Genomic DNA, 53,791 nt, shown 5'->3' with positions numbered 1-53,791 from the left:
TCTTGAATGTATTGAATTTGTTGTGACTTCAGTGTACAAATTAGTGGAAACATCACTTCACGCTACCCCTTATTCCATATGGGTTTTTCATGATCTTGCCCTGGGGTATTCCCTTTATGAATCAAACTCAGATTGTGAATTGATTAACAAAGGAAAGAGTTTACCGTTTGGAGGAGTAAAGGTTTATGGCAAGCATTTTCGATATGTCAGAATAAAAGCTAACGCTGAAAGCATTTTAGCATCCAAAGTGGTCTCAGATATTGTTCCATTCACGAGTGAATACATACAGAGCCTATTAGACAATCACTCGTAATTACCGCCTAAGCTCTTGTATCCTTAGCTCTAATCAAATAGAAATATAAAGGCCTTTGGCTATTTGGATGGCACACTTTCATATTGACACTCAAATTGGAAACTGAACTCGATAAATAATAAAAACCCATTAAATCAAACACTTAAAACTGGCACGTAACTTGATTGAATATCTAGACCTTCCATCACAAGGATGTAGATATGAGAATTACAACGTTAAGTTTGCTATTAAGTGCCCCTCTAGTCGCCAACGCAGCGCCATTCGATACCTGCCCTAGTCAAGCATACCTCTTTCAGTCGAAACCCGTTGAAGTTTGGGGTGTAAACCTAGTAACAGGTTCAACCACACTGTTAGAAGACGATACGGGTATGAATGCCAATATCAATGGTGTCGGTTTCGACTTTCAAGACAGATATATTTATGGCTATGACACCACCAACAAACGTTTAGTGCGTCTTGGTCAAGACTTCCAAGCAGAAGTTATCAATACCAGTGGCTTACCAACCGATCACACTTTCTATGTCGGCGACGTCTATGACCATGTTTACTACTTGTATCGTACAGGTAAGGGACTATTTACTGTTGACCTCTCTCCTTTAGACTCTGATCCGAATGCGACCGTCACGGTCAACAAAATCGCAGGCAGCCCTGCAACTGTAAAACTGACTGATTTTGCTTTCCATCCAAGTGATGGCTCTTTATATGGTATCGACAATAACTCGGGTGGCTTGTACAGCTTCAACCCAACTACAGGTGCAGAAACCTATATTGGTGATACCGGAGAAACAGGGACGTTTGGCGCAGGTTATTTTGATGTAAACGGCTACTATTACGTATCTCGAAATCAAGACGGTAAGATCTACCGTATCAACCTATCCCCAGATAACGCTGCAAACATCGCTGCAGGTGTCGTTCCTGCTGTAGAGTTCGTATCGAATGGCCCTTCTTCGAATCAAAATGATGGTGCTCGCTGTGCGAATGCGCCTGTCGTAGATGAAGATTCCAACATCGACTTCGGTGACGCTCCAGATACCTATCTAACGTTATTAGCAAGTAACGGTCCTCGACATGAACTAGATGGCGTGACTTGGTTAGGTACAGACGCGCCCGACGCCGATCTTGACGGCTACGTAACACCGCAATCGGATGAAAGCGTGGGTATTGATGATGAGTGGGCGAACGGTGGTATCGGTTTTGTAACCGCACTTGAAGCTGGTCTTGATTCAAAAGTGGTGATTGAGGCTTCAACAACCGGTTACCTTTCGGCTTGGATAGATTGGAACCAAGATGGCAGTTTCGATGGCGCCAACGAGCAAGTATTTACCGATTACCTGTTAGATGCGGGTGAAAACGATCTGTTCCTAAATGTCGATATCAACGCTCTGACCGGTACGACGTGGGCTCGCTTTAGATTCAGTCAACAAACCAACCTAAGTTACTTTGGCGGTTCAACCTCTGGTGAGGTGGTCGATATTCAAGTCGATGTTCTTAACGATGGTGCCACTGCTCGTTACTTCCCAAGTGCTTCTGGTTACGCAACGCTCGCGTACGAAGATAACTGGCCTTATAAAGCTGACTACGACATGAACGATGCTGTTCTTATGTATCGTATTACTGAAATCCTTAAAGATGGAAAAGTCGTTAAATCAACTATCGACGGCCGCCTAGCTGCTGTCGGGGCATCGTACAGAAATGGTTTTGCTGTTCGACTTCCTAACCTCGACCCGAGCTTAGTGAGTAATGGCAGCTCTTACATGAAACACAACGGTGTATTCACTGACCTTGACCTAGAAGATGGACGTAGCGAAGCAATCTTTGTTATCGCCAATGACCTGACAGAAAAAATCAGCACTGGCTGTACCTTCTACCGCACCAGTAATGGATGTAAAGAGGATGAGCAGTTCTCATTCCAAATTGGTATTACTTTAGCCGGTGACGGTGTGAGTACTGGCAGTTGGACCGATATGCCTTACGACCCGTTCATTTTTGCAACGCCTGGGTATTATCACGGTGAAAACCTACTTCTACATCCAGGGCGCAGCTGGGAGGTTCACTTGCCAGACCAAGCTCCAACCGAGGCATTTGATACCACTAACCTCTTTGAAGCTGGATTAGGCGTCGATGACAGTAATCCATCAACAGGTAAATACTTTAAAACAGCAGAAAACCACCCTTGGGCTCTCATAGTAACTTCGGATGACGAATGGGAGTGGCCTCTAGAGTACGTCGATATTGTTACCGCTTACCCAGAGTTTAAAGAATACGCAGAATCCGGCGGTGACACGAACCAAACATGGTATCAATCACCTGCAGACAACCAACGTTACGAACCATAAGGAGAGACGTTATGACTATTCACACTAAACAATATCGAGACAATCATTGCGTTGATTCAAGCCGCAATCTCTCTGAGGAAGAACGTATGTCTGTACAAAACACTTGGAACATCAAGAAGTCACTAGCCGTTATTTTAGCTGCAGCTCCATTAGTATTAGCCGGCTGTGGGGGCGGCGGCGGTGGAGGCGGAAGTGCATCTACTCCATCGCCATCTACACCCTCGACACCTGCAACCCCGTCGACTCCGGTAACAGCAACACCATCGCCGTCTCCCGTGACAGGTGCGGTAGCAGCGCAAAGCTATACGATGAGTGATTTAGTGGTACCTGACGGCTTTGACTACAGCTCTGTTGAACAATTTGATCTCGACATCGACATCAGCAGCATTTCGACAGACCGTTCTTTTGTGACCGTTTATAGCCGCTTTAGTACAAGAGATGACTCAACCTTGAAGCCGGATTACTCCAGCAAGGTCATTGCGGGCCCACTAGATAACGGTGTGTTCGCCTCCAACTTTGCAGCACCAGTAAACCATGACGCACTCTTGATAGAGATTTGGTTTTACGATGGTCAACCTCCATTACAACAAGTGGTTTCCAGCGGCGATTCTCAGATTGTCTGGCAGTAAGTCGTTAACAACAGGTAAGTCGTTTAACAGCAGGTAACTTGTCGTTAGCGAGATCTCTGACGAAACAGAGTCAAAATGGATTGTTTGTAAGTAGGAAGTGAGCAGAAATGCTCACTTTTTTATTTTCGTCGAAGAGCAGTTAATTCAGCTTTCTTAGCGAGTAGCATTCACTTTACCACCAACCTCACTTATATTTTCAACATAACCTTCAAAGACTTACTCTCATGAAACAGTTAAAAATAGGTCTATTTATCTTAATGTGTGGCGTAGGCGTGTTAGTTGCCCTTGCCTATTTCCCGCTAACATCAGAGACGGGGCAACGTATTCAAGCCAAAGTAATTTCGAACACGCTTACTCAATCCTTAGATGGGCACAGGCGTTATCTGACGGTTCAGACAAAAGATAATGACGTATTTCGGCTCTCTATTGCTCCTACCACAGACTGCCCTATTGATTCTGTGGTCGCGCTTGATACATTAAACAATCAAATAACCGGACAAAGCAGTTATCAGTTCATCCACTGTCGAGCTGCACAGTAGCCATCGATGCAACAACGGTATTCGTAAAGCAACTGTATTCGCAAAAGCAACAGTAATCGCTCTACCACTGTATTCGCTAAAACAGTAAGAATCGCTAAAACAACAAGAATGGATATAACAATAATGAATCAGCCACTCATCTCACCACAACAACTTCAACAACGTTTGCTAGCAGAAGACAATATCATCATCCTCGACGCCAGCATCGAGTTTCAAATTCCAAGCGAGTCAGAAAAGATCAAAGGACAAATGATTCCTGGTGCTATTCGTTTTGACTACGACAAAGACTTTTGTAACAAGCACACTCTGCTTCCTCACATGTTTCCGAGCGAAAAACACTTCAACACTCGCGCAAAAGAAATTGGCATCAATCAAGACAGTACGATTGTGGTTTACGATAACTCCGGAACCTTCGCTTCTCCTCGTGCGTGGTGGATGTTTATGGCAATGGGACACAACGACGTATTCATCTTAGATGGCGGTTTGCCAGCTTGGATCGAAGCCGGTTACGCGACCGAGACTGACTATCGCACCGAAGTAAAAGCGGGCAATTTTGAAGGCCATATTCAAGACAACTACTTTGTCAGTGCTCAGCAGATTGAAGGTTACTCAACTGACAAGAGCGCAAACATTGTAGATGCTCGTTCTCAAGCTCGTTTCGATTCAGAAGTTCCTGAACCACGTGAAGGCTTGCGTAGTGGCCATATACCGAATTCTATTTGCCTACCATTTGCCCAAGTACTCAAAAACGGCAAGTTAAAGTCCCAAGAAGAGCTTATTGATATCTTTTCAACGCTAGAATTAACGCCTTCTCAACCTATGTTCTTTAGCTGTGGATCTGGCGTAACAGCTTGCATCATATTATTAGCCGCTAAACTCGCTGGCTATAACGGTGAAATGGGTGTTTACGATGGTTCATGGACGGAATGGGGTGCTAACGACAAACTCCCTATCGCCGTGACTAAAAAGTAATTCAACTTCGCTTAATGCAACTATTAGAATATACTGCGCATGCATAAAGAGCTTACTGATAATGATGGCCCCACGTCTCATGAAGTAAGCCTCTATGTCGCAGTTAACGCTATGTTCATTTGAGACCAAGACTCGATTCACGCCGTTTGATTTGTAACCCACATCAACTTGCTAACCATAATTCGTGATTAATCATAAACTAATCGTTATCGACGTTATGAATACTAATTTTTCACTCAAGAATCTCTGCTCGTAGTCGTTACACTATTTAATCATTAATACTTTCATCATTGATGTTTGTATTTTTCGTTGCATGAATCGCGCTGACAACCCAATAGTTTGTCACTTGCAGTCTGTTAAAAGTAGTAACCAACAAAGGCATCTCATGGCTCTATTTAAGCAAAATATCTGGTCGCTGTACGCGTTTGTCGTACTACTGACCCTGATACTTTTCGCCGCGTTGGGAATAACAAACTGGAAAGCAAACAGAGACGACTTCATAGAGCAGCAACACATTCAGGTTGAGCTTTTTTCTAGCTCCGTCAACTCGCTGCTGACCAGTCAAGAAGCCTTGTTAGAAGTGGTTGGCCATCAACTGGCTCAACAGTCTGATTTCACACGTACTGCATCTATCCAGATTAGGCCAATATTAGACAAGCTACTTGAGACCCACCCTGCGATAGCAGCGTTTGGCTTGTTGAACACCGACGGTGATTACCTCTCGATTAGCTCAAATCTCGAACTTGCGAATCAAAGGAACTTGCTGCAATACGCGCCAACCAGAGGCTCCTTCCTAGACGCCCTATCAAGCAGTAGCATGGTGCTTGGCCGTACCTATTTTCAAGATTCGTTGAATAGCTTAGTCATCCCGCTGAGAAAATCCATTTCAATCGATGGCAAGAAAACCGATGCAGTAATGACCGCAGGGCTACGATTAGACGCAACGATCGTATTTGAAAATAATGCTCACGCCGGAAGTTTCAATACACTAAGCCTGATCAGAAAAGACAGCTATCGCCAGTTTTATTCAAGTGATATTGAATCTGAGAGTGCCTATTCCTCTCCAGTCGGCAAAGATGTCATACAGCGTATTGCAAGTATCTTTACCTACCACTTCGGAATTAGCGTACAAGAAGCGATGAATGGGCAAGAAACCTATTCTTTTGTCGTCGACGATGAAGAGTACCACTCTTTGATGAGCGCGAAATACATCCCAAACTACAAATTATGGGTGGTAGGACGTACGGATCTAACTCACGTCGATAGTATATTCATACAAGAGTTCAGCATTCTTTTCGTTGCCTTTATTTTTCTTCAGTTTGGTTTCTACTTTTTGGTTAAGTCGATTGCCAAGAATGAACAACGGACTCGTAGCCAACTCATTTATCAGGCGAACCATGACCCTTTAACCTCTCTGCCAAACCGTTTGTACATGCGTAGAAACATTGGTAAATGGATTGACGATGAGTCAGAGCCGTTTTCGCTGTTGTTTATCGATATCGATAACTTTAAATGCGTCAATGACACCCACGGGCATGACTTTGGAGATAAGGTTCTCAAACAGATCGCTTTGCGTTTGATGAGGTTCCGATCTCGCCTCAGCCTATTGGTACGTGAATCCAGTGATGAGTTTTTGTTCTTGACGCCCTTGTCGAATGAAGCTGAAATTAAACGACTCGCCAAGCGCATTATTGAAGTGCTTTCTCAACCTTATGAAGTTGAAAGCGCTCAGTTTTTGTTAGGTTGCAGCATCGGCGTAGCGCGTTTCCCAGAACACGGAAAAGATCTGGATAGCCTGTTACGTTCTGCCGATATTTCAATGTACAAAGCGAAACAGCAGCAAAACTCGTACAGTATTTTCACAACGGAAATGCAAGATGCTCATCTCTACAAAATGAAAGTAGAACAAAGGCTACGCATCGCTATCGAGAAACAAACGCTGTTCATGGTTTTCCAACCGCTGGTTCGTGCAAATGAAAGTATTCATGGTGTAGAAGCACTCGTGCGCTGGATTGATGAGGAATTGGGTTTTGTTCCGCCAGATGTCTTTATACCGATAGCAGAGAACACGGGTTTAATGCAAAAACTGGGGACTTTTATTATTGAGTCCAGCATTATGCAGATCGCCCACTTGCACCGAACAACAGAACAAAAGATCGGGCTGTCGATCAACATATCAGTGCGTCAGTTTTCTCATCAATCCTTCTCTGAGCACTTGTTCGCGACACTAGAAAAGTATCAACTCTCTCCTAGCTGTTTAACGCTAGAAATTACCGAGAGCTTGTTCATTGAAGATGTGACTTTGGTGAAACCGACTTTTGAAGCCCTCAAAGAGAAGAATATAAAGATCTCTTTAGATGATTTCGGGACAGGTTATTCATCACTAAGTATGTTGAAAGCACTGCCTATCGATGAACTTAAAATCGATAAGAGCTTTATTGAGAACATTGCTGTCGATCAGCAGTCACTCACCATGGTGCAAAACATCATCGCAATCGGTAAGAACTTCGGCATGGTGGTATTAGCAGAAGGCGTAGAATCAAACGAACACTTCGCAATTCTAAAGGCATGTGGATGTGACTTAATGCAAGGCTATTACTTCTCTCGCCCTATTCCTTATTATGAGCTGGCTACTCACCTAAACAAGAAAGTGACCGAGCACGCGGAATGTTCTGTTTAAGAACGCGAGTTAAATAAGGTAGGCAGATAAACACCTACCTTATTTTCTAGATATTTTCTGTTCGGTTATTTATTCATTTCACTTTTTATTCATTTCACTATGCATAACATCGATCAACTGTCCGGAAGGATCTCCTGATAATTCCCAAGTAAAAATGCCGCCTAGGTCTGATTTCTTCGCCCATTCTGCCTTTGCTTTAATAGAACGCTGATCTTCAAAAGATATGAATACTTTTTTATCTGGGTTCCACAAATAAGGTGCTTGAGCTTGCTCATCATACTTATACTCATAACCTTGTTTGCTGCTGTAGTTATTCATAAGATCCCAAAACATGAAGTAACCGTTTTCACCTGTACCAAACTGCGCCCCTTGTTCAGAAACTAGGTCACCTTTAGGCAGCTCTCCAGCAAAGTCTTTTGTCCCTTGCCAACCTCGACCATAAAAAGCCGCCCCGATCACGAGCTTCTCGCTAGGAATACCTTGCTCTATCATCCGATTAATGAAGACATCAGCTCCCATTCCCCACCAACTACGCTCGGTGGCATGTAAGTTTGTTGTGTGACCTGTTTGAGTTCCCCAGCCTCCGAGGAAGTCATACGTCATCGCAAACATGTTCGTCAGATATGGGCTAGCTGCGTTCCAGTCAATTTGAGCTGCCTTAGCACCAACACCGACAGCCGTTGAAAGCTCGTAATCTCTTTGAGTCGTCTTTGATAGAGCGTCCAAATCACTTCTGATTGTTTTTACTAAAAGTGTGAAAGCTTCACGCTCTAGCGCTTTTTGCTCATCCGTTAGTTTCGTCTCTGGGTTCCAAGGCGAAGTGGTTAAGCCGCCGCCTCCTGGGTATTCCCAATCAAGATCAATACCATCAAAGAAGTCGTATTTTTGGATCAATTCAACAGCAGTTTTTGAAAAGTGCGCAATGGCTTGAGGATCTTTCGCCATCGCATGGAAAGGTTCAGACATTGTCCACCCTCCAAATGAGGGCAAAATTTTGATATTTTGATTGTCGGCCTTCAGTTGAGCTAACTGGGCAAAGTGACCTTTATAGGCGACATCAACACCCACGTCTCCGAAATCGACTTCTAACGCAGCTTCTTTATCCACAATAATCGCGGTATATGGTTGTTTGTCTGCACATTGCTGCTGAATTTGTTTTTGGACGGGCTCACCAGCACCGCTATGAGGACCACACATGCTCAAGAAGGCGTAAATAATATGTGAGAGCTTGTCTGCAGGTATGTCGTCAACGGTATAAGGGTTGTCTTTATTCAGATATTGCCAATCCGCAAAATACCCTGCGACGACTTTATCATCGGCATGTACTGTAGGTGTGAGCATACAAGCCGTGGCTATTGAGCTAAGCCCAAAGATAGAAATAGATTTAAAGATAGAACTTGATTGGTCACTGTTGCTAGAAATAGCGTGTGTGATAAATGACAGTTTCATAATTATCTCCTTTAGTGTGGCTTAACATTAAAGAGTGATAATTCTTTCAACCGCTGAACAAATTCACTATTCGAGTCATGTCTAATAGTTATCCCCCTTATTGCACTGGTTTCATTAGGGGGATTTTCCATGATTACTCAAATAGTGAATTCAACGAAGCACAAATATCTTACTATTCACTGCCGTATGGTTTATTCACGCTAAGTTGTTCGTCCAAGTTAAGTACCGTCAAAGCATTACTTACGCTGGTCGCTATCACATCGACCACACCGGTTCTTAGTGCGCCTAATAGAGCTAATGGCTTACTGTTCTCCGCTGCAATGGCAATGACTTCCGCTATTGGGCGAAATTCTTCCAAGGCCAAACCAATCACACGGTCACTCATTACTGTGTTTGCTGTTTTACCGTGAACATCGAAAAAGTCATAACCCGCAAAGTCACCGACGACACCTTGTAATAAACGAGATTGAACGACCTCACCTGCGGTAAACCAGCCTAAGTCGACCATATAGCTGTTTTCGCTCATATCACCGATACCGACCAAAGCGACATCGGCTTTTCGAGCGAGATCGAGGGTCTGCTTAACGGTGCTGTTTTCCATGAATGCGGTTTTTTGCGCTTTATTCTCGGCATAAGCGGGCGCGTATAAGGTTTCAGAAGATCCACCGTACTTTTTGGCTAACTGCCTGCATATATGGTCGGCATTAAACATACCGCCTCTTGGGTGAATACCGCCGATACCACACACGAATTTGCAGTCTCGTGGCGTAATGACGCCAGTGTGATGAGCAACAGACGATACGTTTCGCCCTTGTCCTACTGTCACTACCATGCCGTTTTTCAGTGTACTGGTAAGGTAGTTAGACACTAAACCAGCAACCTGTAATCGCTGCTTCTCTTCATTTGGTTGGTCTAGTGCCACAAGCGCACGCTTTACACCAAATCGTTCGATCAAACGTTGCTCGATCTTCGCACTAAAGACGGGGTGATATTTCACGGTGATCTCAACAATGCCCTCATCTCGGGCTTGCTTGAGCATTCGACCAACCTTTGCACGGGAGATAGAGTACTTTTTAGATATCTCTTCTTGCGTGGCACCATCTTGATAATAAGCTACCGCTACTTCAGTGAGGAGATCAGTGTTTTCTTCGGAAACATCTTGGATATTCTTACTCATATACCACTCAACCAATATTTAACAATTATTTTACCTGCTTGAAGAACAAATGTTCGATGCTTAAGCAAGTGATACACAAGTTTACACCCCAAACATATGTAACGGCAAGGTACATTTGCTCATAGTCATAACCATGGTTTTGTTGTTGATTAATTCACCTCACTTTGCTCGTTAAACGTTTGCTTGCATACCCCATGATTACTAGAGTGAAATATATTTGACTGAAGTCACCATACAGCACTATTTACCGTTGACTTTGGGGCTAGATCGGATAAATATGGCTACATCATTTACTCATCGAGCGATCAAATGTTCTGTGCAAATGTTCGTTCGGAGAAAAATTTAAATTAATGTAAGTTTGGCTCACTGGTACAACCATTGAGAACTTCATTAGTTAGCTTGCAAATGCCCACACCTCTCCCATTAATGAGGTGTTATGCGATACATAGGATGATCAAAATGAGCAATAAATTAGAGCAACTTCGTAAACTAACAACTGTTGTAGCTGACACTGGCGATATCGAAGCTATCAGCAAGTACACTCCTGAAGATGCAACAACTAACCCATCTCTAATTCTTAAAGCTGCTCAAATTGCTGAGTACGCTCCTCTAATCGATGCTTCTATCGAATACGCAAAAGCGCAAAGCGGTGATAAAGCACAGCAAGTTCAAGATACTTGCGACATGCTTAACGTGAACATCGGTAAAGAAATCCTAAAAGTTGTACCTGGCCGTATCTCTACTGAAGTAGATGCTCGTCTTTCTTACGACATGGAAGGCAGCGTTGCTAAAGCTCGTCAACTTATCAAAATGTACAACGACGCTGGTATCACTAACGACCGCATCCTTATCAAACTGGCTTCTACTTGGGAAGGCATCCGTGCTGCTGAAATCCTAGAGAAAGAAGGCATCAACTGTAACCTAACGCTTCTATTCTCTTTCGCTCAAGCTCGTGCTTGTGCTGAAGCTGGCGTATTCCTAATCTCTCCTTTCGTAGGTCGCATCATGGACTGGTACAAAGCGAAAGAAGGTCGTGATTTCGAAGCTTCAGAAGATCCAGGCGTAATCTCTGTTTCAGATATCTACAACTACTACAAAGACCACGGTTACAAGACTGTTGTTATGGGCGCAAGCTTCCGTAACATCGGCGAGATCCTTGAACTTGCTGGTTGTGACCGTCTAACTATCGCACCTCAACTTCTAGCAGACCTAGAAGCAGCAGAAGGCGAAGTAGTAGAGAAGCTAATCGACTCTAACGGTACTAAAGAGCGTCCAGCGGCGATGACTCACGCTGAGTTCCTATGGGACCACAACCAAGACGCAATGGCTGTAGAGAAGCTAGCAGAAGGCATCCGCAACTTCGCCGTTGACCAAGGCAAACTAGAAGACATGATCGCAGCTAAGCTGTAATCACTCTTACCAAATTCAAATAGGGGAACGTTCAGTTCCCCTACTTTTATCAATTTTGTTTTTCTTAATTTTTATTCGGAAGTTCTTATGAATCGCAAACATCTAGCTAACGCTATTCGTGCTCTAAGCATGGACGGCGTACAACAAGCAAACTCTGGTCACCCAGGCGCGCCTATGGGTATGGCAGACATCGCTGAAGTACTTTGGCGCTCTCACCTAAACCATAACCCAGCAAACCCAGAGTGGGCTGACCGCGACCGTTTTATCCTGTCTAACGGCCACGGCTCAATGCTGATTTACTCTCTGCTTCACCTAGCAGGTTACGAGCTTTCAATTGAAGATCTTAAAAACTTCCGTCAACTGCATTCTAAGACTCCAGGTCACCCAGAGTACGGCTACGCACCAGGCATCGAAACAACGACTGGTCCTCTAGGTCAAGGCATCACTAACGCTGTTGGTATGGCTATGGCAGAGAAAGCGCTAGCAGCACAGTTCAACAAAGAAGGCCACGACATCGTAGACCACTACACTTATGCATTCATGGGTGATGGCTGTCTGATGGAAGGTATCTCTCACGAAGCATGTTCTCTAGCAGGTACGCTTGGTCTTGGTAAGCTGGTTGCTTTCTGGGATGACAACGGTATCTCTATCGATGGCGAAGTTGAAGGTTGGTTCTCTGACGATACACCTAAGCGTTTCGAAGCTTACGGCTGGCACGTAATCCCAGCGGTAGATGGTCACGATTCTGACGCTATCAACGCAGCGATTGAAGCGGCTAAAGCAGACCCTCGCCCTACTCTAATCTGTACTAAAACAGTGATTGGCTTTGGTTCTCCAAACAAAGCAGGTACGCACGACTGTCACGGTGCTCCACTAGGCGCTGAAGAAATTGCAGCAACACGTAAAGAATTAGGTTGGGAGCACGGTCCTTTTGAAATTCCGTCGGAAGTTTACTCAGAGTGGGATGCGAAAGAAGCAGGCGCAGCTAAGGAAGCAGCGTGGAACGAGAAACTTGCAGCTTATGAAGCAGCATACCCTGAGCTGGCAGCTGAATTCAAACGCCGCGTAAACGGTGACCTACCAGCTGAGTGGGAAGAGAAAGCATCGGCAATCATCGCTGATCTTCAAGCTAACCCAGCAAACATCGCATCACGTAAAGCATCTCAAAATGCTCTAGAAGCGTTCGGTGCTATGCTACCTGAATTCATGGGCGGCTCGGCTGACCTTGCGCCTTCTAACCTGACTATGTGGTCTGGTTCTAAGTCTCTTGAAGCAAACGACTTCTCTGGTAACTACATCCACTACGGTGTACGTGAATTCGGTATGACGGCTATCATGAACGGTATCGCTCTGCACGGTGGTTTCGTACCATACGGCGCAACGTTCCTAATGTTCATGGAATACGCTCGTAACGCTATGCGTATGGCTGCTCTGATGAAAGTTCAGAACATCCAAGTTTACACGCACGACTCTATCGGCTTAGGCGAAGATGGTCCTACTCACCAACCGGTTGAACAGATCGCTTCTCTACGTCTAACGCCAAACATGAGCACATGGCGTCCATGTGACCAAGTTGAGTCTGCTGTTGCTTGGAAACTAGCAATCGAGCGTAAAGATGGTCCTTCTGCACTTATCTTCTCTCGTCAAAACCTTGCACAACAAGATCGTGACGCTGAGCAAGTAGCAAACATCGCTAAGGGTGGTTACATCCTGAAAGATTGTGAAGGCAAGCCAGAGCTTATCCTTATCGCAACGGGTTCTGAAGTTGAGCTAGCGGTTAACGCTGCTGCTGAGCTAACGGCTGAAGGTAAGAAAGTACGCGTAGTTTCTATGCCTGCTACTGATGCGTTCGACAAACAAGACGCGCAGTACCGTGAGTCTGTACTTCCATCTGACGTAACGGCACGTATCGCTGTAGAAGCTGGCATCGCTGACTTCTGGTACAAGTACGTTGGTTTCGGTGGCAAGATCATCGGTATGACAACGTTCGGCGAGTCTGCACCTGCAGGTGAGCTATTCAAGATGTTCGGTTTCACTACTGAAAACGTAGTAAACACAGCGAAAGAGCTTCTAGCTTAATCTTGAATACATTGTCTCGCCCTTCAATGGGTTGATGCATACAGAAAGCCCCGCATGAAAATGCGGGGCTTTTTTTGTCTTTTCTCTCATTCGGATTAAATCTAACGGCTATTTTTCTTCGAAACGCTTTGCCAGTTGGTAGAACTCATTGACTCGTTCTTTTAGCTCTGTGGAGTGGTCTTTCACAGAATGCGTTGCCACTAAGTTTTGTTCTGCGGTCGAGGCGATAGACTGCATATGCAGATTGACTTCACTCGACAGCTCACGTTGCTTATGAGCAGAACTTTCAACAGACTGCATGAGTTCATTCATGGATTGCATTAGGTTTTCGACTTCCGACAAGCGCTCTGCACTCACCTTCGCAACATCACCACATGCGTCCGTTTGCTTACGGTTCGCCAGAATATCTTTTTGCCACCCTTCAATCGTCGTTAGCATGGTATCGATGCTCTCTTTGATCTGAACCGTAGCCTTTGAGGTTCGACCCGACAATGCACGGACTTCGTCGGCAACAACGGCAAAGCCTCGTCCTTGCTCGCCCGCTCTCGCCGCTTCAATCGCAGCGTTCAGGGCCAACAAGTTGGTTTGTTCGGCGATTCCACCAATCTCTTCCATTATCTTGCTTACGCTCTGCGCTTGATCGCTCAGTTGGTAAGTCGTTTGAGTCGCCTTTTCAGCCTGAGAAGCTAGGCTCTCTAAGTTTTGATGAGTTTGATTAATGCTTTCTTTAGCGCCAGCACAGGTTTGCAAAGTCACATCAACAATCTGGTGCGCTTCTTCTGTGCGAGAAGAGACCTCATTGGCGGTGACTTCAACCTCTTCAGTCGCCTCTCGTACTTGAAGAATGTCTTTTGTTTGTTGATCAAAGGCTTCTGATACTTCAAATGACGTCGCATTTAGGTTGTCAGCCAAATCTTGTAACGGCTTGGCTGAGTCTGTCATGCGACCTAATACGGTGCGGATTCTTGCAGACAATAGTTTTAAGTGAAAATCGGCAATAGAGAACTGACTATTACCTGAATAAACAAGACGACTAACACTATCGAATTTAGATTGCAGCTTTTTCAACTGCAGTGGAGTATCAATCAGCTCTTGTCGGAAAAGCAGTGCTAATGCTGAAACAGGAAGTAGGCTCAACAACCATTGTGATACTTGCCCCACTTCAATGAGATTTGAAATTAACGGCGCAGCCAAAGAGCCTAGCAACACGGCGTAACGAACACTGTCACTGATCTTTAATGACCATTGGCGACCCGACTTTTCAGCCTTCAAGAGGCCTTGGTAAGCCTTATCTGCAACTTGTATCCATTCATTCTTTGGCTTAACACGAACAGATTGGTAGCCACTCACCTTACCATTGTCGTAAATTGGAGTTACATAAGCATCGACCCAGTAAAACCCACCAGATTTGGTTTTGTTTTTTACGATGCCACGCCAAGCTTTACCTTGCTTTAGGTTAACCCACATATCAGCAAAAGCGGCTTTCGGCATATCGTTATGCCTTACGATATTGTGGTGTTGCCCTAGCAATTCTTGTTGGCTGTATTCCGCTATGCGACAAAAAGCATCATTACTGTACGTAATCACGCCTTTTAAATCAGTGGTAGAGACAAGTTGTTCGTTTTCGCTGAGAAGCGTTTCACGAGATTGAGTAGATGAGCTGACAGTCATTATATTAACTTAGGTTAATTATTATTTTAGGCGAGGAATATATACAATTATTAAAGTTATGACAAAATGTGAACGTCACATTTTGTGTAAATGCCTGCTATTTATACAAAAATACGCTCGACACCTCACAAAGCTCAACGCTTCACGCTTCTTCTCAAATCAACATTTATAAATCATCTAAGTTACCTACAGTTTAAATCTCATGGTTCTCATTGAAACAGAGGTATGGAATGTACGAATGTTTAAATCTTTGCACAGCACTCATTCAACAAAGCCTTTAGTAAGCTTGGATGTCTTAACCATGGCAATCCTCTACTCAACAATAAGTAAATCGCTAACGCGTACACGAACTAAAAAGCCTAAACGCGGGCTCTTTTTCTTATCTGATAACTCCATTTGATCGAGCTATTGTGAAATCTGTTCTCTTGAAGCACTTTAAATCGCGCTTAATACCCTAATTATTGATATTTTGAGTAAAAATAATTTGAGCATGGGTATTTACTAATGACTCAGTTATTACATGCGTATTTTAAAACACCGATAATAAAAAATTATCTTATTAGTTAGAACCCAACGCCTTGTATAAAGCGCCCTCCAGAATAATAACCACGACCTAATCAATGTTATTAAACATCCAAACTATCAACTATTCATTCAACAAAACCCATTAAATAACTGACAATAGAATAAATAACACTCCTTATTTTATATTAACTCTAAATGTTGAAACCGGAACGAATAATTAATTGTAATAATTATCCATTTGATTGGTAAATTTTATAAATATATTTTGTTACATAATCAAAACTGATGGCTTGATATAATAATGTCACACAAAACAATGGCTTTAATGGTTCTAATTTTTTCCTCACTGTCACAGGCTTCCACTATTGAGAACGACGAACTATTACTGAAGTCATTGATTAAACGAGGTGTTATCTGTTCAGGCTTAACCTATGAGGAAAATCAAGAAGCTTTGCGTATCTATCTCAACGCTAAAAAAGTGAAGAGCACCCCGTTTGATTCAAAAAATAGAAAAGAGACAACCAATACAAAAGAGATAGAAAGTAAAAAACATACAACAAACACACGTCAGTTAAATAAGGCACCACAAGAGTGTATTAGGCCAAACTCGGACAACAGATCTGAATAAGGCAAGTTGATACTGATATCGACATGGAAATACAAAAAGGAAATATAATGAAAATGATGAGAAAAACATTGTTGGCTTCAGCAATGCTTACTCTATTTAGCGTCAGTGGTTATGCAAAAACACCTATTGATTTAGGCGTAGTTAATGAAGACAAACTCATTGAAATGCTAGTTAGACAAGGCTTAGTCGACCAAGATGCAACCGATGCGGCAAAGCGCGATGCGCTTGACCGTTACTTGAAAAATAAAATCAATTCCGGTTTCAAAGGCGATGCTCAATTCGGAAAAAAAGCACTTGAGCAACGCGCAAAAATACTCAAAGCCATAGAAAAAGGGTCTGGCGTTAAAAAGGCCAGCGTCTTTGCTTTAGAAGTCGGCACTAAACGTACCGACAAAGTGCTCGCTCTGTTGGTCGATTTCCCTGATTTGAACTGGGATGACAACAAGTTGACCGAAGAGCACACGCAGATGCTCTATGAGAGCTACAATCCAGAGCATTATCAAGAGCTGTTGTTCTCAAATTCTGGCTACACAGGGCCAAATGGCGAAAACCTAATCTCGATGCGCCAATATTACCAAAGCGAATCAGGCGACAGTTACAGCGTTTCAGGTCAAGCGGCAGGTTGGTATCGCGCCTCTAAGCCTGCGTCATTCTATGGTGGCAACTCCCCTACCACCGACAACGACCTAAACGCCCAAGAACTGGTTCGTGAAGCGCTGAATCAACTGGCTCAAGATCCGAGTATCAACCTTGCCGATTACGACATCGAAGATCGTTACGATTACGACGGTGACGGAAATTTCCGCGAACCCGATGGTGTGATTGACCACCTGATGGTGTTTCATGCATCGGTAGGCGAAGAAGCCGGTGGTGGCGTGTTAGGCCCTGATGCGATTTGGTCTCACCGATTCAACCTTGGTCGCACTCATGTACTGGAAGGTACTTCTAGCTCGCTTCCAGATCGATTTGGTGGCCAATACGCGGCGTTCGATTACACCATTCAACCGATTGATGCGGCTGCAGGTGTTTGTGCCCACGAATATGGTCATGATTTAGGCTTACCAGACGAGTATGACACGCAATACACAGGCAGAGGCGAACCGGTTTCTTACTGGTCAATCATGTCTTCGGGCAGTTGGGCTGGTCAAATTGGTGGTACACAACCAACGGCATTCAGCTCTTGGGCAAAACACTTCCTACAGAAATCGATTGGCGGACGTTGGGTTAACGATGATCAGCTCTCGATTGATGACCTAGAAGACAATCCACAAGTGTATACGCTGTTCCAAACAACGGATAACAGTCGTCCTAACATGATCAAAGTGGATCTTCCTGAAAAGCAGATTGAAAGTCTGAAACCCTTTGAGGGCGAGTATTCATTCCACTCTCAAAAAGGCGATGATCTGAAAAACAGTATGACTCGCAAGTTGATGATCCCAGCGGGTGATTCTGCACTGCTGTCTTTCAAAACTTGGTATGAGATTGAAAAAGACTACGACTTTGCGCGCGTGCTAATCAACGGACAAGCCATTGCAGGCAACATTACCTCAATGGACGACCCATACAACACGGGCCTCGTTCCTGCTATTGGCGGCGAATCTGGCGGATGGGTTAACGCTGAGTTCGACGTTTCACAATGGGCAGGACAAGAAGTTGAACTTTCATTTGAGTACATCACCGATGGCGGCTTAGCAATGGAAGGCTTCTATTTAGATAACCTTGCTGTGGTTGTCGATGGTGAAGTGACCTCAATAGACGATGGTGAAAGCAACTCCACCTTCGCCCTTAATGGTTACAAGCTGAGTAATGGATTCCATCAAGCGCAGCACTACTATCTATTGCAGTGGCGCAGCCACATGAATGTTGATGAAGGCCTAGCGAACATCAAACGCATGGGACAACTGATGTCATTCGACCCAGGCTTGATCATTTGGTACGTCGACGAATCACTAACCGACAACTGGGTAGGTAAACACCCTGGTGAAGGTTGGTTAGGCGTGGTCGATGCAGACCAAAATGCCATGGTGTGGGCAAACTCTGGTGAAGTGGCTCAAACACGCTACCAAGTTCGAGACGCTGCGTTCTCACTCAAAGATCATACTCCAATGCGTCTTGTAAACAGCGACAATGATGTACTCGAAGATACCAGTTTGGTTGGCAATGCTAGCTTCTCGGATGACCAAGATTACACATCGCCTCAAGCACCAGATTCAGGACGCATCCTGACGGAGTTTGGTTTAGCGGTCGATATTGTGAATCAGAGTGACAACAACGAATACGGCGTGGTTCGCTTATCTAAAGTAAGCCAACACAACGTCGCTCCTACTGCGAACTTCGAGCTGAATGTGACTGGCCTAAACGTTTCAGCACGTAACTTCAGTTCTGATCAAGATGGTGAGGTCGTCAGTTATCTATGGGACTTTGGCAACGGCACAACAAGTAACGAAGTGGCACCAACTTGGCCTTACGAGCAAGCCGGTGAATACACGGTGAACTTGACTGTTGTTGACGACAAAGGCGCTACCGATTCATTTAGCTCCGTAGTGAGTGTTGAATCTCCAAACGCCCTTCCAGAAGCGAGCGCGAAGTACATTCACTTGGGCCGCTGGGTAACCATGTGGTCTACAAGTTCAGACAGCGATGGTCGTATTGTTGATACCGAGTGGACACTTCCAAACGGAAAGGTGAAACGAGGTCGCACATTCACGTCAATCTTCCCTTCATACGGAAAGCACGAGGTGACACTGAAGATAATCGATGACCAAGGTGGGATTACCACTAAGACAATTTTGGTCGACCTGTAAATCATCGCTGGCTCTGTCATGCGTATTTACAACACAAGCTTAAGTACTGTTGTCACAGGATATAAGCCACGACAGCAGTTTTAAGAAAACGTTATTATTTAAGCCGTAAGCAAAGGCCCTACCGATTTGGTAGGGCTTTTTATTGGTCGCAGTTCGAGATACTAGGGTTTTAATCACAGTAACAAATTTACTGAACCACCATTCGATGAGCCATTACACAGGCTGCTTTTGAATACGCGATTTACGAGCACTGAATGCGAACAGCAAGATAACAGCTAACACGAATGGTAATACGTAGATATTGAGGTTCTGCCACCCTGCTGTCGATTCTAGCCAGCCAGAGAGCATGGCGGTAATCGTCACACAGCCAAAGACAATAAATTCATTAAACGCTTGTGCCTTAGCTTTATTCTGCGATTGGTAGGACTGACTAAACAAACCTGTTGCCGCGATAAACATAAAGTTCCAACCGACACCAAGCACAACTAGAGCCGCTCTGAAGTGCCAGATAGATTCGCCATGAATGTTAATCGCGATACAGACGACGAACAGAACCCCGCCTGCCAAGATCATCATTCTTGAGCCAAACTTCTCGATAAGTGAACCAGTAAAGAATGCAGGAACAAACATCCCCAATACGTGCCACTCAATGACGCCCGCTGCTTTGGTAAAGTCAAAGCCACAACCAATCATTGCCAATGGCGTTGCTGTCATCAGGATATTCATCACCGCATAAGCGACCATGGCAGCAAACACTGCGCCAATAAAGTTAGGCGCTTTTACTATCACACTGAGAGGATCGGATTTAGGTGCCTGACTATTAAAAGAGACTTTTGGAAACTGAATTGTTTGTAAGATGAGTAACGCAAGAATGTTCAATCCAATCAAAGAAGCAAAAGCACCAATGTACAAGCCATCTTGCGACCACTGTTGCGACATAATCGCCAAATTTGGTCCTAATACCGCGGCTAAAACGCCACCAGCCATCGAGATAGAGATCGCTCGGTGACGGGCATTTTCATCACACACCTCGATTGCAGCAAAACGATAAAGCGTGCCAAAACCTATGCCTATCCCAAGTAAGAACGTAGCGAAACAAAACAAATAGAAATGTTGTTGAGACAGTGCGTAGGTGGCAAGACTAGCTCCTGTAATGCCAACCACATTACCAATGCTAAATCCTCTCTTTCTCCCTAACTTGCCTGAAATTAAAGATGCAGGAATAGTGGCTGCCATTAGACCCAAAAACTGCAGTGCAACCGGCAAGGTGATCATGCTGACACTGGGTGCAATCTGCTTACCGATCAAACCAATCACAGAGATCAGTAATATGTTACCCGTCATCAACAAGGCCTGACACAGTGAGAGCAGCCAAACATTTCTATTCATCTTCGTTCCTAAATATGAGCACAGTTGGTCAATAGACCAAAAATTCAACAAAGTCGCAACACTTTGTTACTCATAGCAACTCTACAAAGCGACCAATAGACCAATATAAAGTGCTACCACCACATGACTTTGATTAGCGTTACTTAAGACGCTAGAGTTGAAATTATCATTACTTAAGATAATAATAATTTTCTGTTATTTATAGGCTTTAGTATTTGAAGGTGAGTATGATTAATCCACTTTGGCTCAATACATTTAAGACTCTGGTTGAAGTTGGCCATTTCACCCAAACGGCAGAAAAGTTGTATATGACACAACCTGGAGTCAGCCAACACATCAAGAAGCTTGAACAAGCTTGTAATTGTGACCTGCTCTCTCGAGAAAACAAGAGCTTCGAACTGACCGAACAGGGTCGGATTATGTATCGCTATGCGATCAAACTAGAGAAAGACCAAGAAGATCTTTTTGAGTCTCTGAGTTTTGATAACCCTTATGCTGGGCAATGTCACTTGTCTTGCTCTGGCTCACTCTCTTTGCGTCTGTATCCCAAGCTTCTTGAACTTCAACAGCAACACCAAGAGCTCAGCATTAACTTAGAAGCCGCTCCAAACAAAAAGATATTGAATGACCTAAGCGAAGGCACTACCGATATCGGCATTGTTAGGCATTCCCCGAACGACAGCTACTACCAAAGCCAAGTCATCGGCAAAGAAGCACTGTGTCTTATTGTTCACCACAGCCTTGCTGATTTAGAGATAACGCCGCAAGTATTGAATGACATTGGCCTGATTGCCCACCCAGATTCTGCACACTATCTGTCTTTGTATTTCGACCTTTGCGGAGATAAAGACTTAGCGAACATCAACGTTAATGAGATACCAAGATCTGGCTACATCAATCAGCTTCACCAGATCTTGCTACCCGTATCAAAAGGATTAGGTTTTACCGTGTTACCGGCTGGCGCGGTTGAACACTTCCCAGATAGAGACAAGCTACACGTTGTGCCGCCAAAGGTAGAAGTAGAGGAAACGCTGTATCTGGTTCAAAAACGAAACCGAAAACTGCCGCACCGATACGATACGGTTGTTGAGCTAATCAAACAGAACGTGAGTCGTTAGTTCGGTATAGATAGATTTGAAGCCTTTAGCTAGCTCGGTATTTCGCTGTAAAAGCTAAAGGCTTTAATGTTGAAGTGATATTTATAAAAGACAACTACTCAGAAGCGCCAAGCCCCTCTTTTGCTCGTTCAAAGTCATAATTATCTAACGCACTTCGAACATCTTTGAGAACAACAGAATGTGGATACTGTGCCAGTAACTCAGTCACATATTGAGTTGCATCGTTATCATAAGCATCCAGCAGTGATAGCAACTGAGCATGCTGTTCTGACGTGATGCTCGGTGAATCAGAGGTATCAGCAAGACTCGCATCGGCTTCTTCAGTACTTGTCGTATTGAATCCCCCAACACCAGACACATCAAAGCTGATCTCAACTGCTTTAATCAGTTCGATTAACCCAAGTTCGCCTTGCTTAAGATCTGCTTCATCACACGCCTTGTTATGCGCTTTGCTTTCTAAATCACTGAGTAACTCTGCCAATCGCAATCCACCAATCGAAGCTGCCATGCTTTTTAAGGTATGTAGATTACGCTCTAACGTCTCCCAGTCGCCTTGTACTAAGTTATCAAAAGCATCCGACATAATGTCTGGCGATCCTTGGCAGAACCTATCAAGCATTTTGGCTTGCAGCTTCACATCATGATAAGTCAGTTGCTCAAACCTCGACTGAGAGAAAACAGGCGGCTCAATTTGGGGATCGGAGTGCAATTCCGCACTCTCACCAGAATCACCTGTCTGGATCGCATCTGAAGAGGTGTCTGATGGCGCTCGACCTTCAACTAAGACCTCAGGAACAATGTATCGAGTAATCAAAGACATCGCTTTATCAATAACAATAGGCTTATCCAAGAAGTCCGTGATGCCCGACTCCCTCGCTCGTTGTTTCGCATCATCAAAAACATTGGCTGACATTGCAATAATCGGTACATCTATATCGAATTCACGAATCAAACGGGTAGCTTCAAAGCCGTCCATAATCGGCATTTGAAGATCCATGAAGATTATTTCGTAGTCGTTGTTTTTAGCTAACTCCAGCGCTTCCTTTCCGTTTTCAGCAAGATCGGCATTTAATTTAGAGCGACTGAAAAATGCTAAGGCGAGATCTTGGTTCAGCTCATTGTCTTCAACCAATAGCACTCTTTGCCCTTTGAACTCTATCTGATAATCCAGTTGCAACTCTTGAGCTTTGAAGTCGGCTAACGCATCCGAGCTTGAGCGTGGCAATGTCAGTACAAAGGAGAACTCACTGCCTTGCCCGTAAACACTCTCTACCGTAATTTGACTGCCCATCGCATGAACTAATTTCTGGCTAATGTTGAGCCCAAGCCCTGTACCGCCAAACCGACGTGTCGTTGTGGTATCCGCTTGGCTAAAGGCTTCAAACAGCTTGTGACGGTTCTCATCCGAAATGCCTATCCCGGTATCCATCACACTCACTCTCATGGTTAGGCTGCTGTCGTTCGAGTCAACATGCTCCACCGTTAATACTACGCTGCCTTGTTCCGTAAACTTAATCGCGTTGCCCACAAGGTTGAGTATGACTTGGAACAACCTCAATGGATCGCCTTGTAGTGGCGTGTCTAACTCTGGGTCGATGACCATCGACAAATTGAGTTGCTTCTCAGCCGCTTTCGATTCCATCAACTCAATCACATCTTTAAAAGTCGTTACGGGATCAAACGGGACGTTATCAATAACAAGTTGCCCAGCTTCTATCTTTGAGAAATCAAGGATGTCATTGATGATACCGAGTAACGAATGGCCAGAACGGTGCACTTTCTCAATATAATTTCGAGCGACAGGATTAGATATTTCGCCAATCGCCAGATAAGACAAGCCAATAATGGCATTCATTGGGGTTCTTATCTCATGGCTCATATTAGCTAAAAATTCCGATTTAGCTTGGCTCGCCAAATCGGCTCTCTGTTTCTCTTCTTCCAATTGTTCGTTAAGGCGCTTCATTTCTGAAATATCGAATGCCCAAAATAGTGTGGCGACTTCACCATCAATCTCAAAAAGATAGTAACTGACCAAAGCAACAAATCGGGTTCCATCAGACTTTCTGAGTACTAACTCCCTATTTTCAACTTTACCGTTAAGGTCGAGCTCTTCATGCACGCCATCACGAACGCTCAGCGAGTCATGGATAGCGGCAACGTCGATAGAAGACAACGCCTGATCTTCCACGCCAAACAAACGTTTTGCCGTATCGTTCGCGTAACGAACCTCTTCTTCAAATACCACACTAGCTGCAATTGGAGAGCTATTTAGCATGTTGTAGAGTTGGTTCTGCGCCTTTTCCAGAGCTTCGGTCGCTTCCTTAGCAATACTGATCTGCTTCGCTAATTTACGATTCCAGAAAATAATAAGAAGAAGGATCACCAGAGAAAAAACCGAAATAGTGTAAACCAATTGATAATCAACTCTTTCTATCGCTTTGGGCGCCGCCCACTTCGCCGATATCTTTTGATGTTCTTCAGCAGAAATACTCTCAATCGCCTTATTCACAATCGAATAAAGCAAAGGTTCAGATTTGATGACATGCAGAGTTGGCGACAGGAAGAAGTCTAACCGGCCGATGATACCAACCCCTCGATGACCAAATGAATCAATGAGGTAATTGAGGACATCAACAGTGTCGACCATGCCGTCTAAGGTTTTATCATCCAATCGGTTGAGCCCATCGGCCGTGGATTCTACCTCTACCCACTCAACGTTCGGGTACTTATCTAAAATCGCGTTAGTATTTGCCGCATTCTTCAATATACCGATTTTCCAACCATCAGCTTCTTCAAGTACCAAGCTACTAACGTCTCTTCTCGATGCAATGGCCAAACGACTTGAAAACAAGCTTTTAGCTGCTTTGACGTTATCTCCTAACGAACGATTCTCTTGAGCTGCTGAGACCAGTTCCACTTCATGATGATCAACCAAGCTTCGGGTCTCAGACCAATTCGCCACGTCAACATGCTGAATACTTAGCCCTGTTTTTTGTTCAATCAGCGTTAGATAATCATCAATCATCCCGATGTATTCACCGGTATTGGATACCGCTTCATAAGGTAACGAATTCGGATCGATACCTATACGTACATCCGGATTATCTTTAATCCACGCCCTCTCTTTTTGGCTTAGATTTAGGATCTCTCCAGTCAAGTTACTCGCTTGATAAACATCCGTAATATAGCGTTTCGCCGCATCTCCGAATGAACTAAATTGTTCGACAGATGGAAAATAAACATGGTTCCGCACTAACGAATTAACATCAAAGTAGAAAGTCATCGAACCAGAGTTGATACTCCCTCCCTTGGTCCTATAATTCGCCACCTTGGTGACTGATGAAAAGTGAGAGGTATTTTTCTTCTCTCCATATTGATCAACTAGGTTGCCTATGTACCAAGATTTGATCGGGCGACTATTGTTATCCGCTTGTGCGGTGATCATCTGAAAAGAACTGTCCGTGTCGAAAATTTCAAACACTTCCGTCAACTCTTCAAAGCGGTCGTTGACGATAAAATACGCAGATATTTGCGCGATAATATTCGCTTTTTTAAGGACTAGGCTTAAATCACTCTGAACCTGCATCTCGATAATTTGGTTTAAGCCGTCATCCTCCTGTTTAAGCCTTTTAATTGCGGCATTGAAGCTATCTCTGATTTCTTCACTCTTAAAGTCCACATAGATCGGATACTCAACTTTATACTCGTCATGTAGCGTTAGCTCTGCCATTTCAATAAAACGAGTATTGGTGATAAACCACTCTAGCACTCTTCGTTCAACCATTAGCAGGTCAACATTTTGAGCCCTCAACTGCGAGAATGCTGATTCAAGATCTTCGTAATCTTCAACACGATCAATGTCTAACTTACTCTTCAGAACTTCAACAGAGTTTTTAATTGAGGATGTTTCGTCGAACAATAACGCCCCTAATGATAGGTCTTTTTGGGATTGAAGTTGGAGTTTGCGGCGAGTTAGTGAAACAGGAACAAACTCAACATTAAGAACGTTATCACTTAAAAAGTGCGCATTAGGATCATCAAACTGAACACCAGAAACAAAGGCTATAGAATTATTGTTATCGATGGCTTTTTTAGCGGCGCTAGGTGGAAGTGTGACAACGTCACTTAGTTTATATCCCATGTCATTCAGTGCACGCTGAAGAATGTCGTGCTCTAGCCCGACTGCGGTGCTGTCTGGGTAAATATACGGAGGGTTACCAAAGCCAAACACGCCTTTTAGCGGCACTCGATAGGGGGAACTGTCTAGCCACTTCGATAAAATCTGGTTCTTGTTATCAACGTCGAAGGTTTCAATCTGTTTGTTGATTAGCGTCAGCAGTTCTGGTTCATCGGTTCGAATCACCATTGATGCTTCAAACCTTTTCCAATGCTCCAGAACATAATTTACCGCTAAATCATGAACGCCAATCTTTTTCGCAAGATCCATAGTGGTGATAGGTTCACCGACCATGCCTTCGACATCCCCGGCCCCTAACGCACGTACTGCATCAATAACGTTATCAAAATTCACTCGCTCAATAGAACTCAATTTGACACCGGCTCGCTCCAAATCGATATTTTCATTAACCATCGCAATACGGCGTTTATTATTTTGATCTAGGTTTCCATCGAGTTTGTTGTCGATGGGAACAATCACTGCGACCTGATAAGGAATATAGGGAGCACTCGCAAGAAAACGGCCACCTTCACTTGGGTCGAACTGTTGGAATGGAAATACATCGCCTCGCCCGTCGACTAACGCGGCTTTAGCCTCGACACGCGAGTTAACTGTGACAAACCGAACATGAACACCAAAACGCTGTTCAAGATCTAATGTCCAATCTTTGATGATCCCAGAAACCTGCCCATCATCATCGATGAATGAGTAAGGATAATGGTTGGCCAAGACAACAAAAGTTACCGTTGGTTGGTTTCCCAACCACTGATTTAACTCAGTATCTGTTACCTCAGCAGCATTCGTAGATCGCATTAGCAGCGACCACACCACAAGTGTAATGACCAGAAAAACAACCAAACGATTTAGCGACAACATCAAGCCATCACTCATCTCTAAATTTCTCTTTAATTGCTAGAATCTCAGGTAACTTCAGAAAAAACACATCAACGATAGTTGGATCAAAATGTTTGCCTTTCTGTTCTTCAAACAAGTTCAGCGCCTCATCAATACTCCAAGCTTTTTTATAAGGGCGCTCTGCGGTCAGGGCATCAAACACATCAGCAACAGCCGCAATTCTTCCAACCAATGGGATACCTTCACCAGCTATCTGGTTTGGATAACCACTGCCATCCCATTTTTCGTGATGATATTGCGCCACCTGAATAGCCATACGCATCAGTTTGGAATCACTCTGCCTACCAAGTATATCAACACCATATTCGACATGCTTTTGCATAATTGTCCACTCGTCGGCGTCCAATTTACCCGGCTTGAGTAATACGCTATCAGGAATACCGATCTTACCAATATCGTGCATTGGCGCCGCGTCACGGAGCGTTTCGGCATCTTCGTCAGTCATGCCCAACGCCTTGCCTAGCACCTCACAGTAGTGGCTCATGCGCTTAACGTGCATACCCGTTTCGTTGTCTTTAAATTCCGCTGCTCTCCCTAAGATATTGAGCGTCTCAAGTTTACCTAGGTTGATCTCGACGGTTTTGTCTTTCACTTGATGGAACAGCGCTCGTTGTTGGTCATACAACGCGATGTGGGTTTTGACACGCTGGAGCGCGATTTCAGGCGTAATTGGTTTCGTTAGGTAATCGACAGCACCTAAAGACAAGCCTTTCACTTCGGCTTCTGGACCAATTGTGGCGGTCACGAAAATGATAGGAATGTGAGCCGTATTCGGCTGAGCTTTAAGTTGGCGGCAAACCTCGTAACCATCAATGTCAGGCATCATGATATCAAGGAGGATAAGGTCTGGCTGCGGCACCATCTTCGCAATCTTGATACCAATGGTGCCGTTAATCGCCACTTTCACTTGATAGGTATCTTTGAGTATTGCCGTTAACACATCCAAGTTACTTGGGGTGTCATCCACGACTAACACTATGGGTTTCCGACTCATTGATACCTCGTATACAAATCAAACAGTTATAACCATAGTGTAGAACGGTTTTCAGAGATTAAGCAGAAAAAAAGCAATTGATTTTCAAAAATGAAGAGTAGATCTGTGAGTGACTTCAAACTGGCGTTATTAGAAGTACGACCAGTCAATATTACGTCAGTTAAGTTATTATTATACAAGGGGAATTACCTTTGCATTGCAACATTTCACTAACAACACAGATACTATCCGAAAACAAAAAGAGCTCCTCATATGGGAGCTCTTTTCGTTCAACGGCTAGAAAGCAAAACAACCGAGTTATTCAGTAATCTAACGACCAGAATAATACATACAGATTCGAACACCATCGAACTCACGAATCTCAAATGGGATCTCGTAGATAGACTCCATCACTGATTTTTCAACCACTTCCGAAACCTTACCCGACTTAACCACTTTACCTTTCTTCATCGCGACAATGTTATCCGAGTAGCAAGAAGCGAAGTTGATGTCGTGAATCACGATAACGACCGCTTTATTGAACTCATGCGCCAAACGACGCAACGTCTGCATGATTTCAACCGAGTGTTTAATATCAAGGTTATTCAGAGGCTCATCTAAGAACACATAATCCGTATCTTGCGACACAACCATCGCGATAAACGCCATTTGACGCTGACCGCCACTCAACTCATCAAGGTATTTGTTTTGGATGTCAGTAATGCCAAGGTGTTCTAGTGCTGTATCGACGATTTTATGATCTTCGTCTTTCAAGCGACCTTGAGAGTGTGGGAAGCGACCAAAACAGACCAACTCACGAATCGTAAATCGCATATTGATGTTGTTTGATTGTCTTAACACGGCAAGGTGCTTCGCTAGCTCTTTGGTATCCCACTCAGCCAGTAACTTATCGCCAATGACCACTTCACCTGCGTCACTGTCGGTTAAGCGGCTCGCCATTGAAAGCAGTGTACTTTTACCCGCACCATTTGGGCCAATGATAGAAGTCACTTCGCCTTTCGGGAACATAGCACTGGCATCATCCACCACGAGTGACTTGCCATACTTCTTAGTTAAACCTGTTAATTTAATCACTACTTACTACCTTTACTGAATTCTGGTGCGTAACAACAAGAACATAAAATACAAACCACCGACCAAGTTAATGATCACACTCACTGTGGTTTCAAACGCCATTACTTTTTCGATAAACCATTGGCCTGAAACCAATAGAACGACCGCTAACAAACTGCTTGCGATGATAAGCACACGATGTTGATAAGATTTGAATATCTGACGAGCTAAGCTCACGGTGATTAAACCAAAGAACAGCACTGGGCCAACCAAAGCAGTCGATACCGCGACCATCACTGACACAATCACCAAGGTAATCTGAGTCAGTCGTTTGGTGTTCACACCCAAGCTTGTTGCGTTATCAACACCAAGCCAAAGTACATCAAGCTTAGGCGCTAACAACCAAAGGCCAAGCAAGCTCAAACCCAAAGGAATAAGGCTGAGGTAAACCAACTCGCCTTTCACGTTATTGAAACTTGCGAACATCACATTCTGCAGCACCGCGAACTCGTTCGGGTCAATCAACATCGCCAAGAAGTTAGACAAACTCGAGAATACGCTGCCACATACGATGCCTATCAACAGCAGTGTGAATACGTTGTTTCGCTTGCTCTTAAAGTAGAAATGGAACAAAGCAAACGAGAACAAGATCATCACAGTTACAGACATCGAAAAGTTTGCGATTGAATCAATCACCCAGAAACTGGTACTGCCAAACACAAACAGAAGTACCGTTTGAACCAGCATATACAAGCTATCAAAGCCCAAGATGGATGGGGTTAAAATTCGATTATTAGTAATGGTTTGGAACACCAATGACGATGCAGAAATCGCCACCGCCGCCAACACAATTGACAGTAGTTTAGGTAGTCGCAGAGACAAGAAGAACTCGTAGTTATCCCACGTCAGCCCCTGCCCGATGAATAGCGCTGTCATACCCAAAGACGCGATAGCCAGAATCGCAATTTTTACTGAATCACGCATTCGACTTGTCTCTCATGATTAGGTAGATAAAAATCAAGCCACCAAAGATGCTGATTACCATTGAGATTGGAATCTCATAAGGGAAGATGACGATTCGAGCTAACAGGTCACAAGCCAACACCAAGATCACGCCCCAGTAGGCCGTCCAAGGCAGAATCTTCTTCATGTTATCGCCCATCATCAGCGACACGATATTCGGCACGATAAGGCCAAGGAATGGAATAACACCAACAATCATCACCACAGAAGAGGCGCAGATAGCAACCAACGCAACACCAATGAAGACGATCTTCTGATAATTCAAACCGATGTTTTTCGCGAAGCTCTCACCGATGCTCGCCGCACTGAACTGGCTCGCGAAATAGTAAGCCAATACACAAGCAGGCACCGCGAGATAAAGGATTTCATAGCTGCCCTGCAACACGCTCGCAAAGTTCGCCATAGTCCATGCCGACATGGTTTGTACTAAGTCGTACTTATAAGCAATAAAGGTTGTTAGAGACGAAACAACGTTGCCATACATAATGCCAATCAAAGGCACCAATACCGCGTTCTTAAACTTGAGGTGTTGTAGGAAGCGAACCAATAGCATGGTGCCAAACACTGCAAACGCGAAGATAAAGCCTAAGTAGCTCCATTGCGCAGCATTGCCTAGCACTAGAATGCCGACTATGTAACCCAACATCGCACAGTCAATGGTGCCCATCGTCGAAGGCGCGGCAAACTTGTTCTGTACGATTTGCTGCATGATCAAGCCAGAAACACTCAATCCCGCTCCGGCAAGCACGATCGCGAGTAGTCGAGGAATCCGACTAACAATATAAATAGAATTGGCGTGTTGGTTGCCATTGAAGAAGTCACTAAAACTGATTTCAGCGACTCCAATCATCAATGACGCAACGCATAACACAACAAGAAATACAGCAGCTGCAATGGGTTTCAACATAGAAATAATACTAAAGGTAGGTCTCGGGTAGCCCGTATAAAAAAGGGAAAAAGGGCTTATAAGAACACTCTTATAAGCCCGAAAATCTGATGGTTAATAACTATTGAATCGTACGTTCAATGTCACCAAGCATTCTGTGAATCGCCGTCACACCGCCACCAGCCAGATACCAAGCACTTGAATCAAGGTAAACGATGTTTCCATGCTGCGCTGCAGGTGTTGCCGCAACCAGTGGGTTATCAAACAGTTGTTGAGCGCGACCTTCTGATTTGCCAATCGCTTTTTCACGGTCAAGCACGTAAAGCACTTCAGGTTTTGCATCTGCAATGTATTCAAAAGAGATTAGGTTGCCGTGTGTTCCTTTGATCGGAGCCACAGTTGCGCTCTTTGATTCCACAAAACCAAAGTCATCAAAAATGATTGAGAAACGGCTGCCTTTGTTGAACATCGCAATGTTGTTGCCGTTGTTCATTAGCATCATTGCTGAAGTTTCGTCAGACGCCACTTTGTCGTTTACCGCAGTAATAGAAGCTTGAGTCTCTTTAATGATCGCTTCTACTTCAGCTTGCTTACCAAAGATGTCACCTAGCGCGCGCCAGTTTTGCTGAGCATCAGCCCAGTATTTGTCGCCTTCAATAGAGAACATGATGGTCGGAGCAATTTGTGCCAGTTTGTCGTAAACCTTAAGCATGCGGTTTTCCGCGATGATGATGTCAGGTTTCAACATGTAGATAGCTTCAAAATCAGGTTCGCTTAATGAGCCTGTATTTGCCGTCGTATCTTTGTACGAAGCTAGGTAATCAGGCAGCAAGCTATGAGGTGCGCCAACTGGCTGCACACCAATTTGATCTAGCACGTCTAAGCTACCGTGACCAAGAACCACCACTCGCTGTGGTACTTCAGTAAACTGCGCTGTGCCTTTCACATGCTCAATAGTGACGGTTTCCGCATGCGCGGTCATCATGAATGATGATGCTAGAACGATGGCAAGCCCGCTCAATAACTGGCGAACTGAATTGATTGTTTTCTTCATGTTTCTTCCTTTGCCATTGAGACAAACCACCACTCATGACAATGAAAGTCACACTACTCATAGACGAGCATGGGGCGTGCACAACTGCTAAATAACGATAATTTAAAGTCTGTCATTGGATTGACAACAAACTTGTAACGCAAGTGAGAACTATTATCAATTATATTTGCACTAAATTGGCGATACAACAACTTTATTATTCAGAAATGTAAAAGTGAGTATTCATATTTTGCGTAGTCAGGAGAGGTATTAGGAATCAGAAATATCAAAAAGACGCGAAGAGGAAAATACTCATCAACCTGAAGAAAAAAACAGATGGGGAAAGCACCCAAAAACCCTGTAATTACAACGCTGAACCCCAAAATCATGGATTGTAATTTACAATGTAAAGATCATATACAACAGAGACTTAATCATCACCAAATTAGCTGATCAATTAAACCCACTAATGACAACGAATACGAACAGCTGAAAAGCCAAGACTCAGTCAGATATCATGGTCAAATCCCTGACCTTCGCTCATTTAACCTTCAGTAACCGATGGTAAATCACCCAAAAATATTTTTGAATTTAATTGAAAATAGGGTTGTAATTTTGAAAACTAGGCGTATAGTTCGCCACCTGGCTCTAATCTATAGAGCTGTTAATGCTAAAGTAAGTCCAAGTTCCACATAGACAGTTCTCGATTCCCTCGTTACACCATCTCTGCGTCAGCTTTCACCCAGATAGTCATTCAATAGCTTTTAAATTCGATCCTACTACCGATCTATCGTCATTTGCTCTTTTGTCAGCGAAGTCAGAATAGATCGAGCACTTAAATACAAATGTAATAAACACAAGGCACAGTTATGTCACGCAGAACAACACGACAAACCCATTGGTACCAACTATCACGCGAAAAAACAGTCAATAAACTAAAAGGTAATAAATGCTCAAGATTAAAATAGATTTACACAAAGAAGAGATTTCATGGGTCACCGAGATTCGACAGCTCAATAGCGATATACTCCACCGCCACATATTGCCCAAGCTACAACATCACAGCTATCTCATCGACTTTGAATTTAATGAACGAGAAAGCATCGGAACTATCGTTTCAGGCAACGGAAACACCCTAGGACATTTCACACTCCTATAGCATTTCCCAAAGGCTACAAAAGAAACACCATCTAGTCCCAAAGATGTAAAAGATGTCACCCTCAATTCGCTCTAGCAGAACAAAATAGAGTAGAAGTAAAACAGATCTGAAACCTAGCCCTTTTTGCATTTCACACGCGGCTAACGCTAGCTAGGTTATCGTACTTCTATCGAAACCAACTTATATCGAACTCTGAATCACCATTGAGTCATTATCAGTGCATTCATGGACTAATAAGTTAACGGCATCGACCTTAACTTCTGATCAAGAGTATATAAGTGTTCTGCAGCTTGCATGTGTTGAGGGTAATCACTGAATTTCTCACGATTCTCCTCATTCATCTTACATGTCTCATCCACCAGCATTAACTTCCAATACAGCTTCGTTGTATGCAGCATCGCCAGTAACGGTTTGAACACCTCTTTCTCATAAGCTTGAATCAACTCTTCAATCAACTCGTCACGTTCGTCTTCGCTTGCGATTGAACCCTCGGTTGCCGACAACACTTTTTGATACTTCAGATTTTGTTGCAGCTTATCCATGACCGTTTGGTTTTCTTCCGCTAAGTCAACAAGCTTCGACTTAATGATGTTTACCCAATTCGCTTGGCTCAGTACTGTGTCATCCACTCTGGTAAAGTCTTCTCGTATTTGTCGTTCAACATCTTTTTGAGCTTTCTTTAAAACCGCACGCACCTTTTGGAAAGGCAGCTGATACTCCTTACTTAGCTCGATAATCAGTTTATGAAAACCACCATTTGGAAGGTGTAAGTTTTCTTTAAACGTCGCCATTGCAGCTTCTTGCTGTTCGGTAAGGTGAGTCATTCTGTTTCCTATTCTTTATCACTTATGGTGCTGAGCCCGCGATCATACCATTATTACCCTCGTTTTTTCGGTAACTTGATCAGTTACACCTCGCTATGCCGTTAAATTCTCTCAGCCCTTTCTCTTTTGGCTAGTTATTAACCCACTTGGCATAAAATGGTAAATCTCTATCGGCGAAAGTTCGTACATTACGCGCTCAGGGGATATCGCCAGACAGGAGTCGTTACTTACATATGAAAGACAAGCGCGAGAAATGAGAAAACAGATGACCTATTCAGAATACAAAGAATCCGATTTGCATAAGTGCGTGAGCATTGGTTCAGAAGCAATGGTATCCATTGCCCAATTTCGAACAATCGCACCATTGAAACCGGTGAGATGATTAAGATCGATGAAAACACGATTCAAATGGACATCGTCTATACATCTGGTGAAACAGCGACTCTAACGGGCATCAAAGACGGTCAAAACGTTACCTATTACATGGATGGTCAGCTTATATCGCAAACGACTATTACTGAATTAGAGAAGATTCAAGGCACTGAAGCTTAAGGTTCATCGCCCACAAAAAGTTCAAACTTAAACAGACTTTGAAGCTCATAAAATAGAACAAGCCCGGCGATTGCCGGGCTTGTTTGTATGTGCTCTATTATTTGTAAATGCTCTATTGGGACTGAGACTGTGCAAGTCGAATGCTCACCAAACTCGCCACCATGATAGCTAAGTAAAAGCTGCCGATAATGGATTCCATAAACACAAAGAATTGAGCAATAGGCAGAGCTGGTGATATGTCGCCGTAACCAACCGTAGTCAAGGTGATAAAGCTAAAGTACATCGCATTAAACAAGTTCGTCAGCCAGACTTGCTCTTCTAACCCGTTAAAGGCATTAGGAAAGATCTCTAAAATTAACAAGTAGATGGTCGACCAAGCAAACCCTAGCAACAAGTAAATACAGATGGAGCCGATGATGTGATTGGGTGTCACCGTTTTGGCTTTCATCACCTGCTTCAACGCCGAGTAAATGTGTGAAAACAAGAACACAGCCAACGCCGATAGCGTCACTATCGACAGGTTATAGCCTTCCAAAAATGAAAACACGCCAGACACGAGCGCCGTAATCAATAACAGCCCATACCAAGAGCGATACAAGGCTCGCTCTTTATGAATACCGGCAATTGAACTCGCCAACGTAATAATGATAAGAAATAGGATTGTTTTCTGGCCTTGCGGATAAAACTGCTGCATCACCGCGCAACCAAAAAACAACACCAACAGTGCATAGAATAAGAAGTAGAAGTTGTCGTCTTTAGAGACTGGCTTCATCTATTTTCCCTCGACCTCTGCAGGTTTTTTCTCAGTTTCTTGTTGGTTTTTCTCTTCAAGTCCAAGCCACGCCATCATCAGCTCATAGCTTAAACTCAGTATCACAGCACCGACAAACAGACCGACGATGCCTGACATCGCCATTCCGCCCAGTGCACCCAATAGAATTACCAACATTGGAGTGTGAGAGCCACGGCTCAGCAATACTGGCTTTAAGATAGCGTCACTGCCGCTCACCAAAATACACCACACTAAGAACAAGCTCGCCGCCAGTGTCGATTCAACGCTGAACATGTAGATGATCGCCGGTAATAGAGCGAGAATCGGTGGAAGTTGGATTATCGCAATGAGCAGCACAGCTAGCGCCCAAAACGCAGCTGCTGGAACGCCTGCAATCACCAAACCGATTGCCGACATCATGGATTGAATCACAGCCACACCAATCACACCTTGCACAACGCTTCGCACGGTCGATTTAGAGAGCTCTACCAACTCTTCACCTTTACCGCCCGTTAAACGCGCCACTAAGTGAGTCACGCCGGTTTTGCATTTATCGGCATTACTCATGAATGCACCCGCAATGATGGTAGAGATGATGAACTGAATAAAGCCGCCACCTAACGAGCCAAGAACAGAAGCCGCTTTCGTCGCAAACTGTTTAAGTTCATCCGCATACTTTATGAAAGTGCCTTCAATATTGTTGGAGGCGGCAACCAAGGTTGAATAAACCTTCTCACCTATGAATGGAATATCTTGTAAGGACTCTTTCGGTTTAGGCAATGACAATGTGCCATCTTGAAGCCCTGTCATCAGGTCAGTCGCGCTGGTGTAGATACCAGAAGAAAGCGCCGCCAAAGGAATAAATAGAAGAATCACACCAATAAAGCTCAGCAATGCACTGGCTTTACCTTTCGACATCCCGGTTTTATTTGAAATTGCGACCGCCACTGGATACAACGCAGTCGCAATGATCGCACCCCATATCACCAGAAGAATGAATGGGCGCAAAATCGAAAAACACCAATACACGAGCATGGCAATCGCTGCGATCTTGATGGCAGCGTCTATCGCCTGTTTTGAAAAATCATCGGTTAACTTCATGAGACGTCCTTGTTAGACAAAATTAAGGCTGATTTTGTAGAAACTTCCAATTCCGTGTTTCTAGGAATAGAGAAGCCAAAATCATATATATGCCAATTAACACTAATTGGAATATGCGTATAAGAGTGTTGCTATCGATGTCACCGGAGCTCATCAACGTGCTACCAACCAGTACGAGCAACGTACTAAATGCAGTGGCGAAAATAGGTGCTTTTTCGGGAACCGTGTAGATCTTGGTAGCCATAAGAATGGCAATAAGTCCTATAAACAAAGAATAGAAGACAATGTTGGGTACTATAGAAAGAATTGAAAAAGCAGCAATCGCCAGCAATCCCCCGATACCGTTACTTATCACCAGAAAAGCGCTCAACTTTATCGACTTCTCTGACGTAATCATCAACGATAACAACGCAATGAACATCATTGTCAGCAAAGCTTCAGATATTTGAAAAATAAAGAAAAAACACACCACTGGATAGGAGATAATCATCGCTCTAAAGGCCGCATACCAACGCTGTTTCTTTTCGAGTGGCGCAGCAGCGAAGCCAGAGAACGCCGATTTAGGCTCAGGGAAAAACACATGCACTAACGCCAAACAGGAGTGTGTGTAACCATAACGCTCTGCCAGGTTAGAATAATGTTTTAAGTCGTTATCAAAGCGGCGTCGATTCCAGCACCCTGTCAGTGAATCCGTTTCCACCAGCATTCTTAATCGACGCTCCAATATCTTGCGTCGGCTAATATCCGTAAAGGTCACCACGTACTTGTTATTGTGCGGCAGAATTTCAGTTAGCTTTTCCACCACAACGTTTACGGTAAACTGCTCACCAAGTCGACTGACGCCACTCAACTCACCTTTCCATCTCTGGTTTTCCTTCAGTGAGCGAGTAATGGTCGTGATTAGGCTGCTGTTATTCATAAAACAGAGATCAGAAATCGGACGAGATTCGACTTGGTCAAAGGCATAACCTGAAACCCGAGAGAATTGTTGATTCACTTGTATGACCCTCAATTGACTATCGAGGACAATAAAACCTGCGACACCATCAATGATCGCTTCCGACAAGTTATTCTTGCTTTGAGCCATTTCATGTCGATAAAGGCGTGCGGTAATAAGAGTGCTAAGTAAAAACAACGCACACACCGAAAAAAACATGGCTGGCGTAGAAGCAATACTCAGCAACCACAAGCTAAATGCCATATTGAGGACAAGTGCAGACACCACGTATAGCGGCATTTTTCGGTCATAACTTAACTTGTTCATAGTTTGCTCTGGTGATGGGCGAATGACTATGATGGCTAAGTTTTAATTAAGATATTTACCATTTTACGACACATACAAATTCAAATTACATATCGAACAATAAGTGCATAGGGTTACACTAACTATTAAGCGGAAGAGATTGAAAAGATTCGAGACCGCCACTTTGAATGCCAACCAGTGCCGGGTTACCTAGACCTACTAACCGGATACCTCCGTCAAAATAACGGATAAACAAACGGTTAGTAGCCAAACTCGTGTTTACTGACTTGGTAGATTACTGAACGGCTAAGTCCGCTCTGCGTACCCAGAATGCTCGTATATGATCATAAATCAGATTAAACACAAACGCGTAAATGGTAATAAAAATGGTCACGCCGATATCCATTAAAAATGCCTGCCAAATCCCCACATCAAGTAAGTAAGCCATCACAGGGATCGTCGCGATCAACAAGCCAGCCTCAAATAGCACGACATGAAAAACACGTAATTTGAGCGAACGCTTTGATTTTTCACCCGTGAAATAACGATCAAAAATACGGTTAAAACAGTAGTTCCAAATCATCGCGATAGTCGCAACAACTATCATGGTTCCTGATAAGGCATTCACATCGTGATCAGTAAATATCGCTAAACCTATAATTAACAGTGTGACGGCCAATACTTCAAACAACACCGAGTGGAAAACTCTCTCTAACGTACTCATACATTCCTATAGCAATTTATAACATGGTGGACTTACCGAAATTATGTCACCGAAAACAATAAGAGAAAGTTAACAGCCATCACGTTTAGTGATAGCTTAAGTATAAGTACCCCATTTTGTATTGAGCGAGAGATAACATGTACAGTTTTGAGCAACTAAAAGTCTTCGTCACGGTGTGTGAAAGTGGCTCTTTCTCTGCCGCCGCTCGCAAACTGAAGCGAGCTCAGTCTGGGGTAAGCCAATCGATAGCCAACCTCGAAATTGCCATTGACCAAGAGCTGTTTAACCGAGAGAAAAACATCCCCGTTTTAACCAGCAAAGGTAAAGCGTTATTGCCTGTGGCTAAGTCCATTCTTGACCAGCAAAAGTACTTCGATCAGAAAGTAGAATCGCTGACCCAAGAAGATGAGCACGAACTGATCATTGCGGTTGATGAAAGCATCATAGATAAGAACTTTATTAAGATAATCAGCTCACTCGCCGATCAATTTCCAATCACACACTTCGATATCATTACCACCTCAACCTTTGATGTTGAAGACCTAGTAAGACGCGGAAAAGCACAGATTGGCATCATCTACGCGGATGGCGAACTGAAGGTCGATATGGATTTCTTTTTGCTAGGCCAAGCGCGTTTCCTAACCGTTAGCTCTGCCACTCACGAACTCAGCCAAATGTCGGTAGTACAAGACTCAGACCTCAAGCGCTATCGCCAATGTGTGCATCGCAGCTCAAAGCAGCGCGAACTGTGGTTCACCTACGGTATTAGCTCGATGCGTTGGTATGCGAACAACCACAAGAACATTGTTGATCTCGTTGAACAAAACGTGGGTTGGGCAAATGTGCCCGAGATGATGGTGATGGAAGGCATTCAAAAAGGCGATATTGTGGCGTTACCTGTCTCACACGAGCATGGTGGTTGGATTACTCCAGTAGGTTGTTTAGTTTCTCGCAGCCACATCAATGGCCCAGTTCTCACCAGCCTTATTGAGCAGCTTAAGAGACACTCACTGCAATACAATCAATGGCAGGCTAACTAACCTCCCCTGTTCTTCACTCATCGTCAATTCATAGATTCAATATCGACGTGGGACTCACCACCGCTACCTCATTTCTGCTTATCTTGCCGATAAATATCTTTGTCGTGTGGATAAAACACCCTAGTTGATGTCCCAAAGTGACATAACTACTATGCGATCCCAACGGGTTTGTCTTTTCAAACGAATATAGACAGACCCAAATCGTTCTTTAACACCACTGACCCAACTTCAAATCTCCCAGATAAGCGCTCAGCCTTGCCGTTGCTTATATCGGTTTCAAATAGATCACTTTTTGAATATTAATTCGCACCCAGTTTATGAGCGCTCTTTGAGTGCTTTTTTATATCTAAATGAACCTTTTGGAAAATTTGTCGTGAACGTTTTAAGAAATATTTGCCCTGAGAAAATGGGTAAAGAGCGTAACAAACGAGAGTATGATTTACGCGTACTTAATTGTGTCAGTGAAAGCGAATATGAATCGCGTATGGCGGTTTGGAATAGCCTTGCGTTAACTGCTACTCCGTCTGCTTCGGAAACAAAGGGCTTCATCGATGAGTCTTTCAACAAGCTTCAACAAGACCTGAAAGAAGCTAGCCGTGAGTTATCGATTAACTACACGGACTTCATCGCAATGGCGCATGAAGAGATCAACTACATTAAGGTGTTTGTTGCTGATAAAACAGCACAATACGGTTGGTACGCTGCGATCGTTCTTATGGTCATCGGCACGGTTGCTCTGTGTATTCAGTAAGTTAGACCACAAATTTTACTGGCTACTGCATCGAGCGCTTTAATGCGCTCTAACTAGAAAACAAATGACGAGTCTCATTTGTTTTCTAGCCACCACAAACTCACTCTCCCATCAAAAACAACAAATCTTGGGTCGCTTGTTTTGGGCTTTCAGCGTGACATATCGCTGATACCAAGGCTAATCCATGAATACCTGTGTTAACCAACTGCGGAATGTTCGATTCGTTGATTCCACCGATACCAACAATCGGCAATTTCGTTGTTTTCAAAGCCATTTGAATGCCTTCATAACCCCAATGTTTCTTTAGATTCGTCTTGGTCGGTGTGGCAAAAATCGCACTGAGACCAATGTAATCGATCGGCAAGCTATCTGCTTGTTGTAGCTGCTGTTCAGTTTCAATTGATAACCCAAGAATCTTATCCGGACCAATCAACTGACGTGCTAACTCCGCAGGCATATCCGATTGCCCCAGATGCAAACCATCGGCATCAACGGCTAATGCCACATCGACTCGATCATTAATGATCAGCGGCACACCTGAGCCAGCCAGAATCGACTTAACCGCTTGTGCTCGTTCAATGAAGGCTCTTACGTCCCCATGTTTTTCTCTTACTTGAACCGTAGTGACGCCACCAGCAACCGCTTGTTCAACCACGAATTTAAGCGTTTCTAGATCTTGTTGGTCGTCAGTCACCAGATAAAGTTTATAAGGGTTCATCGCGTACCTTTGAAGTCGATTTCTAAAATTGGTTTTTTGCCATTTTACCGACAAATCACATCCTATGCATGGAAGTTAGCACTTAATTCCTTAAGTTAGGCGGTTGAATTCAAATACGCAACTCGTTGAAAGCATGTCGAAAAACCCGATTTTTCTAACAAAAGCGTTACTTATTACACAAACTATTCGCTTTAGCATGCCCAGAATGCTGTTTTATGAAATACTCCCCTATGAAGGAATCAGGTAAATATAGGGATAGTTATGCGCCACCTTTCTATAGCGCTCAAGATCAAGCTGGGTTATGCCATCTGCTTGCTCTTTTTCGTCATTTCAGGCCTTGTGAGTTACAAAGGTATTCAAACCTTGTCGAACGGCTTTAGCCAGTACAGTGACCTCAGCCACAAGGCGACATTGTCAGGCAACATTCAAGTGCACTTTCTTCAGATGCGTTTAGCTTCTGAACGTTACTTAGAGTCATTGGATGATCAATACGAAGCGAATTATCAATCGAGCAAACTTGCGATTGATGAACTGCTGAACAACTTAATCCAAACCACCACCAATACTGATAGCTTGTCGAGCCTGCAATTAGTGCAAGACAGCGTTGCAGCTTTTGATGCGGCTTATGGATCAATGAAACAGAGCCAACTGCTCATTGACCAGTTAGTGAACGTGGAGATGGTCACACGAGAAACCAACGCACTGAAAGCTGCTCAGAGCTTGTTGTATGAGTCATACAATAACAACGATCCAAACGCGAGCTTGTACGCAGGCATGTTGATGGAGAACTTCCTCGCCGCCAAGATCACTGTGCTGAGTTACTCAAACAACAACGACCTCAAAACCTATGAAGCTGGTAAAGACATTTTTGAATATGCTCTGCCAGGTATCGAAGGCGATATTGAATCTCTTAAATCATCTCCTTATCAAAGTGAACTGATTGAAGATTTCTCTAACCAACGTGAAGCCTATGCGAAAGGCTTTGAGCAAGTTCATCAACAGATGATTGAGAACACTCAAAGAACCGCGACCCTCGCCTCTATTGGCGACAGCTTAGCGATTTCGGTAGCTGATGCTCAGAGCATTCTAGAACAACAGAAACAAGCATTAACACCAGAACTGCAAGCCAGCGAAAAGCGCTCGATTCAAATCATCATATTGCTGACGGGTGTGGCTTTAGTTATTGGCATGACGAGCGCCGTGTTGGTGACTCGCTCTATTACTAAAGGCATCGCACAAGTTAAACAGATCACCAACGAGCTTTCTCAGGGCAACCTGAATGTGGAAGTGAACATTGAGAGCAAAAATGAGATTGGCGAACTGCTGACTAATATGGAGATCACCATTGAATCTCTGCGCGATATTGTTGGCCAAGTGAACCGTTCTAGCGTGCGTATTGGTGAGATGTCGGAGTCACTCAATCAAGTGACCAATAACAGCTCGACCAACGCAACACAATTGAATAGCGAGATGATAAATATCTCTTCTGCCGTTGATCAATTGGCTTCCAGCACATCAGAAATTGCTGCAAGTGCTAACCACGCGTCTCAAGTTGCTAACCAAGCCACCGAGAATGTGGCGATGGGACTGAAAGAAGTAGACAAAACACTGCATGAAATTGGCAGCGCCGATGAAAGCATGCAGGTCAGCAGCCAGAAAGTGACTGACCTACACAAAGAGTCGATGAACATTGGTGCCATTCTTGAAGTAATCAAAGGCGTTTCTGAGCAGACCAACCTTCTCGCGCTGAATGCCGCAATTGAAGCCGCTCGAGCAGGTGAACAAGGTCGCGGATTTGCAGTAGTAGCCGATGAAGTAAGAACGCTCGCTAAACGTACCCAAGACTCTGCTAGCCAGATTGATGAGCTCATCACCTCACTACAACGTGGCGCTAAAGATGCGTTAGAGTCTATCAAAGAGAGCCACAGCACGGTTTCAGACGCTTCAACGCAGGCGCAGCAAGCTTCTCAGAACTTACATGTGATTAATCAACACATCCAAGATCTGAACCAAGCCAACAGCCAAATCGCGGTGTCGGTTGATGAGCAGGATCGTCTTACCAAATCACTGGGTGAAAACGCGCAAGGTGCAAACACTATTGCTCAAAGCAACCAAGAGTCGGTAAGCAGCATTTCAGGTGCAGCGAGCGACTTAACCGAGGTTGCTCATCACCTAGAGAGCCAAGTTAACCGATTTAGAACCTAGCCAGCCAGTCTATACACAGCTGACACAGTTCCAAACCAGTAATAAAAAGCCCCCTACACATAAGTGTCGGGGGCTTTTTTAAGTTAATCTAACTCTAACTTGTGGCTTAGAGTTAGATTAGCCCTACTGAATCTTCAAGCGTTGAATCAGAGTCTCTTCGTCTAACTGATACAACTCATCAAGCAAGTTAATTTGCAAGCTACCTGGGCCGCGAGAGTTTTCAGCCGCGATTTCACCAACCACGCCTAATACCGCTGCTGCAGCTAAACCACTATCATCACCAACAGCCGCGAAAGCACCCGTCAATGCAGTTAAAGTACACCCCATACCCGTCACATACGGCATCATTTGGTGTCCATTGTTTAACGTCACCACGCTGTCTTTGGTGACAACGTAATCTGTCTCACCAGATATCACCACATTTGCACCGTATTCAGCCACTAAGCACTGTGCAGCACCTAACGCAGCATCACTGCTATCAAGCGCATCAACGCCTTTGCTCTGCGCTTGTTCGCCCGCTAACGCGATAATCTCAGACGCGTTACCACGAATGATCAACTTATCGGCTAAGCGTGCAATTTCACGAGAAGTCTCGGTACGCAACGTACTTGCCCCACAACCCACAGGGTCAAGAACCACAACCTTGTTGTTCGCGTTCGCTTGCTCAACAGCAAAACACATTCTTGGCGTCCAAACACTGTCGAGCGTGCCGATGTTAATCACCAAAGCACCAGAGAAAGACATCATCTCTGCCAGTTCTTGTTGCGAGTGCGCCATAATAGGCGAAGCGCCAATCGCCAATAACGCGTTGGCCGTGTTGTTCATCACTACATAGTTAGTGATGTTCACAACCAGTGGTTTTTGCTCTCGTACTGCGCGTAGCGATTGAATAATTTGTTCAGTAAGCATGGGTAAATCCTTATTCGTGAAAGTCGCTTTTAAGCCGCTGTTGAATCATCAAGAGCGTTCAGCCCTTGCTGCCAAAAAGCCACTTCCATACGCGTTGCGGTTTTGAAGATATGAACGATGTTCTGACCGCGGCCGCTGTTGATATCAATTTCAGCAAGCAACTGATTGAAGTATTCCGCGCCCGTTGCGACGCCAGACTGGAACTCTTCACTGCCATACAGTTGCAGCCAGCTTGCGTATGGGTTGCCTTCCAAAACAGTATCACTGCTTTCTAACAGCGCTTTACCAATCACGGCATAACCGATTGAACACGGAGCCAGTGCCGCATATAAGTCGACAAGATCACCCGTCATACCCGCATCTAGAACGTAGCGCGTGTAGGCAACAGTGCCGAAATCTTCAGGTTCGTTTTCTAAATCCGATTCGGTTAAACCCCACTGACCACAGTAAGTCACATGGTGAGAGATTTCAGAATCTAGCAACGCATGAACACTTGGCAGTGCACGACGCATATCAGCCAAGGTTTTAGCCTTGTAAATTGCCAATGCATAAGCGCGGGCATACTGCTTTAAAAACAGAAAATCTTGCTTCAAGTAATGCAGAAAACACGGCTGAGCGAGTGTGCCGTTTGCCAGCGTTTTAACAAAATCATGCTCGGTGTAGTCTTGCCAATCTTGTTGACAGGCTTGGATTAAGTCTTGGTATTTCATGAGATTCCTTAGTCAAAAGTCGGTACGTAGTCAGCGGCTTTCGGTAGTGATTTGATAATGCCTTTGTCAAACATGAACTGTGCGTAATCGTCGTAACGCTTCATATCTACAGCAGAAGGACGAAGTGCAAAACGAGTCAGCGTGTCGTTCCATGCGCGTTGGTTAAGCTCGTTATTCAACGTATCTGGTGAATACGCCACAAACTCACTCCATGACTCTTGGGGGTGGTTCACAATGTAAGTCGTTGCTTGTTCCAATGCTTTGTTGAACGCTTTGATCGCTTCATCATCGTGTTTCTTTGCGTTCGCAACAAAGATAAGCTCGTCGTAAGCGGGTACGCCGTGCTCTTCTGGGAAGAATGCTTTCGCTTTAAAACCTTCAAGTGCTAACTGGTTGGTTTCGAAGTTCCGTAAGCCACCCCAGATTGCGTCTACCTTGCCCGATGCCAATGAAGATGAAAGTGCCCAACCGACATTGATGGTTTGCACATCTGTAAATGCAACATTTTCTTGCGCTAACATAGTGCCGATAGTCGCTTCTTCGTTACCCGCAATCGCAATACCGATCTTCTTGCCTTTCAGATCCGCTAGCGAATCGTTCTTGCCGTTATCCAGTACCATTAGTGTGTTCAGTGGCGTCGCGATAAGGGTTGATGCACGAACTAAAGGAAGACCCGCTGCCACATCCATGGTTAAACTTGGTTGGTAAGTTACCGCTAAATCGACCTTACCTGCCGCGACCAATTTTGCTGGCGTGCTTGGGTCTGCTGGTTCTTGGATTTCAACCTCTAAGCCTTGGTCAGCAAAGTAACCACGCTCTTGAGCAATCACAATCGGGCCGTGGTTCGGGTTTACAAACCAATCCAACATCAATGTCAGTTTCTTTTGTTCAGAGTCCGCTAGAGCATGACCTGAAACTAACGAAGCAAGCAGTGCCACTGCACCTACCAATTTGGTATTTTTCATAGTTAACCTTTCCTTTTGAATATTATTATTGTGTTTATAGAGCTCATTTTTAACGAGCTATTGTTGAGATAAATAGCGTTGAGCGAAGCCTTATTAAACAAAGTGTTATTGAGCAAGCCATTACTGGTTCTCCCAAGGGATAGCTTTTTTGAGTAACTTGTCTATGATGAAGTAGAGCGAGATAGACAGCACCGCCAAGATGAACAAGGCAGCAAACATCTCATCAATGATCATGCGCGCGTTGGCCTGCAGCATTAGGTAACCTAACCCTTCACTCGAACCAACCCATTCCCCGACTACGGCACCAATTGGCGCAATCACCACCGCTACACGAATGCCAGACGCTAAGGTTGGCAGTGCAGCAGGAAGTTGGATATGGCGGAGCAGTTGCCATTTCGATGCACCCATCGTTTTGGCAAGATCGAGATAGCCTGTCGGTGTATTGCGCAGACCGTCGTAACAACAAGTGGTTACTGGGAAGAAGATAATGATCGCCGCCATCACCACTTTTGAGGCGATGCCATAACCAAGCCACAGCATCAATACTGGCGCGATCGCAAATACAGGGATAGCTTGGCTGGCAATTAAGATAGGCAATAACCAACGTTTTAACGGATCAAACATCAACATCTGCAGAGCGAAAAATAGCCCCATAGACAATCCGAGTAACAAGCCAAGTAGGACCTCTTGCGCAGTCACCCATGTGTGTTTGAGTAACACATCGCAACGTTCAATCAGCTTTAAAAAGACTTCTGCAGGCGCTGGCAAAATGAAGCTCGGCATCTCGAAGACAACCACAACTAACTGCCATAAACCGAGAATCACAGCACTGCTGATAAGCAAACGAACAACAGGATTCATCTGACGAGGGCGTGCAGTGGTAGTCTGTGCGTTAGTTGAATGAGCCACAGTTTCGCTTCGCGTTAGATCATTCATAATCACGCTCCAACTGATCTAAGATCGCTTGTTGTAACTCAGCACATTCACCATCTAACACTCTTGGTGTGGCAGTGAGAGGCACAGATAAAGACTGAGCGTTCGCCGGTGTGCCTTGCAACACATACAAATTGTCCGCCAAACGCACCGCTTCTTGTGGGTCATGGGTGATCAACACAACGGTTTTATCTCTCAACAGCTCACACGCTAAGCTCTGTAGTTTGTGTCTCGTTACCGCATCCAGCGCAGAGAACGGCTCATCCATCAGCACCACTGGCTTGTCTTGCATTAAAGTTCGAGCCAAAGCGACACGTTGACGCATACCACCAGACAACTGATCCGGCATCGCATTCGCATAATCAGCCAAACCAACCGCAGCGAGCAACTCGAGTGCTTGATTGGTTTGCAGTGCTTTGTCAGAAGCTGAATTTTGAAAACAATGACTCAGACATACATTGTCGATAACCGACAGCCACGGCAGTAACAAATCCTGCTGCGCCATGTAAGCGATGCGATCCGTTAAAGGCAATTCATCAGAGGTTGTCAATGTTCCCTGCCACTCCACCTTGTCGTCCAACAAGCCTGCCAGATAACGCAATACCGTGGTTTTTCCGCAACCACTTCGACCCAGCAATACCGTCCACTTACCTGCGTTTAAGCTAAGCGACAACCCAAACAAGGTCGCGTACTCGCTGTCTCGGTAACGTAACGTCGCGTTGCTGAGTTGAACGCCAACCGTATTAACGGACATTACCGTGTCCAGCGAAGAAGTGATTTACCGGGCCATGACCTTGACCAACTTGCAACTCATCAGCATGAGCAATCGCGCGAGAAATGTATTGTTTGCCTAGGTCAACAGCTTCTGCCAGCGTGTTGCCCTGAGCCAAGAAAGAAGCAATGGCAGATGAAAGCGTACAGCCCGTGCCGTGGGTGTTTTCAGTCGGGAAACGCTTCGCGCTAATCAATGCAGACGTCGTCGGGAGAATCAGTAGATCGTTACTGTTTTCATCTTTCTCTAAATGACCGCCTTTGAGAAGAACAGCTTTAGCACCTAGTGCGCGTAAATCTTCAATCATGCCCTGCATTTCAGCTTCGCTTTCAGGTACCGGCTTGCCTGTTAGTGCAGCACCTTCTGGCAAGTTAGGGGTAATGATGTCTGCCAGCGGAATCAATTCTTGCTTTAGAGTCGTAATAGCAGAGTTTTCTAAGAGAAGGTCACCACTTGTCGCGACCATTACAGGGTCAATCACTAAGTGCTTAGGTTGGTACTGCTTAATTTTGTCAGCAACGACTTTGATGATTTGCGAATCGGCCAACATGCCGACTTTTACAGCCACGATATTCAAATCGGTAAACACTGCATCTAACTGACTAGCGACATGCTCTAGTGGGATTGGAAATATAGCGGAAACGCCTTGCGTGTTCTGGGAAGTGATAGCGGTAATTACCGAACAAGCGAAACTACCTGTAGCAGACATAGCTTTAATATCAGCTTGGATACCTGCACCACCGCCACTGTCAGAACCCGCGATAGTTAAAACAATCGGAGTATTCGTGCGAATCGTGTCTTCTGCAGAGTGCTGTGAAACTGAGGCTTTTGGCGTTAAATCTTTTGAAATAGAACTGTGTGTCATTGTCGCTCCTACTATCTTACAAGACGTAGGAGAACGAACACCGTTCGAAGGAGAAGTCGCATTAGGCTCATGAAAGTTTTCATGGATGCAGACGTAGATCGAGTGCTTATAGTTCCCTACGCCAGTGTTAACTGAATCAGGTTCAACGGGTCTCGACTAACGATCTCAGCAAACACCAAATAAGGTATATGCCCCCCGACTATTGATAGCGATAGTAACAGCACTCTCACAACTGAGATACTGATTTTATTCAATTATAAGAATTACGCATGAATAAATTTCAATTAGGCTCAACAAAACAAATACTTATAACGTTCCTTTAGATGGCTTCGACTGTATCAACAAGCACAGCACAATCAGAAACATACCTAACCAACCTATAAAAGGAATCAGCTCACCGACAACGCAGACGGCAAGCACCGCTGCGACTACTGGTTCAAACAGAGTCAGCAGATTGGCGCTACTCGCGGTCACATGGCGTAAACCAAAACTGAACGCGATATAGCCCAAGCATTGTGGAATTAACGTCAGATAACTGATGATTAATACGTTGGTCTGCGAGGAAAACAGGTTATCACCCGTAAACCAGAGCGTTGGCAACAACAGCATCGCACCGAGGCCAAAAATACTGCCCATCGCCGCTTGCGACTTAATCCCTTTATCGATCAGTGCTTTTGTCGCCCAAGAATAAATGGCGTAACACAGCCCTGCGAGCAAACCTAAAGCAATACCCAACAGCTTGAGATCATCACCTGACTCATTCGTAGATGAAGATTCTGAAAACACCAACAACCCAATACCCACCACACCAATCGCAAAGCTAGTGAGCCAACGTTTGTTGATATTGTTCTTTTTGCTAATCAGACACTCTAACAGTGCCGAAAAGAAAGGTGCGGTCGCAATCGAAACCACGGTTCCAATCGCCACACCTGATAATTTCATTGAAGAATAGAAAGCTAAAGGATAGACCGCCAAAGCCAAAGCACTCGCCGCTAACAACTTTTTGTTGAGCAAAAGCTTATCAAGTGAAGATAAGATCTTTCGATACGCCAAGACTGCTTGCATTAAGCCGCCGACGCCCATTGAAAAAGCACCAATCACTAATGGGCTGAGATCAGGAGCAAAACTTGCGGCGGTGCCTGTCGTGCCCCATAAAATGGAAGCAAACAAGATGGCCAAAGTGCCCGTTTGGAATTCGTTAACGCGATTGATGGCAAGATTCATTTCTATTACCCAATTTTCAGTTCTGAAATAGATAATAGTGAAGATTGATAAAAGTTAGTTTGCCGAAAGGACGCTATTCTTGTTTCTAAAGACTGTCTTTCATTGAGCCTAGAAACGCCCTTGGAGACATGCCAAAGTGCTGAGAGAAGCGACGACTGAAAGCAGACACATCACTATAGCCCACATTTTCAGCAATCAATTGAACCGGTAAATCGGTATGAGTTAACAAGGCTTGGGCTTTCTCCATGCGATATCGAGTGATGTATTTAAGCGCACTGATGCCCAAGCACTCTTTGAAGCGTTTTTTGAATTGAGTGGGACTCAAACAGGCCGTTTCTGCAAGTTGTGAAATGGATAACGGCTGCGTGTAGTTATCCGCTATCAATCTTTGTACCGCACGGATTCGAGGGTCGATGCTCTTGCTCACTTGTTGTTGCTCTAACAGCAGTGAAAACACCTCCACGATTGATGACTCAATACCGCTATCGACCTGATATTCCAGCTGCTTCTCAACAAACAGCAAGAAGCTCATTAAGGGTGGCGTGATAGTAAACACCGAGAGCTCATGCTCTAACAAGTGCTGCGGTAACTCTGCCATATCTGCGACAATAAACCGCGCTGCTTCATCCGCCTTAAACGCATGCGCTGTGGTTACCGGAATCACCACGCATTCGCCCACGGCCACCTTGCCGACATATCCCACCATTTCAATACTAATACTCCCTTGAATAGGCAGCACGAGTTGATGGTAGCCATCATGGGCATGAGTATTAAATTGCTTGGTGTAAGATCGAATGCTTAGGCTAGATTTCATGAGCAACGCCGGAATTCAGTTTATTGAAACATGAGTGTTAAAAAGAAATTACATGATTTAAGCGAGGGAGTCACATCGGACTAGTATTTTTGTCGTATCTCTTTCTAGCCTTTCTAAGTCGGAGCAAAAAAGCCGTTTAAGTATTGATACTCAAACGGCTTTTTACTCAAGTCTAATTCGCAATCTCAAGAACAGTTAACCGAATCGGCTATCACTTCCTAACAAAATCGCTCATTCAGACTCTATTATTTTTGAAGTTGCTCTTTAGCGGCTTCAACCTTAGAAAAATCTAGGCCAAGCTCTTCAACTGCTTCTTTGATTAGCGCAGGGTTTTGCATTACCTGGCCCATCAGCATTTGAAGTTTATCTTGTGGTAAGCCAAGTTGGCTGATCGTCGCCATTGCTGCAAGAGGGTTCTCGGTCAACGTCTTGAATAGCTCGCTGATCTGCTCGTCGCTAATATTGTTCTCTTTCAACATTACTAAAATCGGGTTCATTTTTTTGCCTTTGAAACACTAAATTAAGTAGGAGCACAGCATACCATCTAGCTGTGCTCGATTGTACTAACAAGTGACGCTTTGGTTTAACGCGAACCGCACTTTTCCCAAACGCAAAGAATGCTTGGGCTTAACGAGATTCCAGTGGGTAAGAGCGGTAGCTCCACATCCCATACGTTCTAAGAGCGTCACGGTAGATACCTAACAGTTCACCATCACTCGCCTTCTTAAGATCTGCGAGTGGCTTGTCTGGGTAAGAAACCGTATCAAAAGTAATGCCCTGTGGACCAGTTTGCCAGCTAGCGATTTCAAACAGAGTTTGACCACGACGAACGTGGCTCGCTGAACTAATAATGGTCGCGTGTTTAATATCATGACGAGCTAACGCATAACTACTGAACAAGGCATTGCCAACCGTGCTAGTCGCATAGTTTTCTTCAATGATGCGATCTTTGCTTACCCCTTTCTCGATAAGCCAATCCGCCATTAACTTACCTTCAGTCTTGTGGTTCTTGGGCACGCCACCCGTTAACACGATCATCGCATCTGGGTTCGCTTTAGCCATCGCCAATGTTGTCTCAAGACGCTCAATCAAAATTTGATGCATAGAGCCGTCTGGATTAAGCGCATAGCCCAAAGTGACAATCGCGCCATGATGATCAAGCAAGCCTTTATCCGCAGACTCTTTCAACGGTGTTTCTAACACGCGGTCGACCGTAGCAAAAATGCGTTTGATGTCTTCTGCTTTACCTTTGTTCAGGCTTTCCAGTTTCTCCATGTGCTTATTGGATTCACTTTCATTGCCTTCAAATCGCTGCCAAACCGCAAGGTAAGCATGAAGATCAACATCGTCTGGCGCAACCGTCAGTGCTTGTTCAAACAACTCAATAGCGCGCTCCGCATTCTTGTTGTAGATCTGAGCGTTCGCTGCCGAGATCAACAAGTCAGTACGGTAAGGTTCTAGCTGGTACGCTTCTAACAATCGGTTAGTCACAATTTCCATGTTGCTTGGCATTTTAGCCGTGAAGCCCGCGTGTGAAATTCTTGCCGGAGACTTAAACGCCTGCAACGCATCAAGAAGTAGTTGGTCGACAACTTGTCGCTTAGTCACCAACTGCGCGTAATCCGCAGAAGCCTGTACTGCGCCGTCGTTAGCAGCAAAAGAATAAGGTGTTGCGCCAAAAGCCAGCATGCCACCAAGAGCGAAGGCGATAATGTTCTTTTTCATGAAAAGATCCTGTGTCGTTAAGTGTTCACATCAGATTTGCTCACCAATGTAAGTCCCTAAGATTAAAAAACCGTGAAGCACACCTTAATCTCTAACGTTTATATTCATTTGTTGCATAAGGTGTGGCAGCAGATCACGATTTTGAACTTACCAATAAGCCTGTGCATCCAGATAATTCTGGTTTGAACCAATGCTCAACGTTTTTGTTGGAATATCTGACTGCGGATTTCATACGCCCTATCCCGCCAAAAACCACCCATCACAAATCCGAACTCCGCATAAAGCAACGAATCAAAAAAACCACTTTAAGCTCATTTTTTCAACAACTTAAAATCCAACACACTGAATCGCGCGATTTTACCCCTCGCTCAAATAACGAGGTCTTCAACACATAGAGTTGGAATGCGAGTCAGAAGATCTTCAAATAATTCAAAATCAACCATTGAACGATCGTTCAAGTGGTGCTTTAATAAATGACCAATACAAGGAGTTACCCCATGCTTAAGTTCTATTTTCACCAAACACCAAACCCAATGAAGATCGCTCTGTTTTTGGAAGAGACAGGCCTAGATTTTGAACTTGTTCCTGTCGATACCTTAAAGGGTGAGCAGCATTCACCGGAATATCGTTTAATCAATCCAAATGGCAAAACGCCTGCGATTGAAGATGAAGGACAACGTGTATTCGACTCTAACGCTATCCTTCTGTATCTCTCAGAGAAAACAGGCAAGCTTGGCGGTCAGCCAGAAGACAGAGCTGAACTACTCTCTTGGATGATGTTTATCGCGAGTGGCCTTGGTCCATATTCAGGCCAATCGGTACACTTCCGCCATGCAGCGCCAGCAGGCTTAGACTACGCTGTGAACCGATACCTACGTGAAGCACAACGTCACTACGAAGTGTTAGAGAAGCATATGGAAGGTCGTGAGTTTATCGTCGGAAATGAGTACACGATTGTCGATGTCGCTGCATGGGGCTGGATTGATAAAGCACCTGTCGTGCTTGGTGAAGAAGGCTTAGAACCTTACCCGAACTTGAAGCGCTGGTTTAACGCAATCAACACTCGCCCTGCTGCACTGCGTGCTCGCGAAATCGGCAAAGGCATTGAGTTTAAAACCGAACGTGATGAAGAAGCGAAACGAGCACTGTTTCCTTCGAATTTCCCAATCAACGAAGAATTCAGCATGAAGTAAACGATGTGGAGCGAAAGCTCATTACTGGGCGAGCTATCTAAAAATCAATAGTATTGTTTCTATTAACTGATACCACACTAGTTAAAATATCAATACTATTGATATAGCTATTGTAAGAACCCTTACCGACATCCGATGGTGTCTCTGTCGGTCGTGCCGGGGAAAAGTCCTGAATCAGTTACTCTGGATCGCAGCGAATTTGTAAAGCATATGTTAGGCATGAATTAAACTTCGACTACAAAGCATAAACTTATTTTCAAGATACCAAATGAAAAAACAATCATGTGACAATCAACTAAAGAGACGATAAATGAGTTTTACAAAGACTAATAGCATTTGAAAGTAATATTAATTTTTGAATGCTAATTCAAATAATTAGGCGTTCTGATAGTTTTGCTTTTTTCGTTGATATTCTAGGCAACAAAATGAGATCAGGCTGCCTTAGTGCTTTACTTGTTACAATATCTGGTACGTGCTATCTATCTATAGGTTTTTCAGGACTTGAGAATCAGTTTGGTATGGTATGGGCAGGAGTTGCGTTAATCGTGTTTAATTTGACGCTACCACTCTCTTTAGGCGCTTACTTTTATACTACAAGTATATTAGGTTGGCACTGGTTTGAGGCATCATTATTCACGTTAGTACTAATAACCATCATAGTTCCTGCGATCATTAAATCTGTTAGTCACATTCTAAATCCAGCGTCTTCTGAAAATTAGACAGATTATTAGCGCGCAGGTTTAATGACATTGATTTTATCAATTTCACGTAAAAAAAGAGCCGCTTTAGCGG

40 protein-coding genes, 5 pseudogenes and 1 riboswitch are annotated in these 53,791 nt (G+C 44.2%); of the genes and pseudogenes, 17 read left to right on the top strand and 28 right to left on the bottom strand.

All coding sequences use genetic code 11. The annotated features are described in order from the left end of the window. The 6 genes and pseudogenes from A6D97_RS22130 to A6D97_RS19720 form a co-directional block, all read left to right on the top strand. Nucleotides 1-313, top strand: a pseudogene (locus A6D97_RS22130) (hypothetical protein); the annotation flags it as partial. Between the two features lie 200 nt (nucleotides 314-513). After that, entirely contained in the window at nucleotides 514-2,649 is a 2,136-nt protein-coding gene (locus A6D97_RS19740; RefSeq protein WP_065585098.1) for an LruC domain-containing protein, read from the top strand. A gap of 11 nt (nucleotides 2,650-2,660) precedes the next feature. Next, nucleotides 2,661-3,278, top strand: a complete 618-nt coding sequence (locus A6D97_RS19735; protein WP_065585097.1) for a hypothetical protein — start codon at nucleotides 2,661-2,663, stop codon at nucleotides 3,276-3,278. 224 nt (nucleotides 3,279-3,502) lie between these two features. After that, complete coding sequence (locus A6D97_RS19730) at nucleotides 3,503-3,817, top strand: hypothetical protein (protein ID WP_017061706.1); 315 nt, start codon at nucleotides 3,503-3,505, stop codon at nucleotides 3,815-3,817. Nucleotides 3,818-3,940: 123 nt separating this feature from the next. Beyond that, nucleotides 3,941-4,789 carry a sulfurtransferase gene (locus A6D97_RS19725; protein ID WP_017065718.1) on the top strand — a complete coding sequence of 283 codons (849 nt, stop codon included), beginning with the start codon at nucleotides 3,941-3,943 and terminating at the stop codon, nucleotides 4,787-4,789. Nucleotides 4,790-5,174: 385 nt separating this feature from the next. Continuing rightward, nucleotides 5,175-7,469, top strand: a complete 2,295-nt coding sequence (locus tag A6D97_RS19720; protein ID WP_065585096.1) for an EAL domain-containing protein — start codon at nucleotides 5,175-5,177, stop codon at nucleotides 7,467-7,469. 78 nt (nucleotides 7,470-7,547) lie between these two features. Here A6D97_RS19720 and A6D97_RS19715 read toward each other — a convergent pair whose 3' ends face one another. After that, a complete protein-coding gene (locus A6D97_RS19715) occupies nucleotides 7,548-8,918 on the bottom strand; it encodes a glycoside hydrolase family 18 protein (RefSeq protein WP_170791832.1) in 1,371 nt (456 codons plus the stop codon). A 172-nt stretch (nucleotides 8,919-9,090) separates the two neighbouring features. Further along, on the bottom strand, nucleotides 9,091-10,095 hold the full coding sequence (locus tag A6D97_RS19710; RefSeq protein WP_017064428.1) for a sugar-binding transcriptional regulator: 1,005 nt from the start codon (nucleotides 10,093-10,095) through the stop codon (nucleotides 9,091-9,093). Nucleotides 10,096-10,554: 459 nt separating this feature from the next. Between A6D97_RS19710 and tal the strand changes: the two genes are divergently transcribed. Both tal and tkt read left to right on the top strand, forming a co-directional pair. Next, complete coding sequence (gene tal / locus A6D97_RS19705) at nucleotides 10,555-11,505, top strand: transaldolase (protein WP_009845571.1); 951 nt, start codon at nucleotides 10,555-10,557, stop codon at nucleotides 11,503-11,505. 87 nt (nucleotides 11,506-11,592) lie between these two features. After that, nucleotides 11,593-13,584, top strand: coding sequence for a transketolase (gene tkt, locus A6D97_RS19700; RefSeq protein ID WP_065585095.1), 1,992 nt, complete (start codon nucleotides 11,593-11,595; stop codon nucleotides 13,582-13,584). Nucleotides 13,585-13,692: 108 nt separating this feature from the next. Here the strand turns inward: tkt and A6D97_RS19695 are convergent, their stop codons facing one another. Both A6D97_RS19695 and A6D97_RS22380 read right to left on the bottom strand, forming a co-directional pair. After that, nucleotides 13,693-15,255 carry a PAS domain-containing methyl-accepting chemotaxis protein gene (locus A6D97_RS19695; protein ID WP_065585094.1) on the bottom strand — a complete coding sequence of 521 codons (1,563 nt, stop codon included), beginning with the start codon at nucleotides 15,253-15,255 and terminating at the stop codon, nucleotides 13,693-13,695. Between the two features lie 166 nt (nucleotides 15,256-15,421). Next, nucleotides 15,422-15,534 (bottom strand): annotated as a pseudogene (locus A6D97_RS22380) (ArsR family transcriptional regulator); the annotation flags it as partial. A 547-nt stretch (nucleotides 15,535-16,081) separates the two neighbouring features. On the opposite strand from A6D97_RS22380, the gene A6D97_RS19690 reads away from it, so the two are divergent. Continuing rightward, nucleotides 16,082-16,408 carry a hypothetical protein gene (locus A6D97_RS19690; protein WP_065585093.1) on the top strand — a complete coding sequence of 109 codons (327 nt, stop codon included), beginning with the start codon at nucleotides 16,082-16,084 and terminating at the stop codon, nucleotides 16,406-16,408. A gap of 47 nt (nucleotides 16,409-16,455) precedes the next feature. Continuing rightward, nucleotides 16,456-19,212, top strand: a complete 2,757-nt coding sequence (locus tag A6D97_RS19685; protein WP_065585092.1) for an immune inhibitor A domain-containing protein — start codon at nucleotides 16,456-16,458, stop codon at nucleotides 19,210-19,212. Nucleotides 19,213-19,425: 213 nt separating this feature from the next. Here A6D97_RS19685 and A6D97_RS19680 read toward each other — a convergent pair whose 3' ends face one another. Then, entirely contained in the window at nucleotides 19,426-20,601 is a 1,176-nt protein-coding gene (locus A6D97_RS19680; RefSeq protein WP_017061890.1) for an MFS transporter, read from the bottom strand. Between the two features lie 227 nt (nucleotides 20,602-20,828). Here A6D97_RS19680 and A6D97_RS19675 point away from each other — a divergent pair, with 227 nt between their 5' ends. Continuing rightward, a complete protein-coding gene (locus tag A6D97_RS19675; protein ID WP_017061891.1) occupies nucleotides 20,829-21,719 on the top strand; it encodes a LysR family transcriptional regulator in 891 nt (296 codons plus the stop codon). 94 nt (nucleotides 21,720-21,813) lie between these two features. Here the strand turns inward: A6D97_RS19675 and A6D97_RS19670 are convergent, their stop codons facing one another. The 6 genes from A6D97_RS19670 to A6D97_RS19645 all read right to left on the bottom strand — a co-directional run bounded on the left by A6D97_RS19670 (nucleotide 21,814) and on the right by A6D97_RS19645 (nucleotide 31,821). Beyond that, complete coding sequence (locus A6D97_RS19670) at nucleotides 21,814-26,787, bottom strand: transporter substrate-binding domain-containing protein (protein ID WP_065585091.1); 4,974 nt, start codon at nucleotides 26,785-26,787, stop codon at nucleotides 21,814-21,816. Continuing rightward, nucleotides 26,780-27,805: a two-component system response regulator gene (locus A6D97_RS19665; RefSeq protein ID WP_065585090.1), complete on the bottom strand. Its 1,026-nt coding sequence runs from the start codon at nucleotides 27,803-27,805 to the stop codon at nucleotides 26,780-26,782. The genes A6D97_RS19670 and A6D97_RS19665 overlap by 8 nt, the downstream gene beginning before the upstream one ends. 309 nt (nucleotides 27,806-28,114) lie before the next feature. Further along, complete coding sequence (locus tag A6D97_RS19660) at nucleotides 28,115-28,879, bottom strand: ATP-binding cassette domain-containing protein (RefSeq protein WP_065585089.1); 765 nt, start codon at nucleotides 28,877-28,879, stop codon at nucleotides 28,115-28,117. 12 nt (nucleotides 28,880-28,891) lie between these two features. Further along, nucleotides 28,892-29,842, bottom strand: a complete 951-nt coding sequence (locus A6D97_RS19655; protein ID WP_065585088.1) for an iron chelate uptake ABC transporter family permease subunit — start codon at nucleotides 29,840-29,842, stop codon at nucleotides 28,892-28,894. Further along, the gene (locus A6D97_RS19650; RefSeq protein WP_065585087.1) at nucleotides 29,835-30,788 is read right to left on the bottom strand and encodes an iron chelate uptake ABC transporter family permease subunit; all 954 of its coding nucleotides are present in this window, start codon (nucleotides 30,786-30,788) and stop codon (nucleotides 29,835-29,837) included. The genes A6D97_RS19655 and A6D97_RS19650 overlap by 8 nt, the downstream gene beginning before the upstream one ends. Before the next feature lie 100 nt (nucleotides 30,789-30,888). After that, a complete protein-coding gene (locus A6D97_RS19645; protein WP_065585086.1) occupies nucleotides 30,889-31,821 on the bottom strand; it encodes an ABC transporter substrate-binding protein in 933 nt (310 codons plus the stop codon). A gap of 928 nt (nucleotides 31,822-32,749) precedes the next feature. On the opposite strand from A6D97_RS19645, the gene A6D97_RS19640 reads away from it, so the two are divergent. Next, the gene (locus A6D97_RS19640) at nucleotides 32,750-32,959 is read left to right on the top strand and encodes a hypothetical protein (RefSeq protein ID WP_004731601.1); all 210 of its coding nucleotides are present in this window, start codon (nucleotides 32,750-32,752) and stop codon (nucleotides 32,957-32,959) included. A 230-nt stretch (nucleotides 32,960-33,189) separates the two neighbouring features. Here A6D97_RS19640 and A6D97_RS19635 read toward each other — a convergent pair whose 3' ends face one another. Then, nucleotides 33,190-33,783 (bottom strand): hypothetical protein, encoded by a 594-nt coding sequence (locus tag A6D97_RS19635; protein WP_065585085.1) that lies wholly within the window; start codon nucleotides 33,781-33,783, stop codon nucleotides 33,190-33,192. Between the two features lie 342 nt (nucleotides 33,784-34,125). Between A6D97_RS19635 and A6D97_RS22075 the strand changes: the two are divergent. After that, nucleotides 34,126-34,335, top strand: a pseudogene (locus A6D97_RS22075) (hypothetical protein); the annotation flags it as partial. A 112-nt stretch (nucleotides 34,336-34,447) separates the two neighbouring features. Here the strand turns inward: A6D97_RS22075 and A6D97_RS19625 are convergent. From A6D97_RS19625 to A6D97_RS19610, 5 genes and pseudogenes are all read right to left on the bottom strand, one after another. Next, on the bottom strand, nucleotides 34,448-35,107 hold the full coding sequence (locus tag A6D97_RS19625) for a potassium channel family protein (protein WP_017064414.1): 660 nt from the start codon (nucleotides 35,105-35,107) through the stop codon (nucleotides 34,448-34,450). Continuing rightward, the gene (locus A6D97_RS19620) at nucleotides 35,108-36,208 is read right to left on the bottom strand and encodes an AI-2E family transporter (RefSeq protein WP_065585083.1); all 1,101 of its coding nucleotides are present in this window, start codon (nucleotides 36,206-36,208) and stop codon (nucleotides 35,108-35,110) included. Nucleotides 36,209-36,230: 22 nt separating this feature from the next. Next, a pseudogene (locus A6D97_RS22375) lies at nucleotides 36,231-36,797 on the bottom strand (hypothetical protein); the annotation flags it as partial. Continuing rightward, nucleotides 36,792-37,472: pseudogene (locus tag A6D97_RS22370) on the bottom strand (PAS domain S-box protein); the annotation flags it as partial. The pseudogenes A6D97_RS22375 and A6D97_RS22370, both read right to left, overlap by 6 nt. 274 nt (nucleotides 37,473-37,746) lie before the next feature. Next, nucleotides 37,747-38,175 carry a PACE efflux transporter gene (locus A6D97_RS19610; protein WP_065585081.1) on the bottom strand — a complete coding sequence of 143 codons (429 nt, stop codon included), beginning with the start codon at nucleotides 38,173-38,175 and terminating at the stop codon, nucleotides 37,747-37,749. Nucleotides 38,176-38,312: 137 nt separating this feature from the next. Here A6D97_RS19610 and A6D97_RS19605 point away from each other — a divergent pair, with 137 nt between their 5' ends. After that, nucleotides 38,313-39,215, top strand: a complete 903-nt coding sequence (locus A6D97_RS19605; protein ID WP_065585080.1) for a LysR family transcriptional regulator — start codon at nucleotides 38,313-38,315, stop codon at nucleotides 39,213-39,215. Nucleotides 39,216-39,621: 406 nt separating this feature from the next. Next, a complete protein-coding gene (locus A6D97_RS19600; RefSeq protein ID WP_017064409.1) occupies nucleotides 39,622-39,966 on the top strand; it encodes a hypothetical protein in 345 nt (114 codons plus the stop codon). Nucleotides 39,967-40,066: 100 nt separating this feature from the next. On the opposite strand, the gene thiE is transcribed toward A6D97_RS19600, so the two are convergent. Next, nucleotides 40,067-40,684 (bottom strand): thiamine phosphate synthase, encoded by a 618-nt coding sequence (thiE, locus tag A6D97_RS19595; RefSeq protein WP_065585079.1) that lies wholly within the window; start codon nucleotides 40,682-40,684, stop codon nucleotides 40,067-40,069. 261 nt (nucleotides 40,685-40,945) lie between these two features. Here thiE and A6D97_RS19590 point away from each other — a divergent pair, with 261 nt between their 5' ends. After that, on the top strand, nucleotides 40,946-42,889 hold the full coding sequence (locus A6D97_RS19590; protein WP_017071986.1) for a methyl-accepting chemotaxis protein: 1,944 nt from the start codon (nucleotides 40,946-40,948) through the stop codon (nucleotides 42,887-42,889). Between the two features lie 123 nt (nucleotides 42,890-43,012). Here the strand turns inward: A6D97_RS19590 and thiM are convergent, their stop codons facing one another. From thiM to A6D97_RS19540, 10 genes are all read right to left on the bottom strand, one after another. Beyond that, a complete protein-coding gene (gene thiM / locus A6D97_RS19585; protein WP_017064406.1) occupies nucleotides 43,013-43,798 on the bottom strand; it encodes a hydroxyethylthiazole kinase in 786 nt (261 codons plus the stop codon). Between the two features lie 29 nt (nucleotides 43,799-43,827). Beyond that, complete coding sequence (tenA, locus tag A6D97_RS19580) at nucleotides 43,828-44,508, bottom strand: thiaminase II (protein ID WP_065585078.1); 681 nt, start codon at nucleotides 44,506-44,508, stop codon at nucleotides 43,828-43,830. Nucleotides 44,509-44,516: 8 nt separating this feature from the next. Then, nucleotides 44,517-45,473 carry an ABC transporter substrate-binding protein gene (locus A6D97_RS19575; protein WP_065104608.1) on the bottom strand — a complete coding sequence of 319 codons (957 nt, stop codon included), beginning with the start codon at nucleotides 45,471-45,473 and terminating at the stop codon, nucleotides 44,517-44,519. 120 nt (nucleotides 45,474-45,593) lie between these two features. Beyond that, entirely contained in the window at nucleotides 45,594-46,409 is an 816-nt protein-coding gene (locus A6D97_RS19570; RefSeq protein WP_065585077.1) for an ABC transporter permease, read from the bottom strand. Further along, nucleotides 46,402-47,160: an ABC transporter ATP-binding protein gene (locus tag A6D97_RS19565; RefSeq protein ID WP_065585076.1), complete on the bottom strand. Its 759-nt coding sequence runs from the start codon at nucleotides 47,158-47,160 to the stop codon at nucleotides 46,402-46,404. The genes A6D97_RS19570 and A6D97_RS19565 overlap by 8 nt, the downstream gene beginning before the upstream one ends. Continuing rightward, nucleotides 47,150-48,043: a bifunctional hydroxymethylpyrimidine kinase/phosphomethylpyrimidine kinase gene (gene thiD, locus A6D97_RS19560; RefSeq protein WP_065585075.1), complete on the bottom strand. Its 894-nt coding sequence runs from the start codon at nucleotides 48,041-48,043 to the stop codon at nucleotides 47,150-47,152. Before thiD ends, A6D97_RS19565 begins: the two co-directional genes overlap by 11 nt. Nucleotides 48,044-48,139: 96 nt before the next feature. Then, nucleotides 48,140-48,251, bottom strand: a riboswitch (TPP riboswitch). A gap of 98 nt (nucleotides 48,252-48,349) precedes the next feature. Next, nucleotides 48,350-49,267 carry an EamA family transporter gene (locus tag A6D97_RS19555; RefSeq protein ID WP_065585074.1) on the bottom strand — a complete coding sequence of 306 codons (918 nt, stop codon included), beginning with the start codon at nucleotides 49,265-49,267 and terminating at the stop codon, nucleotides 48,350-48,352. Between the two features lie 85 nt (nucleotides 49,268-49,352). Beyond that, nucleotides 49,353-50,081 carry an AraC family transcriptional regulator gene (locus A6D97_RS19550; protein ID WP_065585073.1) on the bottom strand — a complete coding sequence of 243 codons (729 nt, stop codon included), beginning with the start codon at nucleotides 50,079-50,081 and terminating at the stop codon, nucleotides 49,353-49,355. A 245-nt stretch (nucleotides 50,082-50,326) separates the two neighbouring features. After that, the gene (locus A6D97_RS19545; protein WP_065585072.1) at nucleotides 50,327-50,578 is read right to left on the bottom strand and encodes a DUF2999 family protein; all 252 of its coding nucleotides are present in this window, start codon (nucleotides 50,576-50,578) and stop codon (nucleotides 50,327-50,329) included. A 130-nt stretch (nucleotides 50,579-50,708) separates the two neighbouring features. Beyond that, nucleotides 50,709-51,806 (bottom strand): YdcF family protein, encoded by a 1,098-nt coding sequence (locus A6D97_RS19540; protein ID WP_065585071.1) that lies wholly within the window; start codon nucleotides 51,804-51,806, stop codon nucleotides 50,709-50,711. A 497-nt stretch (nucleotides 51,807-52,303) separates the two neighbouring features. Here A6D97_RS19540 and A6D97_RS19535 point away from each other — a divergent pair, with 497 nt between their 5' ends. Next, on the top strand, nucleotides 52,304-52,999 hold the full coding sequence (locus tag A6D97_RS19535; RefSeq protein WP_065585070.1) for a glutathione S-transferase family protein: 696 nt from the start codon (nucleotides 52,304-52,306) through the stop codon (nucleotides 52,997-52,999). The last annotated feature ends 792 nt before the right edge of the window (nucleotides 53,000-53,791 follow it).

Origin of the sequence: Vibrio sp. ZF57 (assembly GCF_001691235.1) — a bacterium.
GTDB classification, from domain to species: domain Bacteria; phylum Pseudomonadota; class Gammaproteobacteria; order Enterobacterales; family Vibrionaceae; genus Vibrio; species Vibrio crassostreae_C.
The sequence above is the reverse complement of the archived record's forward strand: the minus strand, read 5'-3'. Positions and strand labels throughout refer to the sequence as shown.

What these genes read in the sequence shown, in the direction of transcription:
- A6D97_RS19645 (WP_065585086.1), bottom strand. Translation starts at nt 31,821, where the DNA reads ATGAAGAAAACAATCAATTCAGTTCGCCAGTTATTGAGCGGGCTTGCC.
- thiD (WP_065585075.1), bottom strand. Translation starts at nt 48,043, where the DNA reads ATGACACACAGTTCTATTTCAAAAGATTTAACGCCAAAAGCCTCAGTT.
- A6D97_RS19665 (WP_065585090.1), bottom strand. Translation starts at nt 27,805, where the DNA reads ATGAGTCGGAAACCCATAGTGTTAGTCGTGGATGACACCCCAAGTAAC.
- A6D97_RS19695 (WP_065585094.1), bottom strand. Translation starts at nt 15,255, where the DNA reads ATGACTGTCAGCTCATCTACTCAATCTCGTGAAACGCTTCTCAGCGAA.
- A6D97_RS19635 (WP_065585085.1), bottom strand. Translation starts at nt 33,783, where the DNA reads ATGACTCACCTTACCGAACAGCAAGAAGCTGCAATGGCGACGTTTAAA.
- A6D97_RS19545 (WP_065585072.1), bottom strand. Translation starts at nt 50,578, where the DNA reads ATGAACCCGATTTTAGTAATGTTGAAAGAGAACAATATTAGCGACGAG.
- A6D97_RS19675 (WP_017061891.1), top strand. Translation starts at nt 20,829, where the DNA reads ATGATTAATCCACTTTGGCTCAATACATTTAAGACTCTGGTTGAAGTT.
- A6D97_RS19550 (WP_065585073.1), bottom strand. Translation starts at nt 50,081, where the DNA reads ATGAAATCTAGCCTAAGCATTCGATCTTACACCAAGCAATTTAATACT.
- A6D97_RS19535 (WP_065585070.1), top strand. Translation starts at nt 52,304, where the DNA reads ATGCTTAAGTTCTATTTTCACCAAACACCAAACCCAATGAAGATCGCT.
- A6D97_RS19555 (WP_065585074.1), bottom strand. Translation starts at nt 49,267, where the DNA reads ATGAATCTTGCCATCAATCGCGTTAACGAATTCCAAACGGGCACTTTG.
- thiE (WP_065585079.1), bottom strand. Translation starts at nt 40,684, where the DNA reads ATGAACCCTTATAAACTTTATCTGGTGACTGACGACCAACAAGATCTA.
- thiM (WP_017064406.1), bottom strand. Translation starts at nt 43,798, where the DNA reads ATGCTTACTGAACAAATTATTCAATCGCTACGCGCAGTACGAGAGCAA.
- A6D97_RS19690 (WP_065585093.1), top strand. Translation starts at nt 16,082, where the DNA reads ATGTCACACAAAACAATGGCTTTAATGGTTCTAATTTTTTCCTCACTG.
- A6D97_RS19570 (WP_065585077.1), bottom strand. Translation starts at nt 46,409, where the DNA reads ATGAATGATCTAACGCGAAGCGAAACTGTGGCTCATTCAACTAACGCA.
- A6D97_RS19565 (WP_065585076.1), bottom strand. Translation starts at nt 47,160, where the DNA reads ATGTCCGTTAATACGGTTGGCGTTCAACTCAGCAACGCGACGTTACGT.
- A6D97_RS19600 (WP_017064409.1), top strand. Translation starts at nt 39,622, where the DNA reads ATGGGTAAAGAGCGTAACAAACGAGAGTATGATTTACGCGTACTTAAT.
- A6D97_RS19680 (WP_017061890.1), bottom strand. Translation starts at nt 20,601, where the DNA reads ATGAATAGAAATGTTTGGCTGCTCTCACTGTGTCAGGCCTTGTTGATG.
- A6D97_RS19620 (WP_065585083.1), bottom strand. Translation starts at nt 36,208, where the DNA reads ATGAAGTTAACCGATGATTTTTCAAAACAGGCGATAGACGCTGCCATC.
- A6D97_RS19605 (WP_065585080.1), top strand. Translation starts at nt 38,313, where the DNA reads ATGTACAGTTTTGAGCAACTAAAAGTCTTCGTCACGGTGTGTGAAAGT.
- A6D97_RS19625 (WP_017064414.1), bottom strand. Translation starts at nt 35,107, where the DNA reads ATGAAGCCAGTCTCTAAAGACGACAACTTCTACTTCTTATTCTATGCA.
- A6D97_RS19590 (WP_017071986.1), top strand. Translation starts at nt 40,946, where the DNA reads ATGCGCCACCTTTCTATAGCGCTCAAGATCAAGCTGGGTTATGCCATC.
- tkt (WP_065585095.1), top strand. Translation starts at nt 11,593, where the DNA reads ATGAATCGCAAACATCTAGCTAACGCTATTCGTGCTCTAAGCATGGAC.
- A6D97_RS19685 (WP_065585092.1), top strand. Translation starts at nt 16,456, where the DNA reads ATGAAAATGATGAGAAAAACATTGTTGGCTTCAGCAATGCTTACTCTA.
- A6D97_RS19730 (WP_017061706.1), top strand. Translation starts at nt 3,503, where the DNA reads ATGAAACAGTTAAAAATAGGTCTATTTATCTTAATGTGTGGCGTAGGC.
- A6D97_RS19720 (WP_065585096.1), top strand. Translation starts at nt 5,175, where the DNA reads ATGGCTCTATTTAAGCAAAATATCTGGTCGCTGTACGCGTTTGTCGTA.
- tal (WP_009845571.1), top strand. Translation starts at nt 10,555, where the DNA reads ATGAGCAATAAATTAGAGCAACTTCGTAAACTAACAACTGTTGTAGCT.
- tenA (WP_065585078.1), bottom strand. Translation starts at nt 44,508, where the DNA reads ATGAAATACCAAGACTTAATCCAAGCCTGTCAACAAGATTGGCAAGAC.
- A6D97_RS19710 (WP_017064428.1), bottom strand. Translation starts at nt 10,095, where the DNA reads ATGAGTAAGAATATCCAAGATGTTTCCGAAGAAAACACTGATCTCCTC.
- A6D97_RS19655 (WP_065585088.1), bottom strand. Translation starts at nt 29,842, where the DNA reads ATGCGTGATTCAGTAAAAATTGCGATTCTGGCTATCGCGTCTTTGGGT.
- A6D97_RS19575 (WP_065104608.1), bottom strand. Translation starts at nt 45,473, where the DNA reads ATGAAAAATACCAAATTGGTAGGTGCAGTGGCACTGCTTGCTTCGTTA.
- A6D97_RS19725 (WP_017065718.1), top strand. Translation starts at nt 3,941, where the DNA reads ATGAATCAGCCACTCATCTCACCACAACAACTTCAACAACGTTTGCTA.
- A6D97_RS19735 (WP_065585097.1), top strand. Translation starts at nt 2,661, where the DNA reads ATGACTATTCACACTAAACAATATCGAGACAATCATTGCGTTGATTCA.
- A6D97_RS19670 (WP_065585091.1), bottom strand. Translation starts at nt 26,787, where the DNA reads ATGAGTGATGGCTTGATGTTGTCGCTAAATCGTTTGGTTGTTTTTCTG.
- A6D97_RS19610 (WP_065585081.1), bottom strand. Translation starts at nt 38,175, where the DNA reads ATGAGTACGTTAGAGAGAGTTTTCCACTCGGTGTTGTTTGAAGTATTG.
- A6D97_RS19650 (WP_065585087.1), bottom strand. Translation starts at nt 30,788, where the DNA reads ATGTTGAAACCCATTGCAGCTGCTGTATTTCTTGTTGTGTTATGCGTT.
- A6D97_RS19640 (WP_004731601.1), top strand. Translation starts at nt 32,750, where the DNA reads ATGCTCAAGATTAAAATAGATTTACACAAAGAAGAGATTTCATGGGTC.
- A6D97_RS19540 (WP_065585071.1), bottom strand. Translation starts at nt 51,806, where the DNA reads ATGAAAAAGAACATTATCGCCTTCGCTCTTGGTGGCATGCTGGCTTTT.
- A6D97_RS19715 (WP_170791832.1), bottom strand. Translation starts at nt 8,918, where the DNA reads ATGAAACTGTCATTTATCACACACGCTATTTCTAGCAACAGTGACCAA.
- A6D97_RS19740 (WP_065585098.1), top strand. Translation starts at nt 514, where the DNA reads ATGAGAATTACAACGTTAAGTTTGCTATTAAGTGCCCCTCTAGTCGCC.